Consider the following 55,350-nt stretch of genomic DNA (forward strand, 5'->3'; position numbering starts at 1 on the left):
AGCTCAAGGTGTTGTTTGGTTTCAGCCATGATCCTGGATCGGTTTCCTCAATTCGAAAGGATGCTAGCCTGTGGTAGCAATGTTCGTTCTTCCGGTTGCGTCCGATGGTCTGCGGCGGGTCTGCCCGGTTTGATTTATGACGGGAAGTTCTCTTGCTCGCGCATTTGCATCGATCCGTAGGCGCTTCAAAGTGGAACTAAAGGCATGGTGTTGGTTGCCCTGAATATTCAGCGGCAGAGAAAGCCGTTGAAAGACCTCTTCCTCAATCAACCAAGGTTCTGGATTCTCGACACAAGTTACAAAGGCGTTCTGCTCCATCCATCGATCCAACCATTGTTCGCCTAAGTGCGTAAGCGTCATGCGCTTGCCGTTGCCGACCCTACGGAGAGGGAACCCACTTTGCTCTGCAAGTAGCACGCCCAGGGTCTGGCGAAGTGTCGAACCGTAAGCGTCAGATGTGTAATGCTGCCGTATCCGCTTGCGGAGGTTAGACCTGCTTGGCGCGCGAAAGGGCGAAATTCCAACGTATAGCAAGACGAGGTCATCCAATGTCGTGCAGTCTTGGGTCGGCACGATGTCTGGGGCGTTACGAAAGAACCAAGCGTACAAGCCATTAGCCGCTGGTACTTGCGGGGGGCTGCTCAAAGCATCAGTTCGACTTAGTAAGCAATCAGGGGAAACCAGTTTCTTCAAAATGTGCTGCATTGATCGTTCCGAGACGGTATTGCTGTTGTGTCAATCATTCAGGCAGTTTCTGGCCATAGTAGGGCTTACCGATAATTTGGTTCTCTCTTTGTAGCGCTGAGCGCCAAGCCTCACGCAGTTTGACCGTCAAGCGCTGCTTGTTTCCCGCCACCTCGGAGTTCGTGAGCCGCAGGACTGTAATATCAAATCGCTTCGCATCAGCATCCTTCATCTTGTCCTTGTTCTTTTGGATGCCTGTAAGGTGAATAGAGCCATCGATTTCGACGGCCAGGCGTATGTCGGGAAAGAAGAAGTCGACTATCCATTTTCCACTGATGACATGCTCCCTAACGAACTTCCTGCGCAGGGCACCTCCGTTCAACTCATTTAGAAACCTCTGAAATTCCGCCTCTGCCGGCGTAGGGTTCGCTCTGCGATAGTCTGCGTATTTTTCGATGTGGCTGCGTTGAAAAACATGCTCTTGGTAGCTGCGTTCGCCAATCACGGATGCACGGCGACCAGTTTGCGTTGCCGGAAGCTTTTTGACCTTCTTTGTGCCCTTGGAGTACGTCTGCTTTCCCTCGCGACGAGCGAACCATGCATCCCAATCGGCTTTGCTTCGCGGCATAGACAGCTACCCTGTTTCTTTGAAAGTACTATAGTTAGGGCATCGTGAGGTGCCAACTGCTCCGGGTTATGCAGGAAGCTGCACATTGAGCTACAAAGACCGTGGCTGCTGCTATCCCTCTCAAAGTCTAAAAAATCCTTTCTATCTGGCTGACATTGCCAACATACGAACTTAGTGTGTGATCCGATGCGGCGACAAAGCCGGCTGTGCCACGCCCCAACGCCGCGCCAACCTCGGCCAGCATCGCCATCTGTTCGGTCCCGGTCAGGTCATCCCAGGCCGACACATGTCGCGGGGCGGGGATCAGTCCGGCCTCACGTTGCATGCAGATCGGGCAGGTGGGGCGCGGGTCTGTCACACTCGTCCAAATCGTCAAGGGCTACGCGCACCATTGGTAAGGATTGCCGCGATCATGTCCAGGTGCTGTTGCAACTCCGGCGTGTCTGCCGCGTATGGATGGTGCCCCGGCTGTCCGCGATGCCGGTGCATGATTTGAACCCGCAGATCCCCGGTGGGCATTCGGCGCGTGGCGGGCAACCCGCGCTTGACAGCGGCAAACGCGTGGTAAAGTATTCTACCTATCGTTAGGTAGAAAAGAGTTTACTCCCAATGTCAGCCCTACGTCCATCGGTACAGAGCCCGGCGACCCCTTCGAAAAAAGCCGCGAACCAGGCCGCGCGGCCCGATCAGATCATGGATATCGCGGCGCGGCAGTTTCGCGCGCGTGGCTATGCGGCCGTTTCCCTGCGCGACATCGCGCATGAGGCCGGGATGCGGACGCCCAGCCTTTACTATCATTTTCCCTCAAAGGACGATCTGGTCATCGCCGTCATGAATCGCGGGATTGTCGTGGTGCGGGACGCCGTGACAGCCGCGCTGGCGGCCCTGCCAGCCGATGCCGGGCCATCCGCACGACTGGATGCCGCCATCCGCGCCCATCTGCGCGCGCTGCACGCGCTGAGCGATTACACTTCGGCGAATGTGCGTATCTTCGGCCAATTGCCCGAGGCCCTGCGCCGCGCCAACCTGCCTGAACGGCGCGCCTATCAGGCGATATGGACCGATCTTCTGGCCACAACCTGCGGCGGTGATCCCGATGTGCTGGCGATGCGCGTGCCTTTGGTGATCGGGGCGCTGAATGCCACGCTGGAATGGTTCGACCCGGCGCGGGGCGATCTTGATGCTTTGGCCGATCAACTGGGCGCTGTCCTTTTGGCCGGGCTGACCGCACAGGGGGGCAGATGATGTTTCAGACAGCGATCCGGCCCGACAGTGACGATTTTGCTGCCAACAGCGCCGCCTATCAGGCGCTGACCCAGGAATTGCGCACCCGTCTGGCGCGGGTCACGCAAGGTGGCAGCCCCGCGCATGTGGCGCGTCACCTGTCGCGTGGAAAGCTGCTGGTGCGCGACCGGATCGACAGGCTTTGCGATCCGGGGACGGCCTTTCTGGAACTGTCCAGCCTGGCGGCCTGGGGGCAATATGACAATGAGGTGCCCGGCGCGGGAATCGTCACCGGCATCGGTATCGTGCAGGGCCGACCCGTCGCCATCATCGCAAATGATGCGACCGTCAAGGGCGGCAGCTTTTTCCACGAGACGGTCAAGAAACACGCGCGCGCCCAGGAAATCGCGGCCAATCTGCGGCTGCCTTGCCTCTATCTGGTCGATTGTGGCGGCGCCTATCTGCCGGAACAGGATCGTGTTTTTCCCGACCGCGACCACTTTGGCAATGCCTTCTGGCGGCAGTGCCGGATGTCTGCCTCGGGTCTGGCGCAGATCGCGCTGGTCTTCGGCGGCTGCACGGCCGGGGGCGCCTATATCCCCGCCCTGGCCGATCAGGTGATCATGGTCGAGGGCAACGCCCGCATCCATCTGGGTGGGCCGTCCATCGTCAAGGTCGCCATCAACGAGGATGTGGATGGCGAAACCCTAGGGGGCGCGGCCATGCACACGACCGTGTCGGGCGTCTCCGATCACCGCGTCCAGACCGAACCCGAGGGGCTGGACCTGCTGCGCCGCCTGGTGGCCGATCTGCCCCATCCGCGCGCGCATTGGCAGCCGCCGCGCCCACCCGTGCCACCTGCGCTGGACGCGGCCGAAATCCCGGGCATCGTCAGCGCCGATCCCAAACGCCCCTATGACGCGCGCGAGATCATGGCCAGGCTGGCGGATGCCAGCGATCTGTCCGAATTCAAACCCGAATGGGGCGCCAGCGCCGTCTGTGTCTTTGCGCGCATCCATGGCTGTCCGGTGGGTATCATCGGCAACAATGGCGCGCTTGTGTCGGACGCCGCGCTGAAGGCGGCGCAATTCATCCAGATCTGCGACCAGCGGCGCATCCCGCTGCTGTTTTTGCACAATATCACCGGCTTCATGGTCGGCACCGAGGCCGAGCGCGGCGGCATCGCCAAGGATAGCGCCAAGATGGTCTATGCCATGGCCAATGCCCGCGTGCCCAAGCTGTCGCTGATCGTCGGCGGATCCTATGGCGCGGGCAACTACGGCATGTGCGGGCGCGGCTTCCGGCCTGATTTCCTGTTCGCCTGGCCCTCGGCAAAGCTGGCCACCATGTCGGCCGATATTGCCGCCAACGTGATGCTGGAACTGCGCCGCGGCAACCTGCGCCAGCCGCCCACCCAGGACGAACTGGACGTGATCGAGGCGCAGGTGCGGGCCCAGTACGGCGAACAGAGCGATCCCTATTACGCGACCTCGCGGTTGTGGGATGACGGGATCATCGAACCCGAACAGTCGCGCGATGTGCTTGGCCTGTGCCTGTCGCTCCTGGCCTCAAAGCCGGATGACGCGCATTTCGCCCCGGTCTACAGGATGTGAGCCATGCATGATTTCGACACCCTGACGCTTGAGACTGACGCCCGCGGCGTGGCCCGCCTGACACTGCACCGGCCTGACAAGCATAACGCGTTGAACGCGGCGCTGATCGCCGAACTGGCCCGCGCGGCGGCCCTGCTGGCGGCGGATGACGCGGTGCGCGTCGTCGTGCTGACCGGGGCGGGGGCCAGTTTCTGCGCGGGCGGCGATATCGGCTGGTTCCGCGATACGCTGGCGCTGGACCGGGCGGGGCGCGTGGCGCAAAGCGCCGATCTGGGCCATATGCTGGCGGCCCTGGCGCAGTTGCCCAAGCCCCTGATCGGGCGCATCCAGGGTCCGGCCTATGGCGGCGGCGTTGGCATGATCGCGGTTTGCGATGTCGCCATTGGCGCGGCCGAAGCCCGGTTCGGCCTGACCGAGGTGCGGCTTGGCCTGATCCCGGCCAATATCGCGCCGCATGTGATCGCCCGGATCGGCGCGGCCCGCGCGCGCGCCACCATGCTGTCGGGCGCGCTGTTCGATGGGGCCCATGCCGAACGGATCGGTCTGCTGGATCGCGCGGTGCCGCTGACGCAGCTTGACGCGGCAATCGAGGATGTCGTCACCGCCCATCTGGAGGCCGCCCCCGGTGCCGTTGGCGCGACCAAGGCGCTGATCCGCGATGTGGTGGCCACGCCCGCGCAGGGTCATGTCGCGCTGACATCCGAACGGCTTGCCGATGCCTGGGACAGCGCCGAGGGCAAGACCGGGATCGACGCGTTCCTGTCGCGCCAGACCCCACCCTGGCGGAGCGGATCATGAGCTTTGACACCATCCTTGTCGCCAACCGGGGCGAGATCGCGCGCCGCATCATCCGGGCCTGCCGCAGCCTGGGCCTGCGCGCCGTCGCCGTCTATTCCGAGGCGGACCGCGATGCGCCCTTCGTTCATGAGGCGGATCAGGCCCTGCCCATCGGCCCGACAGAGGCGGCGCAAAGCTATCTTGAACCTGCCCGTCTGCTGGGCGCCGCCAGGCGCGCGGGCGCGCAGGCCGTGCATCCTGGCTACGGCTTTCTGTCCGAGAATGCCGATTTCGCCCGTGCGGTTGATGCAGCCGGGCTGGTCTGGATCGGCCCTTCGGCGGATGTGATCGCGCTGATGGGATCGAAAGCCGCCGCCAAGGCCGAAGCACAGGCGGCGGGCGTGCCGATCCTGCCCGGCTATCGCGGCGCGGATCAGTCCGATGCGACCCTTGCCTCTGCGGCGGCCGCCCTGGGCGCGCCGCTGCTGATCAAGGCCAGCGCGGGCGGCGGCGGGCGTGGCATTCGCCGTGTCGATGACCTGGCCGATTTCCCCGCGGCACTGGTCGCCGCGCGGCGCGAGGCGCAGGCGGCCTTCGGCAATGCCGATGTGCTGCTGGAGCGGCTGCTGCATGGCGCGCGCCATGTCGAAGTGCAGGTTCTGGCCGATCATCACGGGGCTGTCCTGCATCTGGGGGATCGGGATTGCTCGGTCCAGTTGAACCACCAGAAACTGATCGAGGAGGCCCCCGCGCCGGATATCCCCGACCGGATCCGCGCCGCCATGGCCGAGGCTGCGGTCAGGCTGGCCGCAAGGATCGGCTACCGCAACGCGGGCACCGTGGAATATCTTTACGATCCGGCCAGCCATGATTGGCATTTTCTTGAGATGAACACCCGCCTTCAGGTGGAACATCCGGTGACCGAGGCGGTGACCGGCCTTGACCTTGTCGCCTGGCAGATCCGGATCGCGCAGGGTCAGGCGCTGACGCTGGCGCAAGCGGATATCGTCATGCAGGGCGCCGCGATAGAGGCCCGGATCGCGCTGGACGGGGCAGGGGGCGCGCGTGTCAGCCGTTGGCATCTGCCCGATCTGCCGGGGCTGCGGCTGGACAGCGCGGTTCAGGCGGGCAGCCCGGTTTCGCATCACTATGACCCGATGATGGCCAAGCTGATCGGCCATGGGCCTGACCGCGCCACGGCGCTGGCGCGCCTGCGCGCCGGGCTTGCGGCGCTTGAGGTGGGCGGTATCGGGACCAATCTCGCACAAGTGGCGGGGCTGCTGGCAACTGGGGATTTCGCGGCGGCGCGCTTGGGTACGGATTTCCTGAACCGGCATCCGCTGACAGACACGCCCCTTGCCCTCGCTGATGCGCGCGCCATCGCGGCGCTGGCGCTTGCCCTGGCCGCAGCTGGCACCGGCGGCGGCGGGCCTGCGCCCTGGGGGCAGCTTGGTCACTGGCGTGTGACCGCCCCCGCCGGTCGGCGCGGGGCAAGCTGGCACATGGTGGATGGCGACAGCCTTTGCGTGCGGGATGCGCCGGATGGCCATGTGGTGACGGATGACGCGGGCACGGTCCTGCTGCACGCCGCCCATGCCCGGCTGACCGGCGACCTGCTGGATCTTGAGGCTGACGGTCTGCGCCGCCGTCTGACATGCGAGATCGCGCCGGATCGGATCACCCTGGCGGAAGGGCCGGCCATGGCGCGCCTCTCGCATGGCGCGCAAACCACCGTCTTGCAGCGCGGGACAACCGGCTCCGACATCACCGCCCCCATGCCCGGCCTTCTGGCCGAGGTGCTGCATCCCGCTGGCACAAGGTTGAAACAAGGCGAGCCCGTGCTTGTCTTCGAGGCCATGAAACTGATGCAGACCCTGACCGCGCCCTGCGACGGCATCCTGACCGACCTGCCCCATGCGGCAGGCACCACCCTTCCGGGTGGCGCGCTGCTGGCACGCTTGACCCCTGACAAGGACACCCAGACATGACCGACATGCCCTTTCTGACCGATGAACATCGCATCTTCCGCGATCAGCTGCGCCGTTTTGTCGACGACGAGGTGCGCCCCCATGGCGATGCCTGGGAAGCGGCCGGCCAGATCCCGCGCGAGGTTCTGCGCCGCATGGGCGAGCTGGGTTTCCTGGGCATCCGCTATCCCGAGGCCTATGGCGGTGCCGAGATGGATACGCTGGCGACGGTCATCTTTGCCGAGGAGCTGGGCCGCTCGGGCTATGGCGGCTTTGCGATCACGGCGCTGGTGCATACCGACATGGCCTCGCCGCATCTGGCCAATGCGGGCACGTCCGATCAGCTGGCGCGCTACATGCCCGACATCATCGCCGGGAAAAAGATCACCGCCGTGGCTGTCACCGAACCCGATGCAGGCTCGGACGTGGGCGGGATCAAGACCCGCGCCCGGCTGGACGGGAACCACTGGGTGCTGAACGGGCGCAAGCTTTACATCACCAACGGGGTGCTGGGGGATCTTTACTTCGTGGCGGCGCGCACCGACATGGATCAGAAATCCTCGCGCGGGACGACCATCTTCATCGTCGAGAAGGGCACGCCCGGTTTCACCGTGGCGCGGCCGCTGGACAAATCGGGCTGGCGCAGTTCGGACACGGCCGAGCTGATCCTCGAGGATGTACGCATTCCGGCCGACCAGGTGCTGGGCCAGATTGATGGCGGGTTCTACGCGATCATGCAGAATTTCCAGAACGAACGCATCGTGCTGGGCGCGCAGGCCATGGGCGAGGCGCTGCGCGCGCTGGAGATCACGCTGGATTACGTCAAGGACCGCAAGGCCTTTGGCGCGACGCTCTGGGACAAGCAGGCGATCCGGCAACGCCTGTCCCAGCGCTGGGCCGAGGTGGCGGCGGCGCGGGCGCTGATCTATCAGACGGCCGTGTCGATGGATGCCGGCGGCGATTGCGTCCGCGAGGTATCCGCGATCAAGGCGCTATGCGGCGATCTGGTCAACAAGGTCATGTATGACTGCCAGCAGTTCCACGGCGGCTTTGGCTACATGTCCGGCACCGAGATCGAACGCATGGTGCGCGACGCCCGCGTGCAGGCCATCGGCGGCGGCGCCACCGAGGTGATGCTGGAGGAAATCGCCAAACGGCTGTGAGCCGGCAGGCGTGGCGCGCGGCGCGGGCCAGGCGATGAGTATTTGAAGAACGATGAAAGGGGAGCGCGCGCTGTGCGGCGCGCGTCAGCCCTTCGTTGTCAGATCGCTGTTGAGATCGGGCAGCAGGCGCTTGTGCTTTCGCATCTCGGTCAGGATATCGCCGAAGGTCCGCAGACCGCGGGCTTCCAGCATCGGGATCATCCGCAAGAAGACATCACGCGTGGCGATGGCGTCACCCAGGGCGGTGTGGCGCACCTCTTCGGGTAGGTCGATCTCTAGCCGCTGGGCGATTTCATCCAGCGTATGCCCCTCGGTGCCGCCGAACAGGACGGCCGACAGCAGCACGGTGTCCAGAACCGGATTGGTGAATTCCGCCCCGATGGCGGGCGCATGGCGGTGAAAGAACGCCATGTCGAAAGGCGCGTTATGCGCGACCAGCACCGCATCGCGGGCAAAGCTGTGAAACCGCCGCCCGGCGCGGGCCATGTCGGGCGCGTCGCGGACCATCGCATCGGTCACGCCATGGACGGCGGTGGACCGCGCGGGGATCGGGCGGCCCGGATTGACCAGCAAGTCCAGAACCTCGCCGCCCGCCTGCTGGCAATTCACCACGCGCAGCGCCCCGATCTGCACCACCTCGTCGCGGTCGGGCAGCAGCCCCGTGGTTTCCGTGTCGAAGATCACATAGGTCAGATCGCGCAGCGGCACATCCATGATGTCGCCCGAGGCCTCGCGGGTGTTCATCTCGAAATCATAGACCACCGGGCGTGCGGGCGTTGTCTCGCGCGGAACCGGAAAGCTGAGCATATAGCCCGCCCCGGTTCCCAGATCGTGCAGGGTCACGTCGAAAAGACGCGCGCCATCTGCGGTGACAAGCTGCTGATCCAGCGTGCTTCCCCCGCTGTCGGCCAGGTTCTCCAAAGCCGTGCGCAGATAGGTTTCATCGAAATAGTCGAAGATGCGCTGGCCCAGGCCCAGGTGATGCTGTTCGTCCAGCATGGCGGCGGCATGGCCATCGTAAAGCGTGATCCGGTGATCGCTGCCCACCATCAGCACGGCGGCCGGTATGGCCGAGAGGATGCGGGTCAGCTGTTCGCGCTCGGACATCAGCCGCGCGGTATGGCGGGCGATATCGGCATTTGCCTCGGTGCGTGCCTCGCCCAGCCGCGAAGTCAGGGCCGATGCGGCCGTTGTCAGATCGCCCAGATGGCGCGCCACGGCGGTGTCGATCCCGCCGCGCATATCCGTCGAGGCGCGGGCATGCATGGCGGCAGCCAGCCGCTCGATCGGGCGGGCAACGGTCTCGTCGAAGATCAGCCACATCAGGGCGCAGATACCCAGAATGGCAAAGCCCGACATCAAGCCGACCGAAACAAAGGCTGGCCGCGCTTCGGGCATGTCCAGCCGCGCGTCGGCCAGCATCAGCGCCCCGGCGACGACCAGGATGCACGCCAGGGCCAGCAGGCCGAAGAAGGCAAGCGTGCGTTGGCGTGGTCCCAGTCGGTCGAACATGGCCTACCCTTCCTTGCAGACGACTGCCGTTGCGGGATCGTCCATCCCCGTCTGATCCCAGCGCGCGACGCGGATCGTGCCGTCATCATTGAACATGGCTTGCGGATCCAGCAGGGCGCTGCGCCCCTGCACGCAGTCGATCACCACGGGCAGGACACGGACGGATTCCCACCGGGCGAAGAAGATGACCTGGCTCAGCCGCAGGTCAGGCTGCGCCGCGTTGCGCTGGATGCCGGCAAGATCGACGGCCACGAAACGGTCCACATAGGGCACCACATAGGTCCAGGGGCTGTAGACCGCGCGGTGTTCGGCGGTCGAGATCACGGCGAAGCCCTCGGGCATGACGGTCAGGGTGCGCGGATACCAGCGATATTCATTGGTCAGGCTCATCAGGATCATGCCTGCGCCTGCGCCCGCGGGCACCACCCAGCGCGGCATGCGTTTGCCCGTCAGGCGGTTCAGAATCATCACGACCCCGGCTGCGGCAAAGCCTGCGGCGATGATCGTGATTATGTCGATATACATTAAATTGCTCCTCTCCCCGTTTTATGTTGCAGGCTGCGGGGTCAGCCGATCACACCTCGCCCCTGGGTGACGGCCGATTGCATCGTCCGGACCACGACAAAGGCATCGCGCAGGTGACTGCGCTCGAATTCCGAAAGCACGTTGGGCGACATGAAGTTGTCAGGCTTGCCGCCAGCGCGGATCAGCGTCGCCTGATGTTCAAGACGGGTCTGTGCGATCAGATCGTAGGCATCCAGCAGATCGCGCCCGCCGCTCTGGCTGACCAGGCCCGCACCATGCGCCGCCTCCAGCCGGGCGCGGGTGTTGACCATCTCAAGCTGGCCGCGCAGCGCGTAGATGCGGCCCAGGTCCACGATCGGCACCACCCCGTTCAGCTTCATGTCGATGCGGTTCTTGTGTTCGCCGCTGCGCAGGGTGGCAAAACCCCGCAGCAATCCCAGCGGCGGGATATGCTTGAGCGAGTTCGACACCATATGCGCCACGAAGATCGAATTGCGCGCGGCCGCCTCAAGTGTTTCGCGTTGCAGGTCCTCGAACAGTGCGGTTGTGCCGCCGATGGGGCGCAGATCGAACATGACCGAAGCCAGCATCTGTGCCTCGGGGTTGGGGGTCTCGATCCAGCGGCGGAAATAGCCGCGCCAGACATGGACAGGCTGGCACCAGCGTGGATTGGTCGCCATCATGTCGCCGGGGCAATAGAAATATCCCGCCGCATCAAGCCCGTCGCTGACGAATTTCGCCAGTTCCGCGAAATAGGGCATATCGGCTTCGGTCACTGCATCGTCCAGCATCAGACAGTTGTCCTGATCCGATACGCCCGTCTGTTCCTGACGCCCCTGCGATCCGCAGGCCAGCCACAGATAGGGCACCGGGGGCGCGCCCAGCTGCGCCTCGGCCAGGGCCAGCAGGCGGCGCGTGGCCGCATCGGCGATATCGGTGATCAGCCGCGTGACCGTCTCGTGGCGGTTCCCGGCCCCCACAAGCTGCACCAGAAGCCGGGGGATATGGGCGGTGACGGCCGCCATGGCGCCGGCATCCTCCGCGCGGGCCACATCGCGCACCAGCGAGGCCGAATTCGTGGCCTGGAACCGCGTCAGATTGGTCTGGGTGACAATGCCCACCAGCTTGCCATTGTCCACCACGGGCACATGGCCGAAACGGCGTTCCATCATCATGTGCAGCACGTCCGACCCGATCGCCGAGGGCGGCAGCGTTTCGGGGTTGGCTGTCATGATCTGGCGTACCGGGCGCGAAGGGTCCAGCCCTTCGGCGACCACGCGGTTGTTGATATCGTGCAGCGTGACGATCCCGGCCAGGCGGTCGCCATCGGTGATCCCCAGGGCCGATATCCGGTGCGACCGCATCAGGCGGGCCGCATCCAGGATCGAGGTGTCAACGGTGCAGGTGATCGGATCGACGGCCATCAGCCGGTCGACACGGGTTTCGGTCAGCGCCACGGGGCGGGCGGCATCGGCGGCCTCGCGCGCGCGGCTGCGCGCAAAGAAGCGGCGCGCGCTGTCGTTGGCAGCGATCAGCGCGCGGAAATCATCGGTTGGCAACAGCAGCAATTCGCCGTCGCTGAGGGCGCGGGCATTGGTGCCGGTCAGGCCACCGCGCATCAATCCGCGCTCGCCAAAGGAATTGCGCGCCTGCAGATGCGAAACGACTTCGCCGGTGTCCGAGGTGATCTCGACCTCGCCGTCAAGGATCACGTAAAGCCCTTCGCAAGGCTCGCCATGGCGATAGATCACGTCCTCGGCCTTCAGCGGCAGCGTTTTGAACTGTGCCGCGATCCGGGTCAGATCCGCGGCCGGAAAACTGTCATAGGGGTGAATGGTGCCGAGAAAGCGGCGCAGGTCGTCAGCGGAAAGTGGCATCGAACCGATCCTCGGGAGTATCCCTGTTGCTGGTCGTCACCCCTGTCTAGCGCAGGCCGGTGCGTGGCAACATCTCAAAAATGAAGCGGGCGGCTCTTTCGAACCGCCCGCCAGAGTGTCTTAGTGGCCGGTGGCCGCGCCTGCGCCTTTCGGCACACGGATGGATTCCACCAGGTCCTGGATCTCGCGCGGGGGCTCTTTGGTCATGCCCGACACGATATAGGCCGCGGCGAAGTTCAGGATTGCACCCACGGTCCCGAAGGAAGCAGGGGCGATGCCGAACAGCCAGTTGGCCGGCACGTTTTCAAGAGTGGCCGTACCGGGGATGAAGAACCAGCCCAGGAACAGGAAGATGTAGATGGCGGTCGAGAACAGACCGACCAGCATCCCCGCGATGGCGCCTTCCTTGTTGATGCGCTTCGAGAAGATGCCCATCATCAGAACCGGGAAGATCGTTGCCGCGGCCAGACCGAAGGCCAGCGCCACCACCTGGGCCGCGAAGCCCGGAGGGTTGAGGCCAAGCCAGGTCGCCACCACGATGGCAAAGCCCATCGACACACGTGCCGCCAGAAGTTCGCCCTTTTCCGAGATGTTCGGATTGATGGCGCCCTTGATCAGGTCGTGCGACACGGCCGAGGAAATGGCCAGCAGCAGACCTGCCGCGGTGGACAGAGCGGCCGCAAGACCACCAGCCGCCACCAGCGCGATCACCCAGCCCGGAAGGCCTGCGATCTCGGGGTTGGCCAGAACCAGCATGTCACGGTCGAACTTGGTCACTTCGTTGCCGACCCAGCCGCGCTCGGTTGCGATGGCCTGCATGGCGGGGCTTGCATCGTTGTAGTACTGGATGCGGCCGTCGCCGTTCTTGTCCTCGAAGCCCAGCAGCCCGGTGTTCACCCAGGTGTTGATCCAGGCCAGTTCGGGGTTGGTGTTGATTTCTTCAACCGACAGGGCTTCGCCATCCAGCGCGGCGCCGGCTGTGGCGTTCGGCCAGAAGGTCGTGGTGATGTTCAGGCGCGCCATCGACCCCACGGCAGGTGCCACGGTGTAGAGCAGTGCGATGAAGACCAGTGCCCAGCCGGCGGACCAGCGCGCATCGGCCACCTTGGGCACGGTGAAGAAGCGGATGATCACGTGGGGCAGACCCGCGGTACCGATCATCAGCGACATCGTGAAGAACACCATGTTCAGCGTCGAGGTGCTGTGTGCGGTATACTGGCTGAAGCCCAGTTCCATCACCACCTGGTCAAGCTTGGTCAGGAAGGCGATATCCCCGCCCGACGGTGCATAGGTGCCGAACAGACCCAGCTGCGGCAGGAAGTTGCCGGTCACCTGCAGCGAGATGAAGATCGCCGGGATGGTGTAGGCGATGATCAGAACGCAATACTGTGCGACCTGCGTGTAGGTGATGCCTTTCATGCCGCCGAACACGGCATAGGCGAACACGATCGTCGCACCGATGTAGAGGCCGGTATCGGTCGACACTTCCAGGAAGCGCGCGAAGGTCACGCCCACACCGCGCATCTGGCCGATCACGTAGGTCACCGAGATCACGATCAGACAGATCACGGCCACAAGGCGCGCGCCCTGCGAATAGAAGCGATCGCCGACGAATTCCGGCACGGTGAACTTGCCGAACTTGCGCAGATAGGGGGCAAGCAGCAGCGCCAGAAGCACGTAACCACCGGTCCAGCCCATCAGGAAGGTCGAGTTGTCGTAGCCCACGAAGGCGATCAGACCCGCCATCGAGATGAAGGAAGCCGCCGACATCCAGTCAGCAGCGGTTGCCATGCCGTTCATCACGGGCGGAACGCCCTGACCTGCGGCATAGAATTCAGCGGTCGAGCCGGCACGGGCCCAGATCGCGATGCCGATGTAGAGCGCGAAGGACGCACCCACCACCAGCAGGTTGAGAGTATACTGATCCATTGGTTTCCCTGTCCCTGTCTCTTATTCTTCGACGCCGTGTTCTGCATCGACCTTGTTCATGCGCCAGGCATAGAAAAAGATCAGAACCAGGAACACGAGGATCGAGCCCTGCTGGGCGAACCAGAAGCCCAGATCGGTGCCACCGACCGCGATACCCGACAGCATCGGGCGCAGCAGAATGCCGAAGCCGAACGAACACACGAACCAGATCACCAGGCTGATCCCGATGATCCGTTTGTTCGCGGCCCAATAGGCGTTGTTGTCTTTCGAGTTGTCTGCCATGAAAGGCGTCCTCCCTTTTTGCACGTTGTCCCGAAAAGGCGCGGATGTCTCCGCGCCTCCCCCTCCCGATTACGCGACCGCCTGTTCGACGATCGCGCTCAGCCCTTCGGCAATCGCACCGATCTCGCCCATGGCGTCGATCCGCTGCAGATTGCCCTTTTCCTCGTAATACGCGATCAGCGGTGCGGTCTGGGCGTGATAGGCCGTCAGACGCTGGCCCACCGTGGCCGCGTTGTCATCGGCGCGCCGGATCATCTCGGTGCCGCCGCATTTGTCGCAGACACCCGCCTCGGCGGGGGTCTTGTAGTGATCGTGGTAGCCCTCGCCGCAGCTGGCGCAGGTGAAGCGGCCCGACACGCGGGCCACCATCTCGGCGTCATCCACCTCAAGCGAGATGGCGGCGTTGATCCGCTGCCCGGTCTGCGCCAGCAGCGCGTCAAGCGCCATGGCCTGGCCGGTCGTGCGAGGAAAGCCGTCAAGGATCACGCCCTTGGCGGTGTCCGGCTGGTCCAGCCGATCGCGCAGGATCGCCAGCACGATGTCGTCGCTGACCAGATCGCCTGCCTGCATCACAGCTTGCGCGGCGCGGCCTGCCTCGGTGCCCGCCGCCACGGCCGCGCGCAAAAGGTCCCCGGTTGACAGTTGCACAAGCCCGAAACGGTCCTGCAGCATCCGCGCCTGCGTGCCCTTGCCAGCCCCCGGAGGACCCAGCAGGATCAGGACGGCGGGCCGTGTCATGGTATCCGTGCCCATGCCGCTCACCCCCGGTTCATCCGGTTTTCGATCAGGTTGTCGACCACCGAAGGATCGGCCAGCGTCGAGGTATCCCCCAGCGCGCCATAATCGTTTTCAGCGATTTTGCGCAGGATGCGGCGCATGATCTTGCCCGAACGGGTCTTGGGCAGGCCGGGCGCCCACTGGATCAGGTCGGGGCTGGCGATCGGTCCGATCTCGGTGCGGACCCATTTGACCAGCTCCTTGCGCAGCTCCTCGGAAGGCTCCACGCCGTTCATCAGCGTGACATAGGCATAGATGCCCTGTCCCTTGATCGCATGCGGATAGCCCACCACGGCGGCCTCGGCCACGTTGACATGGGCGACCAGCGCGCTTTCCACCTCGGCGGTGCCCATCCGGTGGCCGGAGACGTTGATCACGTCATCGACGCGGCCCGTGATCCAGTAATAGCCATCCGCATCGCGGCGGCAGCCATCGCCCGAGAAATAGTAGTTCTTGTAGTCGCTGAAATAGGTCTTTTCGAACCGCTCATGATCGCCATAGACGGTACGCATCTGGCCGGGCCAGCTGTCCTTGAGGCACAGAACGCCTTCGGCCGCGGTCGTCGTGATCTCGGCGCCGGTCTGCGGGTCCAGGATCACCGGCTGCACACCGAAGAAGGGCAGGGTGGCCGATCCCGGCTTGGTCGGGATCGCGCCCGGCAGCGGCGTCAGCAGATGACCGCCGGTTTCGGTCTGCCACCATGTATCGACGATCGGGCGCTCGCCCTTGCCGACAACGTCATTGTACCAGTTCCAGGCTTCGGGGTTGATCGGTTCGCCCACGGTGCCCAGCACCTTGATCGTGGACAGGTCATATTTCGTCACCGGATCGGTGCCATGCGCCATCAGCGCGCGGATCGCGGTGGGCGCGGTGTAGAACTGGTTGACCTTGTGCTTTTCGCACACGGCCCAGAACCGGCCCGCATCGGGCCATGTCGGCACACCTTCGAACATCAGCGTGGTCGCGCCATTGGCCAGCGGGCCATAGACGATATAGCTGTGCCCGGTCACCCAGCCCACATCGGCGGTGCACCAGAAGATGTCGCCGTCATGGTAATCGAACGTGTACTGATGCGTCATCGAGGCATAGACCAGATAGCCGCCCGATGTATGCACGACGCCCTTGGGCTGCCCGGTCGATCCCGAGGTGTAGAGGATGAACAGCGGATCTTCGGCGGCAATCTCTGCGGGGGCGCAGTAATCATCCGCTTCCAGCGCCAGTTCGTTGTAATCGTAGTCGCGACCTTCTGCCCAGGTGATCTGGTCACCCGTGCGGCGCACGACCAGGCATTTCACGCTGTCCTTGCAATGCAGCAGGGCCGCATCGGTGTTGGACTTGAGCGGGGTCTTGCGCCCGCCGCGCGGCGCGTGATCGGCGGTGATCACGACCTTGGCGTCACATCCGTTGATCCGCGCGCCCAAGGCATCGGGCGAGAAGCCGGCAAAGACGATGGAATGCACGGCACCGATCCGCGCGCAGGCCAGCATGGCATAGGCGGCCTCGGGGATCATCGGCAGATAGATCACCACCCGGTCGCCCTTGCGTACGCCCATCCCTTCCAGGATGTTGGCCATCCGGCAGGTGCGGCGGTGCAGCTCGCTGTAGGTGATGTGCTGCGCCTCATCCTTGGGATCATCGGGTTCCCAGATGATCGCGGTCTGATCGCCGCGCGTCGCAAGATGGCGGTCGATGCAGTTGGCGCTGACGTTCAGCGTGCCATCCTCGAACCATTTGATATCGACCGCGCCGGGAGCAAAGCTGGTGTTCTTGACCTTGGTATAGGGCTTGATCCAGTCGATGCGCTTGCCATGCTCCGCCCAGAACCCCTCTGGGTTGGAGACCGATTCCGCGTACATCGCCTTGTACTGCTCTGCGGTGACATGGGCATTGGCCACAAACGCGGCTGACGGGGCGTACAGGGTATCGGTACTGGTCGGGTTGGTCATGAATCCTCCGTTCGTCTTCCGGGCCGCGGGGGCCCCGACGCAGCCGCGCTGGGCGGTAGCTGCATCCTCTCCTCGGGCGTGAATTTACCACAGAGATGCCATCTTTATATAAGATACTGTTTTTTATCGCTTATTTAGTAAATTAGTTATCAACTTTCCGAAAAACTTGTAAATTTATGCGGGTTCACAGAAAATTTACCTTTTGTTTTGGGGGTTGGCGGCGGAAGAATCTGTCGCGGCGAAACAAAAAGTATACCAATGTATGCTGAAATGCCCGGATTTGACCCGATTTCCCGCTTCGGACTGCCGCGCGCCATGATTCGAAAATGACGCAGCGTTACGAATCTGTCAGACAGGCTGTCCTTTATTGACGGCCGCGGATTCGGCGCCGCGCTTGCGGCCTTTTCAGCGGGGCGCTTGCCTGCGCGGGCGCGGGCGGTAGACTGAAGGCCGGTGACAGCAAGGCAAGGGGCGTCATGGACAGGGATCAGGCCGACGATACGATCCGGATGGCCCGCGGCTTCGTGCTGGCGCGGCCCCCGGCGGGCTTCGTCGCGGACCCGTTTCCGGTCTACGCCACGTTGCTGGCCCATGCGCCCGTGCAGCCTCAGCCCGATGGGTCGGTGCTGATCTGTCGCCATGCGGACCTGGACCGCATTTACCGCGACACCACGCTGTTCCGCTCTGACAAAAAGGCGGCTTTCGCGCCCAAGTTCGGCCCCGGCACACCGCTATATGAACATCACACCACCTCGCTTGTCTTCAATGATCCGCCGCTGCACACCCGCGTGCGCCGGATCATGAGCGCGGCATTGACACCGCGCGCCATCGCCAGGATGGAGCCGGGACTGATCGCCACGGTCGATCATCTGCTTGACGGTCTGGCCGGGCGCGCAAAGCTGGATGAAACCCCCGACCTGATCGAGGATTTCGCATCCTCCATCCCGATACAGATCATCGGCAACCTGCTGGATATTCCGCAGTCCGAACGCGCGCCGCTGCGGGACTGGTCGCTGGCGATCCTGGGCGCGCTGGAGCCTGTTCTGTCCGACGATCAACTGTCACGCGGCCATGCGGCGGTCACTGAATTCTGCGCCTACCTTAAGGATCTGGTCGCGCGCCGTCGCGCAAATCCCGGTGATCCCGAGACCGATGTGCTGACCCGGCTGATCACGGGCGAGGGGGGCGATGGTGGCACCCTGTCCGAGATGGAGCTGGTGCAGAACTGCATCTTCATCCTGAACGCGGGGCATGAGACCACGACGAACCTGATCGGCAGCGCGCTGGCGATGCTGCATGATCATCCGGATCAGAAAGCGCTTTTGCTGGCCGACCCGGAACTTGCGCCCTCCGCGATCGAGGAGGTTCTGCGCTACCAGTCGCCCAACCAGCTTGGCAACCGCGAGACGACAGCGCCCGTCACCATCGGCGGGATCGACATTCCCGCTGGGACCAACCTGCATCTTTGCATCGGCGCGGCCAACCGCGACCCCGCGCAGTTTCCCGATCCTGACCGTTTCGACATCACCCGCAAGCCCAATCGTCACCTGGCCTTCGCAGGCGGGCCGCATGTCTGCGTCGGCTTGACCCTGGCCCGGATGGAAGGGCGTATCGCTGTGTCGCGCTTTCTGGCGCGGTTTCCCGATTATGCGCTGGTCGAGGGGCGCCGGCACGGCGGGCGGCTGCGCTTTCGCGGCTACGCGGCGCTGCCCGCGCGGCTTGGGCCGTGACCCTCAGAAGGCGGTGGCCGACCGCGCAGCCTGATCGTATTGCCCTGACATCGTGCGCAGCAGCGTGGCCAGCTTGCTGATCTGCTCAGGCTCCAGCCCCAGTTCCAGCACCGGTTTCAAAAGCAGGTTCTCGCGGATCTCGCGGTAGCGCGCGCAGGCGTCCTGACCCGCCTCGGTCGCCTCGACGGTCTTTTCCTTGCCGCGCCGACCGTCCTTGACCAACCCCGCCCTGGTCAGCTTCTTGATCGCATAGGTGACCGTATGCGTATCCTCGACATTCAGGACAAGGCAGATATCGGCCAGTTTCTTGGCCCGCCCGCGATGGCGCACCGTGTGCAGCACCAGAACGTCCAGCGGTGACAGATCGGGAAAGCCTGCGGCCGCCATGGCGCGCACCATCCAGCGGTTGAAGGCATTTCCGGCAATGATCATGCCGAACTCAAGCTCGGATATCTCGGCAAAGGATCCCTCTGCCAGATGTGCGGATGAAACGATGGGACCAAGTGAGGATGTCATGGGCGTCAGGATGGGCGATAATGATAAAATGTCAACATTTTGTTGACGTTTTTTGAAAGTCAGGCAGTATGGGTCTGGAATCGGAGGCTCTCCGGGTGGGCCAGATGTCTCGGCGCGGGCCATGCGGACAAGAACCGGGACAAGAACCGGGACAAGGCGCAAGACCTGGCCCCAGGCGCAGGTATCGCCGGGCCCTGACCGGGAGACAGGCCATGACGCAAATCACAGTGACCCTGACCGGCCTCGGGGCGGCGACAGCCCTGGCCCCCGCTGCGGCGCCCTGCGCGATGGCCGGTGCATGGCTGTCCGGGACGATGCGAAAAGGACCGGGCGGTTGCACATGATCGGGGATCTTCTGGCGGCCATTGCGCGCCATGGCAGGCTTGCGCTGGTGGCGGGTCTTGTTGCGGGGCTGACCCTGCCTGACCTGGCGGCGCTGATCCGGCCCTGGCTGCCGCATCTGGTGGGGCTGCTGCTGTTCCTGACAGCCTTTCGCATCGGGTTGCGTCAGGCCGCCGGTTCACTGGCCGAGGCGCGATCCGGTCTGCTGCTGATCGCTGTCTTCCAATTGGCGATGCCGCTGGCCGCGCTGGTCATTTTCTGGACGCTGGGCCTGATGGCGACCCCTTTTGCCATCGCGGTCATGCTGATGCTGACAGCGCCTGGCGTGTCGGGGGCGGCGGCCTTCACCGCCTTGCTGGGGCGTGATCCCGCGCCCGCCCTGCGGCTGCTGATTGCCGGTATCGCGGTATTCCCCGTGACCGTCATGCCGATCCTCTGGGCCGCGCCCGGTCTTGGCGATATCGCCGATGTGCTTGCGGCCTCGGCGCGCCTTCTGGTGGTGATCACCCTGGCCTCGGGCCTTGGCTTTGCCCTGCGCCACCTGATCCCCGCCCCAGACCTGCGCCAGGTCGATGGCTTGAATGCCATTGCGCTTTTCGTCATCGTGATCGGGTTGATGGCGGCGGTCGGGCCTGCATTGCGCGCCGATCCTGTGCTGGTGCTGAAATGGCTGGCCGGTGTCTGCGTGGTGAATTTCGGCTTGCAGATCGCCTGCTACATGATCTTGCGCGGGCGGTCCGGTGCTGATCCGACCGGCCCCTCGATCATCGCGGGCAACCGCAACGTGGCGCTGTTCCTGCTGGCCTTGCCCGCCGCCACGACCGACCCTTTGCTGATTTTCATCGGCGTGTACCAGGTGCCGATGTTCCTGACCCCCATTGCGATGCGCTGGCTTTACGCGCATCGCCCGCATCAGAAAGCAGCCCACTGAACCAATGACCCAGACGCATGCCACGACCACCCGTTTCCCGCGTATTGCTCCTGTGGGCATCGCGGGCCTTCTGGTCAGCTTCGCCGACAAGCTGAGCGAGCCCGCCAACCGTGCGGCCCTGGCCTTTCGCGCCGCGATCGAGGCCGACGCCCTGGACGGGATCGAGGAGGTCTCGACCTCGCTCACCTCGACCTTTGTCCGTTTCGATCCGCTGCATCTGGATCACGCGCAGCTGATCGCCCATGTTGAGGCGCTTCTGAAGGCGCGGGACTGGACCCGCGCCGATCTGCCGGTGGGGCGGCGGCATTTCCGCATTCCCTGCGTCTTCGGCACCGATCTGGCCCCGCAATTCGACGAGGCGGCGCAGGCGGCGGGCCTGACCGCACGGCAGGCCATCGACAGCCTGACCGCCGCGCGCCCCCGCGTACTGACCGTCGGTTTCGCGCCCGGTCAGCCCTATACGGGCCAGCTTGGCCCGGAATGGGACATCCCCCGCCAGACGGCGCTGACCCCGCGCGTGCCCGAGGGCGCGCTGGTCGTGGCGATCCGGCAACTGATCATCTTTTCCGCCGCGACCCAGACCGGCTGGCGTCATATCGGACAGACCGCCTTTCGCTGTTTTCGCCCGGAATCGGACGAACCCTTCGCGTTGCGGCCCGGCGATGAAATCTCGTTGCGCGCCATCACGCCCGCCGAACTCGAACGTATCCGCGCCGAGGACCGGACGGGCCAGGGTGGCGCCGAACTGGAGGTGATCCGATGAGCCGCGCCCTGATCATCCACCGCGCCGGCCCGCAAGTGACGGTGCAGGACCCTGGCCGGCCGGGCCTGCTGGGGCAGGGCCTCTCGCAGGGCGGGGCAGCCGATCCGGTTGCGCTGGCGGAAGGGGCGGCGCTCTTGCGTCAACCCGCCAGCCAGGCCGCCCTGGAAATGGCCGGTATGGGCGGCAGCTTCGAGGCGACGCAGGACACGCGCATCGCCCTGACCGGCGCGCCGATGACGGCCAGCATCGACGGGCAGACGCTTGCCTGGAACGCCAGCCACCTGCTGCGCGCGGGACAGCGGCTTGAGATCGGCGCGGCCCTGCGCGGCATTTATGGCTACCTGCATCTGGGCGGCGGTATCGCGACCGAAATGGTCCTTGGCGCGCGGGCCGCGCACCTGGCCGCGGGGATCGGCCGCGCCCTGCGCCCCGGCGACCGGCTGCCGTTGGGCGATGACACCCGCGCCGAGGTGGGGCTGACGCTGGACCCCGCGCCGCGTCTGGCGGGCGGCACGGTGCGGATGACGCGCTCCATGCAGACGGTGCTTTTCGATCCAGAGGTGCTGGACCGGTTCCAGGCCACGGCGTTCAGGCGCGATGCGCGCGGCAACCGCATGGGCGCGCGGCTGGAATTCGACGGTGATCCCTTCGCGGCCTCGGGGCAGCTGAGCATCCTGTCCGAGGTGATCGTGCCCGGCGATATCCAGATGACCGGCGACGGCACACCCTTCGTGCTCTTGCCCGAATGCCAGACCACCGGCGGGTATCCCCGTATCGGAACGGTGATTCCGGCCGATCTGCCGCGCGTGGTGCAGGCCGGACCCGATGTGACCCTGCGCTTCGAGGTCGTGACGCTGGAAGACGCGGTTGCGATCCACCGCCGTCACATGGCGGAGCTTGCGAAACTGTCCGCCGGCATCCGCCCGCTGTTGCGCGACCCCGCCCATATCCACGATCTTCTGTCCTACCAGCTTGTCAGCGGCGTGATATCCGCCCATCACGATGACCAGGACACCCCCTGAAAGGAGACTGCCCCATGACCCTGACCGTCGATCTGAACGCCGACATGGGCGAAAGCTTTGGCCCCTGGCGGATGGGCGATGATACCAGCCTGCTCGATATCGTGACATCGGCCAATATCGCCTGCGGCTTTCACGCGGGCGATGCGGATGTGATGATGAAAACGATGCGGCTGGCCGTGCAGAAGGGCGTCGGTATCGGCGCGCATCCCGGCTATGCCGATCTGCAGGGCTTTGGCCGCCACCGCATGCAGGTGCCGCATGCAACCTTGCAGAACCAGGTCCGCTATCAGATCGGGGCCGCCCAGGCGATGGCGCGCGCCGCGGGCGGGCAGGTGCGCCATCTGAAATTGCACGGTGCCCTGGCCAATACCGCGGCCGAGGATTTCGAACTGGCCACCGCGCTTTACGATGCCGCTCTCTCGGTCGCCCCCGAGATCGCGATCATGGTGCTGGCCGCGACCGAGCAGCAGGCGGCGGCACAGGCGCTGGGGTGCAGGTTCGTTTGCGAGATATTTGCCGATCGCGCCTATAATGACGACGCCACGCTGGTGGACCGATCGATCCCCGGCGCCGTGATCCATGACGCAGGCATCGCCGGCAAACGGATCACCGACATGGTGCTGCGCCGGGCTATCGTCACCGCCAGCGGCAAGGAAATTCCGACCCGGATCGACACGATCTGCCTGCATGGCGATACGCCCGAAGCCGTGGACATCGCCCGCGCCGTGCGGAGCGAACTTGAGGCCGCAGGCATCACCGTCACCCAATTCCCGGTCTGAGACCCGACAGGGCAGCGATGCGCCCGCGGCTTCTTCTTGCTTCAAATATCCCGAACGCGCGGGATCATCCCGCGAAAGGGTCGTCCGGGTATCCGACACCCGCCAGATAAAGCCCCTGCGGCGGGCAGACCGGCCCGCAGGCGGCGCGGTCGCGGGCCTCAAGCGCGGATTTCACGTCATCCGGCGCCCATGCGCCCGATCCCACCCGCTCCAGCGTGCCGACGATGCTGCGGACCTGGTTGTGCAGGAAAGACCGCGCCCGCAGGTGGAACCGCAGCTCCGGCCCGGACAGCCCCTCGACCCGGTCGATGGTGATCGCATCCAGCGTCTTCACGGGGCTTGCCGACTGGCACATGGTGCTGCGGAACGTGGTGAAATCGTGATGGCCGACCAGATGCGCGGCACCTGCGCGCATCGCCGCCAGATCCAGTTCGCGCGGCACCTGCCAGACCAGACCCGCGTCATGGGTGGCCGGCGCGCGGCGCGTCAGCAGGCGGAACAGGTATCGCCGTTCCTGCGCGGAAAAACGCGCGTGCCAGTCATCGGGCACGCGCGCGGCTTCCAGGATCGCGACGGGCCGCGGCTTGAGGTGGTAGTTCAACGCCTCGGACAGGCGGAACGGATCCCAGTCGCGCCCCATGTCGCAATGGGCGACCTGCGCCAGCGCATGCACGCCCGCATCGGTGCGCCCTGCCGCAGCGATCCTGTGGGGGCCGGGTTCCAGCCGGTCCAGCGCATCCTCGATCGCGCCCTGCACCGACGGCTGATCGGCCTGCGCCTGCCATCCGGCAAAGGGCGCGCCATGGTATTCGATCCTGAGGGCATAACGGGGCATGGCGCGGGACATAGAGGAATTCGCCCCGCGGCTCAATCCATCCCGGCGCGGCGCTTGCGGCGCGGGCGGATGCCTCCGGCGGGGATATTTGCGGCAAGAAGAAACGCAGGCGGGCTTGCCTCTGGCGGTGGGGCGCTGTCATCCCTATCTTGAGGGCTTGCAGAAGACGAGGCAGGCCATTGGCAATCACGGATCTGGCGGATGGGATCACAAGGCGCGTCGAAGCGTTGGGCGACACCTTGTCCGAGACTTTTTTCGAGCCGGTGATCCGGTTGGGTGTTACTGGCCTCGCGCGGTCCGGCAAGACGGTGTTCATCACCTCGCTGGTGGCCAACCTGATCGACCGCGCGCGGATGGGCGCGCTGGCGGCCCAGGGCGAAGGGCGCATCCAGACGGCCTATCTGCAGCCACAGCCTGACGATACGCTGCCGCGCTTCGATTACGAGACGCATCTTGCGGCCCTGACCGCGGCGCAGCCCCATTGGCCTGACAGCACAAGGGCGGTGTCCGAGTTGCGCCTGTCGTTGCGGGTGCGTCCCGCGGGGCTGCTGTCGGGCCTGTCCGGCCCGCGCACCCTGCATCTGGATATCGTGGATTATCCCGGTGAATGGCTGCTGGATCTGGGTCTTTTGGACAAAAGCTATGACCAGTGGTCGCGCGAGGTCATGGCCAGGATCGCGCCAAGACCGGAAGCGGCGGAATTTCTGGCGCAACTGGACGGTATCGACCCGGCGGCCCCCCATGACGAGCCGCTGGCACAGGATCTGGCGCGCCGGTTCACCGGCTACCTGACGCAGGCACGGGCGGCTGGCTATTACGATTGCACCCCGGGCCGCTTCATCCTGCCTGGCGATCTGGCAGGCTCGCCGGTTCTGACCTTCGCGCCCCTGCCGGGCGAGGGGGAGGGCGCGCGCAAGTCCCTGCGCCGCGAGATGGCGCGGCGCTTTGATGCCTACAAGGCGCAGGTCGTGAAACCTTTCTTTCGTGACCATTTTGCCCGGATCGACCGGCAAGTTGTGCTGGTCGATGCGCTGGGCGCCATTCACAAGGGACCTGCGGCGGTCGAGGACATGCGGCGCGCCATGGCCGAAACCCTGGGGGCTTTCCGCCCCGGTGGCAATGCATTCCTGACCCGTCTGCTGCTGGGCAAGCGGGTGGAGCGGATCCTGTTCGCCGCCACCAAGGCCGACCATCTGCATCATGGTCAGCACGCCCGCCTGACCGCGATCATGCAGGCCCTGACCCGCGAAGCGCGCGCACGCGCCGATTTCGCGGGCGCGCAGACGGCAGCCATGTCCATCGCCGCCCTGCGCGCCACGGTGGAGGAAACCATCACCCATGATGGCAAGCCGCTGGATTGCGTGCGCGGCACCTTGCTGGAGACCGGCAGGCAGGCGGCCTTCTATCCCGGTGATCTGCCCGAGGACCCGAACCGCCTGCTGGGACCGGCGCGGGACGGCGCGCGCGGCTGGCTGGATGCCGATTACAAGGTGATGAATTTCGCACCCGCCCCCCTGCGTCTGAAACCAGGGGAAGGCCCGCCGCATATCCGTCTGGACCGTGCCGCGCAGTTCCTGATCGGAGACCGGCTGTGATCCGGCGCGCGCAGCCCACGGATGCCGGCGCCGTGGCGGCGATCCTGTCGCAGTTCATCGACACGACCGACTGGATGCCACGGCTTTATTCGCGTGCCGAGGATCTGTCCTTCGCCGGGCTGATGGTGGATCGTGGCTGGGTTCTGGTGGCGGAACCTGCCGGGCAGGGTGAGGGGGTTGCAGGTTTCATGGCGTTGCATGAGGGTTTCATCCACGCGCTCTATGTGGCGGGGGAATACCGCGGGCAGGGTGTCGGTCAGGGCTTGCTGGACCGGGCCAAGGACGGCGCGGCGCGACTGGAACTGACCACATTCCAGGCCAATATCGGCGCGCAGCGCTTCTATGCGCGCGCAGGCTTCCGCGAGGCGGGGCGCGGCGATGGCCGCGGGCAGGGATCCGTCAATGACGAAGGATTGCCCGACATCCGCCTGATCTGGGAAAGGAGCGTTGCATGAGCGAGCCATCGCAGGGACCCGAGGGGCGCGGCGACAAGGCGCGCGGCCCCGTCCTGATCGAACTGGACGAGCGGCCCAAGTCCGGCCCCGATCTTGCACCGCCCGTGCCGGAGCTTGAGGACGCGGCAGCGCTGCCGCAGGGGCGAGCGATGCAGCGCATGGCCCAACTGGCCGCGCGTCCGCCATCGCGGCTGACACGATGGTTCTGGGGTCTTTTGCTGACGCTTCTGGGGGCGGTCGTTTCGGTCGCGGCCTGGGATTTCGTGCTGGGCCTGATCGCGCGCGCGCCGCTGCTGGGCTATGCGGTGACGGCGGTCACGGGGGCCCTGCTGCTGGTGCTTCTGGCCATCGCGCTGCGCGAGGCTTCGGCCTTTGCGCGGTTGGGGCGGATCGACAAGCTGAACCATGCGGCGCGCGCGGCGCTGACCACCGAGGATCTGGGGGCTGCCCGGGATGTGGTGAACAGGCTGCAGGCGCTATACAAGGGGCGGTCTGAACTGGATTGGGGCCGCGCGCGCATGGCCGAACGACAGGCCGATCAATTCGACGCCGCGACCTTGCTGGGATTGGCCGAATCCGAGCTTCTGGCGCCGCTGGACGCCGCCGCCCGGTCCGAGATCGAGGCCGCGGCGCGGCAGGTTGCGACCGTGACCGCGCTGGTGCCCATCGCGCTGGCCGACGTGGTGGCCGCGCTGACCGCCAACCTGCGGATGATCCGCCGCATCGCCGAGATTTATGGCGGCCGGTCCGGCACGCTGGGCAGCTGGCGCCTGACCCGCGCGGTGATGACCCATCTGGTCGCGACCGGGGCCGTGGCGATCGGGGATGATCTGATCGGTTCGCTGGCCGGCGGCGGGGTCCTGTCGAAACTCTCGCGCCGCTTCGGTGAAGGTGTCGTCAACGGGGCGCTGACGGCCCGCGTGGGCATCGCCGCGATCGAGGTGTGCCGCCCGTTACCTTTCATCCGGGCGGGCCGACCCTCGGTCACGGGGGTGGTGCGACAGGCGCTGGCGGGGCTGTTCGGGCAGCGCGCGGATCAATCCACAGGTGATTGAGGATTCGCGAAAAACCCCTGTGGATATGTGGATAACCCGCCAGTCTGGACGAAAAACAGCAAGCGGCGACCGGATCAGACCAGGCGCGGAATACCGCCGGGGGCGATGTCGCGGTCAGCCACGCCCATCCGCAGGCCCCGCCCGATGCGATGGGCCAGCGCCGACCAGGCCGTGGCGGTATCGGGGGGCAACTGCCGGTGCAGCACGCCGTCGAACAGGGCCAGCCAGACCTCGAACTGGCCCGCACGCACATCGCCCGCCGCCACATGCACACGCTGCGGATTGCCGTCATAGCTGCGCTCGAACAGGATGGCATTGGCCCAGAACCGCGTGATCTTTTCCTCATGCGCGGGCCAGTCGGCGACATGGGCGGCAAAGACGGGCCCCAGGCCGGGGTGGCGGCGGATCAGATCGTAAAACTCTGCCACCACGCTTTCGATCTGCGGGCGGGTGACGTGGAAGCGCGGGGGAAGGGGGCTGTTCATGCCCTGGGTGATGCCCTTTGCGCCGAAGATCCGCAAGCCGGCAGATCGCCTCATCCCGCCTCTGGACGCTCGGCGACCATCAGCCTATAACGCGCGTCATGCACATGGTATTTGCGATCTCTCGGCGAATTACCGGCCCGGCGCCCTGATCCTGCCCATGGATCGACGGGCCGCCGGGAAAAGGCGCATGGACCGCCGCGCCGCCCCCATCTTCATTGTGAATTCGCTGACCGAAGGACGCCCCAGATGAGCGCCGAAACCCAAGACTATAAAGACACGCTGAACCTGCCCCGGACAGAGTTTCCGATGCGCGCGGGCCTGCCGCAGCGCGAGCCCGACTGGCTGGCCCGCTGGGAGCGGATCGGCGTCTACGATCGCTTGCGCGACAAGGCAAAAACCACGGCGCGCCAACCCTTTACCCTGCATGACGGCCCGCCTTACGCGAACGGGCACCTGCACATCGGGCATGCGCTGAACAAGATCCTCAAGGATATGGTCGTGCGTAGCCAGCAGATGATGGGCCGCGACGCGCGCTATATCCCCGGCTGGGATTGCCACGGTCTGCCCATCGAATGGAAGATCGAGGAACAGTACCGCGCCAAGGGGCTGGACAAGGATGATGTGCCCGTCGTCGATTTCCGCCAGGAATGCCGCAAGTTCGCCGAAGGCTGGGTCGAGATCCAGCGCGAGGAGTTCAAGCGCCTGGGCATCACCGGCACTTGGGACAAGCCCTACCTGACGATGGACTTCCACGCCGAGGCTGTGATCGCGGCCGAGTTCCAGAAATTCCTGATGACCGGCACGCTCTACCAGGGGTCCAAGCCCGTGATGTGGTCGCCCGTGGAAAAGACCGCACTGGCCGAGGCCGAGATCGAATATCACGAGCACAAAAGCCACACGATCTGGGTGCCGTTCCGCATCCGCAAGACAGCGGGCGAGGGCGCACAGGAGGCATCCGACCTGCGCAACGCACGCGTGGTGATCTGGACGACGACGCCCTGGACGATCCCGTCGAACAAGGCCATCGCCTATAATCCCAAGCTGACCTATGGCCTTTACCATGTCGATGGAACGCAGGACGAAAGCTGGACAAGTATCGGTGATCTCTACCTTTTTGCCGATGCCCTGGCCGAGGAATGCCTGGCCAAGGCGCGCGTCACCGCCTTTACCCGCATCCGCACCGTCGCGGCGGCGGAGTTCGACGGCATGATCTGCGATCACCCGTTCAACGGCATGGACGGTGCCAACGGCTTTTGGGATTACGACGTGCCGATGATCGACGGCGACCACGTCACGGACGAGGCGGGCACGGGTTTCGTGCATACCGCGCCTAGCCACGGCGCGGATGACTTCGACTGTTTCGTGAAACGCAACTGGCTGGACCGGATGACCCATAACGTGGGCGAAGAATCCGAATTCCTGCCCCATGTGCCGTTCTTTGCGGGCCTCAAGGTGCTGGATCACAAGGGCAAGGAAGGCAAGGCCAACACGGCCGTGATCGAAAAGCTGGTCGAGGCCAAGGCGATCATCGCGCGCGGGCAGCTCAAGCATTCCTATCCGCATTCCTGGCGCTCCAAGGCGCCGGTGATCTTCCGCAACACGCCGCAATGGTTCGCTGCCATCGACAAACCCGTGGGCGACGGGCAGGACACCTATGGCACCACGATCCGGCAGCGCGCGCTGACCTCGATCGACCAATTGGTGACATGGACGCCGCAGACCGGGCGCAACCGGCTGTATTCGATGATCGAGGCGCGTCCCGACTGGGTGCTGTCGCGCCAACGCGCCTGGGGTGTGCCGCTGACCTGCTTCACGAAAGTGGGCGCACTGCCGACCGATCCCGATTTCCTGCTGCGTAACATCGATGTGAACGAACGCATCCTGGCCGCGTTCGAGGCCGAAGGCGCGGATGCCTGGTACAAGGACGGCGCCAAAGAGCGGTTCCTGTCCGGCATCGTGAACCCGGCTGAGTGGAACAAGGTCGATGATATCCTGGATGTCTGGTTCGATTCAGGCTCTACCCATGCATTCGTGCTGCGCGACCGCGCGGACGGGTCCGAGGACGGGCTGGCCGATCTTTACCTTGAAGGCACCGATCAGCATCGCGGCTGGTTCCATTCCTCGATGCTGCAGGCCTGCGGCACGCGGGGGCGCGCGCCCTATCGCGGTGTTCTGACCCATGGCTTTACCCTGGACGAGAAGGGCAACAAGATGTCCAAATCGCTGGGCAACACCGTGGCGCCCGAACAGGTGGTCAAGCAATATGGCGCGGATATCCTGCGCCTTTGGGTGGCACAGTCGGATTACACCGCCGACCTGCGGATCGGGCCCGAGATCCTGAAAGGCACCGCCGACGGGTATCGCCGCCTGCGTAACACCATGCGCTTTCTGCTGGGATCGCTGGCCGATTTCAGGGAAAGCGACCGCGTGGAACCGGCGGACATGCCGGAACTGGAACGCTGGGTGCTGCACAGGTTGGCCGAACTGGATAGCCGGGTGCGTACGGGCTATGCGGCCTATGATTTCCAGGGCGTGTTCCAGGCCGTGTTCAACTTTGCCACGGTGGACCTGTCAGCCTTCTATTTCGATATTCGCAAGGATGCGCTTTACTGCGATGGCGACACGCCCCGCCGCCGCGCCGCGCGCACGGTGCTGGATATCCTGTTCCACCGGCTGACCACATGGCTGGCCCCGGTGCTGGTCTTCACCATGGAAGAGGTCTGGCTGGAACGCTTCCCCGGCGAGGACAGCTCGGTTCATCTGCAGGATATCCCCGCAACCCCGGCAGACTGGCTGGACGCGGAACTTGCGGCGAAATGGGCACGTGTGCGTAGCGCGCGCCGCGTGGTGACAGCGGCACTTGAGGTGCAGCGCACCGCCAAGGTGATCGGCGCCAGCCTTGAGGCGGCACCGATGGTCCATGTGGCCGATGCCGATCTGCTGGAACTGCTGGGATCCGTCGTCTTCGAGGATGTCTGCATCACCTCGGCCGTCGGCCTGAGCAGCGCACCCGCCCCGGATGACGCCTTCAGCCTGCCGGACGTGCCCGGCGTGGCGGTGGTCTTTCATGCGGCCGATGGCGACAAATGCGAACGGTGCTGGAAAATTCTGCCAGACGTCGGCCGAAACGCGCATCCCGGCGTCTGCGGCCGCTGCGACGCCGCGCTGACTTGAGGGACGGCGCGCCTGTGGCGCGGTCGTGAGGATATTTGAAGCAAGAAGAAACGGGGGGGCGGAGCGCAGGCTTCGCCCCTTTCGCCTTGTACGGGGCCGGGATCAGCGGGCCTGACGCTCGGGAATGATCTGCTGGGCGATGCCCGCGAACAGCAGGTAGACCGAGGTCACGACCAGCCCCCAATGCGCCCAGCTTTCGGGATGGAAATCCACCCAGGCCGCCCAGCCCGCGAAAAAGGTCCAGGCCAGCGCGGTGGGCAAAGACAGGTTGCGCCAGCGTTCGGTCCGCACCGGATGGATGAACTTGAGCGGAAAGAACATCGCGACCGCCAGCAGCGAGACAAGGATCAGGATGATCCAGAAATCGGGCGACAGCGCGAAGAGCACAAGCACCAGCATGTTCCAGCATCCGGGAAATCCGGAAAAGGAATTATCCTTTGTCTTCATGCGCGTATCGGCGAAATACATCGCACTTGCAAAGGTGATCACGATGATTGCGAACCATCCGGTCCAGCCCGGCAGCAGATCGGACTTGAACAGGGCGAAGGCGGGAATGAAGACATAGGTCAGGTAGTCGATGATCAGGTCCAGCAGCACCCCGTCGAATTCGCCGGCGTATTTCTTGACCTCGTATTTGCGCGCCAGCGGACCGTCGATTCCGTCCACGGCGAAAGCCACGACCAGCCACAGGAACATCAGGCTCCATTTGCCATCGACAGCCGCCAGCATCGCAAGCATGGCAAAGACCGCCCCGGTCGCCGTGAGAAGATGAACGGACAACGCCTTGATCTGCGGTGTCATGCGGCCCCCTTGGTATGCGCCGTGGCGCGGGGATGGCTGGCCTCATAGACCTGCATCAAGCGCGCGGTATCCACGGCCGTATAGGCCTGCGTGGTCGAAAGCGAGGCATGGCCCAGCAATTCCTGGATCGCGCGCAGATCACCGCCCGCGTTCAGCAGATGGGTGGCGAAGCTGTGCCGCATCGCATGAGGTGTGGCGCTGGCGGGCAAGCCCAGTTGCAGCCGCGCCTGTTCCATCACCTTCTGGATCGCGCGCGGGTTCAGCGCGCCGCCTCGCACACCGCGAAAGAGGGGCTGATCCGCCTCAAGCGGGTGGGGGCAAAGCCCGGCATAGCGATCCACGGCGTCACGTGCGGCGGGGATCACGGGCACCACGCGTTCCTTGCCGCCCTTGCCGGTGATCCGCAGAACCGGGGGCAGGGGCAGATCGGTGCCGGTCAGCGACAACGCCTCGGATATGCGCAACCCGCAGCCATAGAGCACCATGACCACGGCCATGTCACGCGCCGCGACCCAATCCTGGCGGGCCTGCAATTCGACCCGATCGATCATGGCACGGGCCGCATCCTCGGCCAGGGGGCGGGGCAGTTTGCGCTGGAACTTGGGCGCGCGGGTGGACAGGACCGCGGTGGGTTCGAAGCCTTCGCGCGCCGAAAGCCAGCGATAGAACGACTTGACCGCCGACAGCTTGCGCGCCAGCGACCGCGCGCCCACATCGCTGCCGCGGGTCCGCGCCATCCAGGCACGCATGTCCGATACGGTGATCCGCGCCAGCGCGGTCAGGCCCTGCGGCGCACCCGAATGGGCGGCCATGAAGGCAATGAAATCCAGCACATCGTGGCGATAGGCCTCTATCGTGTTGTCGGCCGCACCCTTCAGCGTCTTTTGCCCCGCGAGCCAGGCGCGCAGGGCCTCGGCCGCGGCGGGCGACACCAGGCTCATGACAGCCAGCGGCGCATCGATCTTTCGAACACACCCGCGAAGAAGGCCAGAAGGTCGGTGCCCTGGCTGGGATTGAACTGATGCGGATCCTCGGAGCCCATCACCAGCATACCGGGCAGGCGGCCTGCGCCGAAATCCAGTTTCAGGCAGGCCTCGGACCGGATCCAGCCGGCCTTATCACCATAGATCGCGGGGCTGCCTTCCTGCATCTGGCGCAGCGTGACCTGACGCTGCGGCGCATCGCGCCCGGCGCTGAGGTAATCCGCGACAAAGCCGGGCTGCGCCACGCGCAGCACGTCGCCCAGGCGTTGCACCACCGGGTCCTGATCGTTCTGCACCGATTCCAGCACCAGGCGGATGCTGTCCACGCGCAGGATTTCGGCCACGGGGCCGCCCAGATCGCGCAGAAACACCTCGAACTCCATCGGATCGAGCATCCGCAGGATCGCCCGATGCACTTGGTTGGTGCCGGCCAGATTGTCATAGGCGGCGGCGATCACGCTGCGATGCGTGTCTTCCAGCCGGTCCAGCCGGGCCTCAAGCCGTTCCATCGCGATGCCGCGCAGATCGACGATATTGGCGCCCATCATCCGCTCGTTCGCGGCGATCAGGGCGCGCATCAGGTCGCGATCCTCGAGGATGACATCGGGTTGCGCGATGATCTTGTCGCGCAGCGCGCTGTCCATTCCGGGTTTCGTGCTCATTCCTGCCTCGGGTCGTTTTCTTGATTTGTGGGGCTTATAGCACGGGGTCAGAGAATTTTCTGCCCCGTTTTTTCCCAATCCTTCAAAAACGTCTCAAGCCCCTTGTCCGTCAGGGGGTGGCTTGCCAGTTTCTTGATCACCTCGGGCGGGGCGGTCATCACATCCGCACCGATGCGCGCGCAGTCCAGAACATGGTTCACGCTGCGGATCGAGGCGGCCAGGATCTGCGTCTCGAAGCCGTAATTGTCATAGATGGTGCGGATATCCTCGATCAGGTCCATCCCATCGAGGTTGATGTCATCCAGGCGCCCGATGAAGGGGCTGATGAAGGTGGCCCCCGCCTTGGCCGCCAGCAGCGCCTGGTTGGCGCTGAAGCACAGCGTCACATTGACCATGAAGCCTTCACCGGACAGCACCTTGCAGGCTTTCAGCCCGTCCCAGGTCAGCGGCAGTTTCACGGCGATATTCGGCGCGATCGCGGCCAGTTTGCGGCCTTCGGCGATCATGGCATCGGCCTGCAGCGCGACCACTTCGGCGCTGACCGGCCCATCGACCAGTTCGGCGATTTCGCGCGTGACTTCAATGATGTCGCGCCCGGACTTGAGGATCAGCGAGGGGTTGGTGGTCACGCCATCCACCATGCCCAGATCGTTCAACTCGGCAATCGCGGCGATTTCAGCGGTATCAACAAAGAACTTCATGACGCTCCCTCGGGGCTTGGCCTTTCGTTGCCTTGGCTTTACCCCATACTGTGCAGCCCTGAAACCCCTTTCACGGAAAGCCCCGAACCCTTGAGCGATTTCTACCACCATGGCGATCTGATCGCGGTGCTGACGACGCAGCCGCTGGACCGGACGCTGGACTACCGCGCGCCGGAAGGGGGCTGCCATGCGGGTGCCTTTGTCGAGGTGCCGCTGGGGCCACGCCGCGTGCTGGGCGTGGTCTGGGGGCCGGGACGGGGTGATTTCGATCTGGCGAAACTGCGCCATGCCAGCCGCGTGCTGGATGTGGCGCCGATGCGCGAGGAGATGCAGGATTTCCTGACGCGGGCCGCCGAATACACCATGACGCCGCTGTCCGCGATGCTGCGGCTGGCGACACGCGCGCCCGGTCTGGGCGATCCGCCTGCGATGCGCCGCATCTACCGGCTGGGGCAGGGGGTGCCTGACCGGATGACGCCCGCGCGGGAAAAGGTGCTGGACGTGCTGCGCGATTACGGCGGGCTGGCCTTTACCTTGCGCGAACTGGCCGAGATGGCGGGCGTTTCCACCGGCGTGGTCAAGGGGCTGGCGGCGCAGGGTGCCGTGCTTGAGGAAGACAGCCCCCGCGATCTGCCCTTTCCGCCGCTGGATCCGGGGCAGTCGGGCAAGACCTTGAACGAGGATCAGGCAGCGGGGGCCGACGCCCTGCGCGCCGGTGTCGCAAGCGGGCGCTACGGGACCACCTTGCTGCGCGGTGTGACCGGATCGGGCAAGACCGAAGTGTATCTGGAAGCCGTGGCCGAGGCTTTGCGACAGGGACGACAGGCCCTTGTCCTGCTGCCCGAGATTGCGCTGACGGCGGAATTCCTGACCCGGGTCGAGGCGCGGTTCGGGGCGCGCCCCGCCGAATGGCATTCCGGCGTGACCGTGACCGAACGCCGGCGCATCTGGCGCATGGTGGCGGAAGGCGGCGCGCAACTGGTGGTGGGGGCGCGCTCTGCGCTGTTCCTGCCGTATCGCGAGCTTGGCCTGATCGTGGTGGATGAGGAGCACGACACCTCCTACAAGCAGGAGGATGGCGTGCTGTACAACGCCCGCGACATGGCGGTGCTGCGCGCGGCGATCTGCGGCGCGCGGGTCGTGCTGGCTTCGGCCACGCCCAGCCTGGAAAGCTGGGCCAATGCGGAAGCGGGCAAATACGACAAGCTGGTGCTGACCGACCGTTTTGGTGCGGCGGTCCTGCCGGAAATGCGGGCCATCGACATGCGGGCCGAGACGCTTCCGACGAACCGCTGGATCTCGCCGAGCTTGCAGGCGGCGGTGACGCAACGGATCAGGGACGGTGAGCAGGCGCTGCTTTTCATCAACCGGCGCGGCTATGCGCCGACAACGGTCTGTCGCGCCTGCGGCCATCAGATCGGCTGCGATCATTGCGATGCGCGGATGGTGGAGCATCGTTTCCTCAAACGGCTGGTCTGCCACCAATGCGGTGAGACGAAACCCATGCCCGAGATATGCCCCGCCTGCGAAGTGTCGGGCAAGCTGGCACCCGTAGGCCCCGGGGTCGAGCGTCTGACGGAAGAGGCGCAGGCGCTGTTTCCGGATGCGCGGATCGCCACGCTGTCATCGGACATGTATGCCAGCGCCCGCGCCTTGAAGGCCGAGATCGAGAATATCGCGGGTGGCGGGGCCGATATCATCATCGGCACGCAGCTGGTGGCCAAGGGGCACAACTTTCCGCTGCTGACGCTGGTGGGCGTGATCGATGCCGATCTGGGCCTGCAAGGATCAGATCTGCGCGCGGCCGAACGCACGTTCCAGCTGATGCGGCAGGTGGCGGGGCGCGCGGGGCGGGCCGAGAAGCGGGGGCAGGCGTTGCTCCAGACCCATCAGCCCGAACATCCGGTGATCCGCGCCATTCTGGCCGGCGACGAGGAAGGGTTCTGGCGCGCCGAGGCCGAGGAGCGGCGGCAGGCCGGTGTGCCGCCCTATGGGCGCATGGCGGGGATCATCATTTCGGCCAATGACGCGCAGCCGGCTTTTGATCTGGGCACGGCGCTGGCGCGGATGGATGCGCCGCTGCGGGCTATCGGGGCGCAGGTCTACGGGCCTGCCCCGGCCCCGATCGCAAGGATCAGGGGAAGGCACCGGGTCAGGCTGCTGGTGCGGGCCGACAAGGGCGCGCCCTTGCAGGCGGCACTGGGGCGGTGGCTGGCGCAGGTGCGGCTGACCGGCAGCCTGCGGCTGGCCGTCGATATTGATCCGCAGAGTTTCTATTGAGGAGGGCTTTGAGGGTGTCCCATGATGGGGCATTTCGCGGAGCAAGCAATATCAATGGGTTGCGCGGGCGTGTTCGGGATATTTTAACGGTTCAGTAAGAAAGCCGCGCGGTCGCCGGCACGCGGGGTGGCGATGCGGAGTGCGACAGAAGCTTCAAGACCTCGCGCGGAATCAAGGTGCGCAGCACCGCCGCGCGATCGCCGACACGCCCCCCGGGGCGGCGATTTTGCTGCCGTGGTGGCATGAACTGAGGTTCGATGACTGGGCGGGGATAAACTGCCCCAAACACGCGGAGCCTAGCCACCCCGCGTGTCGGCGAACCCGCGACGCTTGGGGCGGGCGTTTGTTCCGTCCTTACCCCATCCGTTCCGAGGCATAGCTGCCGGGGCTGGCGGGGAAGACCACCGTCTTGTTGCCGTTCTGGAAGACGCGGTGATGGATATGGGCGTGGATCGCGCGGCTGAGCACCTGTGCTTCCACGTCGCGGCCAAGGCTGACGTAATCCTCGGCGCTTTGGGCGTGGGTGACGCGGACGGTGTCCTGTTCGATGATCGGGCCTTCATCCAGATCGGCGGTCACGTAATGCGCCGTGGCGCCGATCAGCTTCACGCCACGCTCGTATGCCTGCTTGTAGGGGTTGGCCCCCTTGAAGCTGGGCAGGAAGGAGTGGTGGATGTTGATGATCCGGCCCGACATCCGCCGGCAGATCGCATCCGACAGCACCTGCATGTAGCGCGCGAGCACGATCAGTTCGGCGCCTGATTCCTCGACCAGCGCCATCAGCCGCGCCTCGGCCTCGGGTTTGTTGTCTTTCGTCACCTTGATCTGGTGGAAGGGCAGATCGTGGTTCACCACCACCTTCTGATAGGTCATGTGGTTGGACACCACGCCCACGATGTCGATGGGCAGCGCCCCGATCCGCCAGCGATAGAGCAGATCATTCAGGCAATGCCCGAAGTTCGACACCATCAGCAGGACCTTCATCCGCTCGGATGCATCATGGATCGCCCAGCCCATCGCGAAAGTGTCGGCGATGGGGGCGAACCCCTCGCGCAGCGTGTCGGGCGCCGCACCGGTTTCCGCCTGAAAGGTCATGCGCGCGAAGAACATGCCCGTCAGCGGGTCGTCGAACTGGTGGCTGTCAGTGATGTTGCAGCCATTCGCGGCCAGAAAACCGGAAATCGCCGCGACGATCCCGCGGGTCGAAGGGCATTGGACGGTCAGCACGTGGTGGGTCATCGGTCTCTCCGGGCAAGTCTGTTGCCCGGTTGGTATCAGCCGTCCGCATCATGCGACTGCCCGGAAACGACAGGCGCATGCGTCCGCGCGACGCGGCCTCAGACAGTGACGGGGCGACCGTGCTGATCGACAACCATATCCGTCAGGATCGCGCCCACCCACATGGCGAAAAGCGCAAGCCAGGCCGTGCCCACGAAGATGGACCCGCCCGTGACCCCCGCGCCGATGGCACAGCCCCCCGCCAGCATCCCGCCGAACCCCATGAGGGCGGCCCCCAGGATCGCGCGCCGCATGTTGCTTTCGTTCTCGAAGCCCTGGAACTTGAACTCGCCCATGATGACTGAGGCCAGGAACGATCCCAGGAACACCCCCGGCACCAGCCCGATGTCGAATTCCAGCACCGAGGCGCGATCCAGCGTGAACATCAGCGTGCGCGCCGAAGGCCCGGTGAAGCTGGCGCTTTCGATCTGCACGGGCTCGAAGGCGATCTGCGACAGGCCGAAGGTCAGCACCCAGCCAAGGGCCACGGCAAAGCCCACGCCCGAGGCGAAGACCAGACGCGACACCCCGATCCGGTTGCGCCGCGACAATTCCAGCGCCGGCACCGCCATGGCCGCGCCGAAGACCAGACCGGACCAGCCGGGCAGATGCAGTGCCGCCAGCAGATCCATGTTGCGCCCGCCCGAGGTGATCCAAAGCCCCGCCAGCCAGTCGCGCAGCGGGCCAAGCCAGCCGGTGATGCTCATCTGTGCGACCACCGCAAAGATCAGCCCCGACACGATGGAGCGCAGGTTGCCCGTGGCCCCCAGCACCAGAAGCCGGCCCGAACAGCCGCGCGCCAGCACCATGCCGACGCCGAAGAGAAGCCCGCCGATGATCGCGCCCGACCAGCTGCCCGGCACGGCCATCATGCGCGCATCAGCGCTACGCATCAGGCCCATCATCTGCGCGCCCTGCACCCAGACGATCGCCGTGGAAATCGTCAGCAGCCAGACCGCCACCTTGTCGCCCAGCTGGCCGCGCGCGAATTCCACCGCCGCCGCCCGCAGGCAAAAGCGCGAGCGTTGCGCCGCCACGCCGAAAACCACGCCGGTGATCAGGCCAAGGACCGCCGCCGTCGGGTCTTCGCCGATCCATTCCACAAGGCTGAGTAGGTCCATTGTTCCGTTCCCGTCATGTCGATTGCCCGTGGGATTGCCAGACGGGGCAGCCCCGGTCCTTGATCCAGATCATCCGCCGGGGGCTTGTCTTGGCAGAATGGTCGAAAGTGACTGTTTGCATGTCGCAATCGGCTGCGAATTCCGATCAGGTCGGTCTTATCCGCAGAGTCGGAACAGAGGCGCGCGGCAGAAGGAATGCGGGCATGGATCAGAGCGTGAACCCGGTTGACGGGATGCAGGGCGACGCACAGGCCGGGATGCTGGCCGCGGCCATGCTGGCCATGGCCGCCATGCCGATCCGGCTTGAGGCGGCTGACCAGCCGCTGGAGGGCGGTGTCGATCCGGTTTTCGGCACGGTTCGCTGGCGCACGCTTTTCTGTGCGGATCGCACGCAGACCGGCGGCATGGTCATGGGGATCGCCGAATTCGCCCCCGGCGGCACATTGCTGCCGCATCGCCACAGCCCGGCCGAGGTCTATTTCGGGCTTGAAGGTGCAGCGCTTGTCACCGTGGACGGCGTGCCCAACGCGATGGGGCCGGGCACCGCGCTTTACATCCCCGGTGATGCGGAACATGGCACCGTGGCGGGGCCTGACGGTTTCCGCATGCTTTATGTCTTTCCGCGCGACCGGTTTTCCGAGGTCGAGTATCGTTTCTCGCAACTCTGAAAGCTGCCGCGAGACGTGATGCTGCGCGCACAGAAGGTTGTGCGCGGATGCGGTGTCTTGGCCCTCGCCAAGCCCGGGAAAACGGCGTAAGCCGTTAACATGCAAATCATTCCGCTTGCCCATGCCAAGGATTTGCCGGTCTGGCGCAGACCGGTGTCGCTGCTGTTCCTGATGGCGGCGGCCATGCCCATTGCCTTTGCCACCTGGTCGGCGCTGCTGAACAACTTCGTGATCGAGGTGGCGCAGTTCGACGGGTCCGATATCGGCTGGCTGCATACCGTGCGCGAGATCCCCGGCTTTCTGGCCATCGGCGTGATTGCGGTACTGATGTTCATGCGCGAGCAGGTGCTGGGCATGGTCGCGCTGATCCTGCTGGGGGTGGCCACGGCCATCACCGCGTGGTTCCCGACACTGGGTGGCATTCTGACGATCACGATGCTGTCCTCGATCGGCTTTCATTATTACGAAACCGTCAACCAGTCGCTGCAATTGCAATGGCTGCCCAAGGACCGCGCCCCGCAGATGCTGGGCTGGCTGCTGGCGGCGGGGTCGGGGGCGACACTGGTCGCCTACCTCTGCATCATCGTCACATGGGAGGCGCTGGGCCTGACCTATAACACCGTCTATCTGCTGTCGGGCGGGTTCACGGCGGCGGTGGCACTGTTTGCGCTGCTGGCCTATCCGCAATTCGAGGCCCCCGATCCGCAGATCAAGAAGATGGTGCTGCGCCGTCGCTACTGGCTTTACTATGCGCTGCAATTCATGTCCGGCGCGCGGCGGCAGATCTTCGTGGTCTTCGCGGGCTTCATGATGGTCGAGAAGTTCGGCTTTCGCGTGCATGAGGTGACGGCGCTGTTCACCATCAACCTTGTGGTCAACATGATCGCCGCCCCCTTGCTGGGCCGTGCCGTGGCCCGCTGGGGCGAGCGCAAGGCGCTCTGTGTCGAATATCTTGGGCTGATCTGCGTGTTTCTGGGCTATGGCGGGATCTACTGGTTCGGCTGGGGCGTGATGGTGGCGGCAGCACTTTACGTGATGGATCATGTGTTCTTTGCCATGGCGCTGGCGCTCAAGACCTATTTCCAGAAGATCGCCGATCCGCGCGACATCGCGCCGACGGCGGCTGTGGCCTTTACCATCAATCACATCGCCGCGGTCTTCCTGCCGGCCTCGCTGGGCTATCTGTGGCTGGTGTCACCCAGTTCCGTCTTTGTGCTGGCAGCGGGCATGGCAGGCGTGTCCTTCTGCCTTGCGCTGCTGATCCCGCGCCATCCCGAGCCGGGCAATGAAACCATATTCGCCCGCTTCGCGCCGGCCCCGGCCGCGTGAGCGAGGCAAGCATGGACCATTCCGCCAGCGACACAACCGCAGCACCCGCGCCCGACAGACGGGGCAAGTTCGTCACCGGATCGACGATGCGCCATGTGGTCGTGATGACCCTGACCGGATCGCTTGGGCTGAGCTTTCTGTTCCTTGTGGATTTTCTGGCCCTGTGGTGGATCAGCCGCCTGGACAACGAGGTGCTGATCACCGCCATCGGTTTTGCCGGCACGATCCAGTTTTTCGTGATGTCCGTGGCCGTGGGCTTGATGATCGGGGCCGTGGCACTGGTCAGTCGCGCGCTGGGCATGGGCGACCCGGAAGAGGCGCGGCGCATCGCGACATCTGCGATGATCTTTGGCGCCAGTTTCCAGACCTGCCTTGCGCTTCTGGTCTTCGTGTTTCGCCGCCCGATCCTGATCTGGACCGGGGCCGACGGCGAGGCCCTGGAGGTGGCGGCGGAGTTCCTGTCCATTTCGCTGCCGTCCTTGCCGCTGGTCGCGATCGGCATGTGCGCCAGCGCCGTGCTGCGCGCCGCAGGCGAGGCATGGCGGTCCATGATGGTGACCGTATCCGCAGGTATCGTGGCGCTGATTGTCGATCCGATCCTGATCGTCTGGATGGGCTGGGGCGTCAGTGGCGCGGCTGCGGCCATTGTGCTGTCGCGCCTTGCCATGGCGGTGATGGGGTTCTACTGGGTCAGCCGTTCGCGCAACCTGCTGGCCAAGCCCAGCCTGGTCGATCTGCGCAGCTTCCTTGCGCCGTTCGCGGCAATCGCCATTCCGGCGGTGGCCACGCAGGTATCGACCCCGTTCGGCAACTGGGTGCTGGTGCGCGCCATGGCCGAACATGGTGACAGCGCCGTGGCGGGTCTGGGCGTGGTGATGCGCCTGACCATCGTCTGTTTCGGCGGCATCTTCGCCCTGTCAGGCGCGATTGGCGGCATCATCGGGCAGAATTACGGGGCCAAGCAATATGACCGCGTGGCGCAGGCCTATGCGGATGCGCTGAAGTTCTGCCTGGCCTATACCGCCGTGGCCTGGGTGCTGCTGATCCTGAGCGCGGATCTTATCGCCAGCTCTTTCGGCCTTGGGCCTGACGGGGCACAGGTCGTCCGGGTCTTTGCCTTCTACGGGGCCGGGGCGCTGGTCTTCACGGGCGCGCTGTTCGTGTCCAACGCGGCCTTCAACAACCTGGGCCGCCCTTTGTGGGCGACGGCGGCGAACTGGGCGCGCGATGCGATCCTGATGGCGCCCTTCGCCTTCGGGCTTGGCGCGATTTATGCAGGTGGCGGCGTGATCATGGGGCAGGCGCTGGCGAATGTCCTTGCCGGGCTGATGGCGGGGCTGATCGGCTGGCGTTTCGTGCGCCGCATGGGGGCGCGATCCTCTGGCGCGCTTGACGCGGGGCGCGCATCGACATAGGCGCAGCGGCAGCACCCGAAATCCGGAGACAGACGCCATGCCCACCTTTACCGCGATCACCACTCTGACAGGCAAGACACCCGCCGAGGCATTGGGCGAGGCGGTCGAGACCCTGACCCCAGAACCCGAAGGTGTGGGCGTCTTCGAGATCGAGGACGGATCGGGCCTGTGGGAGGTTGCCTGCTACTTCACCGAACGTCCCGATCATGCGGGCCTTGCCTTGCTGGCCACGATCCATGGCGCGCGTCCTTTCGCCATTTCCGAGCTGCCCGAAACCGACTGGGTCGCCAAGGTGCGCCGCGAATTGTCCCCCGTGGTGGCCGGACGGTTCTTTGTCTATGGCAGCCATGACGCGGACAAGGTTCCCGCAGGCGTCGAGGCGCTGCTGATCGAGGCAGCGATGGCCTTTGGCACCGGGCACCACGGCACCACGCAGGGCTGTCTGCGCGCGCTGGACCGTCTGGATGCGGGCGGATTTACCGGCAAGAACGTCGCCGACATCGGCTGCGGCACCGCCGTTCTGGCGATGGCCGCTGCGCGGATCTGGCCGAACCCGGTTCTGGCAGGCGATATCGACGAGGTCGCGGTCGAGGTGGCGCAGGCAAATGTGGCGGCCAACGCGCTGGAGGGTCGCGTGCATTGCGTCGAGGCGACAGGCTTTGATCATCCCGATATCCTGGCCGCCAGCCCCTTCGATCTGGTTTTCGCCAATATCCTGAAAGGCCCCCTGATCGACCTGGCCCCCGACATGCAGACGCATCTGATTCCCGGTGGTTACGCGATTCTGTCGGGGATTCTGAACGAACAGGCGGATGAGGTGATTTCCGTTTATGCAGGAACCGGCATCAATCTTGTCCATCGCGAGGAGATTGGTGAATGGACAACGCTGACGCTTCGCAAGTAAAGCGAAATTAAGGCGTAAATGCAGCCCGCGCGGACGGGCTGCCCCATTTTTGCCTTATTTCAAAAGTATATTTCTTGCGTGATGTTGGTGGGGGCCGATATCAGGAGTTCCGTCATGTCGGACGCTTTTTTTGAATTCGACAACCGCATCCGGCGTATCAACCGCAAGCGCATCAATCTTGCCGGTGGTTACGTATCGGTCGTGGGCGACGATGGTTTGATCGTCGTGAAGCCGCGCAGAAAGCGCGCGCGTGTACCCGTGAAATCGTTTCTTTTCCTTGCAATCGGTCTTGTCGCCTTCAAGGCGATGATCGTGGTGGGCCTTGGTCAGCCTGTCTATCAGGACCGGCTTGACAAGCTGAGCGCGGGCTCGACCATCGAACGTGCCGGCGCCTGGGTCATGCAGATGGATCCCTTGACCATCACGCTGGCCACGACGATCCGCGCCCAACTGCCGAATTTCTGACAGGGCACGCGCGACCGACCGCTGACGCCTTGCCATGCAGGGGCGCTTGCGGACCAGGATCCGCAAGGGATCACAAAACAACAAAGCCGCGCGGCCCTTAGGGACGCACGGCTTTTTTCATCGGCACGGGTGACCGGGCGACGCGATCAGCGGTTCTTGACCACCACGTCGATGTCGCCACGGCACAGGCCGATATCTTCCAGTTCGCGATCCGACAGACGCGACAGGGCGTTGCGGGTGATGCGGGCGTCATTCCAGGCGGCGAACATGCCGACCATGGTCGAGAAGAAACCGGTCAGGCCAGCGGCCTGGGCGGTCGTGCGGGGGGCGTCGTAAACAGCCATTTTCAGATCCTCGGTTGCGCGTTTGCGCGTGAATTGATGCAAGTGAAGTCAAGACCCTCTCGGATCTCTTTCTGCAGCTGCACATAGAGTGCCTTTATTTGCCGCACAAGGCGGGCGCATTGCATAGGTCTTATGCGACTTTTGCATGGGTCACGATTGATGAAAAATCTAATAAAACATGGCGAAAATAGGGCACAGTTTCTGTCGCATTCAGCCTATCAAGCGACGAAATCCGGCATGTTTCTGCGATGCAGCATCGCGCTGTTGCATACGCGCGGCACAAGCCTGCCCCGCTCTTTGGGATTGGCCTTTGTTCGCCTTTCGTGCTAGTGCATCAAAAAAGCAACAGAGCAGGGGTGAATGATGCGGGTTTTAGGGATCGATCCCGGCTTGAGGAACCTCGGCTGGGGTATCATCGATGTCGATGGCAGCCGCCTGTCTCATGTCGCCAACGGGATTTGCCATTCGGCCGGGGACGATCTGTCACTGCGCCTGCTGGCGCTGCACCGGCAATTGACCGAAGTGCTGGAGCGATATCGCCCTGAAACCGCAGCGGTTGAACATACGTTCGTGAACAAGGATGGTGTCGCCACCCTCAAGCTGGGGCAGGCGCGCGGGATCGCGCTGCTGGTGCCGGCGCAGGCGGGGCTGGACGTTGCCGAATATGCCCCCAACGCGGTCAAGAAGACGGTCGTGGGCGTGGGGCATGCCGCCAAGGAACAGGTGCAGCACATGGTGCGAATGCAATTGCCCGGCGTGGTGCTGACCGGTCCCGATGCCGCCGACGCCCTGGCCATCGCCATCTGTCATGCCCATCACGGCGCGGCGGGCAGCGCCCTGGCGCAGGCGATCCGAAAGGCCACCGCATGATCGGCAAGCTGACGGGACGCCTCGATTACCGGTCCGAGGATCACGTCCTGATCGACGTGGGCGGGGTCGGCTATCTTGTCTATTGTTCGGACCGCACCCTTGCGGCGCTGCCGGGGCCGGGACAAGTGGTGGCGCTTTATACCGATCTGGTGGTGCGCGAAGACCTGATGCAGCTTTTCGGGTTTCCGACACTGCTGGAAAAGGAATGGCACCGCCTGCTGATGGGCGTGCAGGGGGTGGGGGCCAAGGCCTCGCTTGCGATTCTGGGTGCGCTGGGCGCCGAAGGTGTCAGCCGGGCGATCATGCTGGGCGACATCAATGCGATCAAGGCCGCAAAGGGTATCGGCCCCAAGACCGCGCAGCGCGTGGTGATCGAATTGAAGGACAAGGCCCCCGGCGTGATGGCGATGGGTGGCACGCTGTCGGCGGCCATGGGAACGGCACCCGCCGCGCCGGAGGGCGAAGTGCTGGACACGGCCCCTGCTGCTGCGCGCAAGCCTGCGCCCCCCGCGCGCCCCTTGGGCAGTGCCGCCGCGCAATCGGATGCCTTGTCGGCCCTGACGAACCTGGGGTATTCCCCCTCCGACGCGGCGGGCGCCGTGGCCCGCGCCGCCGCCGACGCGCCCGAGGCCGATGCCGCCGCCCTGATCCGCGCCGCCCTCAAGGCGCTGGCCCCGAAAGGGTAACAGATGACGCAGCCCGATCCGATCCTGGACCCCGAACGCCAGCCCGAGGATAATGACCGTGCCCTGCGCCCGCAGGGTCTGGACGAATTCATCGGCCAGGCCGAAGCGCGGGCGAACCTGCGTGTCTTTATCCAGTCCGCCCGCCAGCGCGGCGAAGCGATGGATCACACGCTGTTCCATGGCCCGCCCGGCCTGGGCAAGACCACGCTGGCGCAGATCATGGCGCGCGAACTGGGTGTGGGGTTCCGCATGACATCGGGCCCGGTTCTGGCCAAGGCGGGCGATCTGGCGGCGATCCTGACCAACCTGGAAGCGCGTGATGTTCTGTTCATCGACGAAATCCACCGTCTGAACCCGGCGGTCGAAGAGGTGCTTTACCCCGCGCTGGAAGACTTCCAGCTGGATCTGGTGATCGGCGAAGGCCCCGCCGCACGCACCGTGCGGATCGAGTTGCAGCCCTTCACGCTGGTGGGCGCCACGACACGCATGGGCCTGCTGACCACGCCGCTGCGCGACCGTTTCGGTATTCCGACACGGCTGGTCTTTTATACCGACGCCGAACTTTACGAGATCGTGGTCCGCAATGCGCGGCTGCTGGGCGCACCTGCCGAGGAAGGTGGCGCGATGGAAATCGCGCGCCGGTCCCGCGGCACACCGCGGATCGCGGGCCGCCTGCTGCGCCGGGTCGTGGATTTCGCCCTGATCGAGGGCAATGGCCGCGTGACGCGCGAGATAGCCGATTACGCCCTGACCCGGCTGGGTGTGGATCACCTGGGCCTGGACGGGGCGGACCGGCGGTATCTGCGCCTGATCGCCGAGAATTACGGCGGCGGCCCGGTCGGCATCGAGACCCTGTCGGCCGCCCTGTCGGAAAGCCGCGATGCGCTGGAAGAAGTGATCGAGCCGTTCCTTTTGCAACAGGGTCTGATCCAGCGGACCCCGCGCGGCCGGATGCTGGCGCAGAAGGCCTGGACCCATCTGGGGCTGGACGCGCCCAAACGCGAGGCTGATCTGTTTGGCTGAGGGCGGATTTTGAGTATTTCTGGAACGATGAAGGGAAGGGGCGCGGCATGGCGGATGCGTTGACAGCCAGGGATGTCGAGGCGCTGTTCACCCGCGCCGACGGATCCTATGCCTTTGCCCGCTGGGGCCGGCCGATCGCGCCGGTAGTTTTTGGCGTTGAAGAAGATACGCTGACGGTGATCAAGGGCGCGCTGGAGGCGGTGGTGGCACTGGCGGGCCACAGGATGGCCGAGACCGATCCGGAGCTGGGCGCCAATCTGATGGTGTTCTTCTTCCGCGAGTGGGACGAGTTGCCCGAGGTGCCGAACCTGGACCGGCTGGTGCCGGATCTGGTGCCGCTGGTGGCAAAGCTGAAAGCCGTGGAAGCAAACCAGTATCGCATTTTCCGCTTCGATCCAGATGGCGGCATCAAGGCCAGTTTCGTGTTCCTGCGGATGGATGCGGCGCTGTCGGCCGTGTCCGCCGATGTGCTGGCGCTGTCGCAGGTCGTGCAGACCATCCTGCTGTGGTCGGATAGGGCGTTTCGGGACCGATCGCCCCTGGCTGTGCTGGAGGGGCGCACGATCCTGCGCCCCGAGATCGCGGGGCTGATCCGCGCCGCCTATGATCCGGTCATGCCGGTGGCGGCGCGCGATCCATCCCATGCGCTGCGCCTGCAGGCGCGGTTGCGCGCCGCACAGTAGCGATCAGGCCGGGCTGCGCCCGCCCATGGCGCGCGTGATCTCGGCCGCAGCCTCGGCAACCTGGCGGCCATATTCAAGGCTGCTGCGGGCATCGAAGCGGGCCGAGGGCCCGGAGATCGACACGCCGCCCACGGCCTGCCCCTGGGCGTCGAAAATGGCGGCCCCGATGCAGGACATGCCGATGTGGCGTTCTTCCTGATCGAAAGACCAGCCGCGCGCGCGGGTCTGATCCAGATCGGAAAAGAGCGCGGCGGGCGTCGAGAGCGTGCGCTCGGTGAAGGCGGGCAGGCCGGAAGACTGGATCAGCGCGCGCAAGCGATCCTCGGGCAGGGTGGCGAGTATCGCCTTGCCGGTGCCCGAGGCATGCATGGGCGTGCGCGTGCCGGGGTTGAAGAAGGCGCGGATCGGGTTCGGTGTTTCGATCTGGCCGATAAAGACCACCTCGGCGCGATCGCGGATGGCTAGGTTCGCAGTCTCGCCCGTGGCCTGCATCAGGGCACGCATCACGGGACGGCTGATATCGGCAAGGTTCATCCTTTTGAGGAAGGAGGCGCCGGTGCGATAAGCCTCGATCCCGACCATCCAGTCCTGCGTGGCCTCATCGAGCTCGGCAAAGCGGTGCTTTTGCAGTGTGGTCAGGATACGATGGGTCGTGGCGGTGGGAATGCCAAGCGCCAGCGACAGGTCCGTCAGCGAGGCCCGTTCCAGCCGCGCCAGCGCGTTCAGCACCCCAAGCGCGCGGTCCAGCGCCTGCATGGTCTGGCCGCCCGTATCGGTAAAAGGGGATTTCGGCCGTCCCCGTGCCTTGCGTTCTGCCTGTGCCACCTGTGCGATTCCTTGCTGTTATTGCTGCCGTGCAGCATAAAATCAGTTATAAAAAATATTTTCAATACTGCAATGGAAAAATTTTTTGAAAACATGAAAAACAAATAAAAACAATAGGTAGTGTTTTTCATTTCACTAATGGAAAAGGGTTTTGAGAAAATTGTAGAATGCGGCACTTGTGATATGGTCTGTTGATCCTTGGAGGAGAGCGACCATGTCTGACCAGAATCCTGTCTTCATTCCCGGCCCGACCAATATCCCGGACCGGCTGCGCCATGCGATGCTGGTGCAGACCCGCGACCACCGCGCGCCTGACTTTGTGGAAACCCTGGCCCCCGTGCTTGAGGATACCAAGCGCGTTTTCGGCACCGCCACCGGCCGCGTCATCACCTTTCCGGCCAGCGGCACCGGCGGTTGGGAAGCGGCGATCAGCAATACCCTGTCGCCGGGCGATACCGTGCTGGTGGCGCGCTACGGCATGTTCTCGCACCGCTGGATCGACATGTGCGAGCGGCACGGGCTGGATGTGCAGATCATCGAATGCGAATGGGGGACCGGCGCGCCCGCCGCACGGTTCGAGGCGGCGCTGAGCGCCGACAAGGCCCGCAAGATCAAGGCGGTTCTGGTCACCCATAACGAAACCGCAACCGGCGTGAAATCCGACATCGCCGCCGTGCGCGCCGCGATGGATGCGGCCAGCCACCCCGCGCTGCTGATGGTGGATTGCGTCAGCTCATTGGCCTCCATGCCCTTCGAGATGGACGCCTGGGGCGTCGATATCGCTGTTGCGGGTTCCCAGAAAGGGTTCATGCTGGCCACCGGCATGGTGATCCTTGGGGTCAGCCAGAAGGCGCTGGATCACATGGAAAGCGCGAAACTGCCGCGCACCTTCTTCGATTTCCGCGACATGATGAACAGCAATGCCAAGGGCGGTTTTCCCTATACGCCGCCGTTGCAGCTGATCTACGGGATGCGCGAAAGCCTGAAGATGCTGTTCGAGGAGGGTCTGGACAATGTCTATGCCCGCCATACCCGGCTGGCCGAAGGCGTGCGCGCCGCGACCCGCGCCTGGGGGCTGGATCTGGTGGCGCAGTCGCCCGATCTTTATTCCGACACCGTCAGCGCGATCTACGTGCCCAAGGGCTTTGACAGCAATGCCCTGACCGACCGGGCGTTCACGGCCTATGGGCTGTCCTTCGGCATCGGTCTGGGGCAGATGAACGGCCGCGCGTTCCGCATCGGCCATCTGGGCATGCTGACAGATGTCATGGTCCTGTCCGGTCTGGCCGGGATCGAGATGGCGATGGCCGACCTGAACTATCCGATCCGCCTGGGATCGGGTGTTGCCGCCGCGCAGGAGCATTTCCGCGCCTCGCGCCCTGCAATCCTGAAATCCGCTGCCTGAGGTTGCCATGAAAGACGTCATCTATCCCAGTTTCGACGATGTGATCGCGGCGCATGACCGCATCCGTCCCTATATCCACCGCACCCCGGTCCTGACCTCGAGCTATCTGAATGACCTGACCGGGGCCGATCTGCATTTCAAATGCGAGAACTTCCAGAAGGCGGGCGCCTTCAAGGTGCGCGGCGCCTGCAACGCGGTCTTCGGTCTGCCCGAGGACAAGCTGGAGCGCGGTGTCGCCACCCATTCCAGCGGCAACCATGCGCTGTCGCTGTCCTATGCGGCGGGGCGGCGGGGCATTCCCTGCACCGTGGTCATGCCGCGCACCGCACCCGAGGCCAAGAAGGCCGCCGTGCGCGGTTATGGTGGCCGGATCGTGGAATGCGAGCCCTCGACCTCCAGCCGCGAGGCGGTTTTCGAACAGGTCGTGGCCGAAACAGGCGCGGAATTCGTGCATCCCTACAATGACTTGCGCGTAATAACCGGACAGGCCACCTGTTCGCGCGAACTGATGGAGCAGGTCGAGGGGATCGAGGGGATCGTGGCCCCCATCGGTGGTGGCGGCATGATCTCGGGCACTTGCCTGACCGTGTCCAGCACTGCACCCGATGTGAAGATCTATGCGGCCGAGCCGCTGAACGCGGATGATGCCGCGCGCAGTTTCCGCGCCGGGCATATCATCGCCGACGACGCGCCGGTGACCGTGGCCGATGGTCTGAAAGTGCCGTTGAAGGAAAACACCTGGCACTATGTGTCGAACCATGTGACCGATATCCTGACCGCGACCGAGGACGAAATCATCGCGGCCATGAAGCTGACATGGGAGCGGATGAAGATCGTGATCGAACCCAGCTGCGCCGTGCCGCTGGCCGTGATCCTGAAAAACCCCGACGTCTTTGCCGGCAAGCGCATCGGCGTCATCATCACCGGCGGCAACGTCGACATGGATAAACTGCCCTGGTTCAAGGGCTGAGGAGAAGCACGATGAACAAGCATGTGAACCTGTCCGACCTTGAAGTCGGCTATGACATTCCCGCCGCCATCGGCATGGATGAATCCGAGATCCAGACGCCCTGTCTGATCCTGGATCTGGACGCGCTGGAGCGCAACATCGCCAAGATGGGCAAATTCGCCAAGGACATGGGCGTACGCCACCGGGTGCATGGCAAGATGCACAAATCGGTTGACGTCGCGCTGTTGCAGGAAAGCCTGGGCGGATCCTGCGGCGTCTGCTGCCAGAAAGTCTCCGAGGCCGAGGTGTTCGCCCGTGGCGGCATCAAGGATGTGCTGGTCAGCAACCAGGTGCGCGACCCGGCCAAGATCGACCGTCTGGCGCGGATCCCCAAGCTGGGCGCGCGCGCGATCTGCTGTGTGGATGACGTGACCAACGTGGCCGATCTGTCGGCGGCCGCCGTGCGGCATGGCACGCAGATCGAATGCCTGGTCGAGATTGATTGCGGGGCAGGGCGCTGCGGTGTCACCACCACGCCCGCCGTGATCGAGATCGCGAAGGCGATTGACGCGGCACCGGGGCTGAAATTCGCAGGGCTTCAGGCCTATCAGGGCGCGATGCAGCACATGGACAACTATGACGACCGCAAGGCCAAGATCGACATCGCCGTGGCGCAGGTGCGCGACGCGGTCGAGGGGCTGAAGGCTGTAGGTCTGGAGTGCGACATCGTCGGCGGTGGCGGCACGGGCAGCTATTACTTCGAAGGGAACTCGGGCGTTTACAACGAGTTGCAGTGCGGATCCTATGCGTTCATGGATGCGGATTATGGCCGCATCCTGGACAAGGACGGCAAGCGCATCGACCAGGGTGAATGGGAAAACGCGCTGTTCATCCTGACCAGCGTCATGTCCCATGCCAAGGCCGACAAGGCGATTGTCGATGCCGGCCTCAAGGCGCAGTCGGTCGACAGCGGTCTGCCGGTGATCTTTGGCCGCACCGATGTGCAATATGTGAAATGTTCGGATGAACATGGCGTCGTGGCCGACCCGGATGGTGTGCTGAAGGTCAATGACAAGCTGCGCCTGGTGCCCGGTCACTGCGATCCGACCTGCAATGTGCATGACTGGTATGTCGGCGTGCGGAACGGCAAGGTCGAAACCCTGTGGCCCGTATCGGCGCGCGGCAAGGCGTTCTGATATGCCCGAACTGCTGATCATCCCCGAGGATGTCTGCGCCCAGGTGGTGACGCCCGAGGCCGCCTTTACGGCGGTCGAGGGTGTCTTCGCCGCCATGGCGCGGGGTGACGCACGCAACTTTCCCGTGGTGCGCGAGGCGCTTGGCCATGCCGATGCGCTCTACGGGTTCAAGTCGGGATTTGACAAGGTGGGCATGGCGCTGGGCGTCAAGTCAGGTGGATTCTGGCCGGGCAACATGGCCAGGGGATTGACCAATCATCAGTCCACCATCTTCCTGTTTGACCCCGATACAGGCCAGTTGCAGGCGCTTGTTGGCGGCAACTATCTGACGGCGATCCGCACCGCGGCGGCATCCTCTGTGTCGATCGCGCATCTGGCCCGACCCGATGCAAAGGTGCTGGGCATGGTGGGGGCGGGGCATCAATCGACCTTCCAGCTGCGCGCGGCGGTGAAGCAGCGCGCCTTCGAGAAGGTGTTGGCCTGGAACCCGCATCCCGAGATGTTGCCGAAACTGGCCGCGGTCGCGGCCGAACTGGGCCTGCCCTTCGAAGCGGTTGACCGCGAGGCGCTGGGCGCCGCGGCGGATGTGATCATCACCATCACCTCGGCTTTTGAGCCCCTGATGATGCGCGACTGGATCAAGCCGGGCACGCATGTCGCCTGCATGGGGACGGATACGAAAGGCAAGCAGGAGGTGGATGCCAACCTGCTGGCGGCCGCATCCGTCTTTACCGACGAGGTGGCGCAATCCATCAGCATCGGCGAGGCGCAGCATGCCATCGCCACGGGCCTGATCCGCGAGGGTGACATCACACCCATCGGTGCGGTGATCAACGGCACCCAAAAGGGGCGCACGAACGCCGACCAGATCACGGTCTTCGACGGCACGGGTGTGGGCTTGCAGGATCTGGCCGTGGCCCATGTGGCGATGCGGGCCGCGCAGGAGCGCGGTCTGGGATCGCGCGCAACGCTCTGAGCCTTGCGGTCGGGGTGGTTTGTGGTCAAGTTTGACCCGAAGCACCCCGATCCGAAGGATAACCCATGCCCCATACCTTGCCGATCCGCGTCTATTACGAAGACACCGACATGGCGGGGATCGTCTATTACGCCAATTACCTGCGCTATATCGAACGGGCGCGCAGCGATTGGGTGCGCGGCCTGGGGATCGACCAGAACGCGATGAAGGCGCAGGGGCTTGTCTTCGCGGTGCGCCGGGTCGAGGCGGATTACCTGTTGCCCGCGCGTCTGGACGATGAACTGGTCGTCGAAACCGAGGTGGTGCAGGTGACCGGCGCGCGTCTGGTCATGGATCAGGTGGTCAAACGCGGCAAGGACCGGCTGTTTCATGCCATCGTGACGGTCGTCGTGATCACCGATACCGGCCATCCTGCCCGTATGCCGGCAAATATCCGCCATATGTTGCATTGACGTGATCAGATGACGCAGATGTGTTGGCCTTCCCCTTTCAACTAAGGTAGTTTGCCTGCCAAATGGACCGCAAAAGCGGCCGACACCAAGAGCAGGCTTATGGAAACCGAAATTATCGCTGGTGCCGCCACGGCGGATTATACCATGTGGGCCTTGTTTGCCCGCGCCACACTTGTCGTCAAACTGGTCATGATCATGCTGGTCCTGTGTTCGTTCTGGACATGGGCCATCGTCATCCAGAAAACGATCCTGTTCCGCAAGGCGCGCACCGAATCCACCGAATTCGACGCGGCCTTCTGGTCGGGCGAGCCGCTGGACGAGTTGTTCGACCAGATCGGCCCCGAGCCGGCGGGCGCTTCGCAGCGGGTCTTTGCGGCCGGCATGATGGAGTGGCGGCGCAGTCACCGCAACGATGGCGGGCTGATCGCGGGGGCGACCGCGCGGATCGACCGCAGCATGGATGTCGCCATCGCCAAGGAGGCGGACACGCTGCAATCCGGCCTGACGGTTCTGGCCACGATCGGATCGGCCGCACCCTTCATCGGGCTGTTCGGCACGGTATGGGGGATCATGCATTCCTTCATCGAGATCGCCAAGGCGCAGAACACCAGTCTGGCCGTGGTCGCCCCCGGTATTGCCGAGGCGCTTCTGGCCACGGGCATCGGCCTTGTCGCGGCCATTCCGGCGGTGATCTATTACAACAAGCTGAGTGCTGATGCGGATCGCATCATCGGGGGCTATGGCGCCTTTGCCGATGAATTCGCCACCATCCTCAGCCGCCAGTTGGATAGCTGACCGATGGGTGCGGGTGTCGTCAAGAACGGTGGTGGCGGATCGCGCCGGGGGCGGCGGCGCGGCGCGGGTCGCGCCGGTGTCGTGTCCGAGATCAACATCACGCCCTTCGTGGACGTGATGCTGGTGCTTTTGATCATCTTCATGGTCGCGGCCCCTTTGATGACGGTGGGCGTGCCGGTGGAATTGCCAAAGACGGCCGCCACATCGCTGCCCGCCGAGCAGGAAGAGCCGTTGAGCATCACCATGACGGCCGATGGTCAGGTCATGATCATGATGACCGAAGTGCCGCTGGACGAGCTGGTGCCGCGCTTGCAGGCCATCGCCGCCGAGCGTGAGGGCGACCGCGTCTTTCTGCGCGCGGATGGTGCGGTACCCTATGCCGAGGTGGTCACGGTCATGGGCGCGCTCAACCGTGGCGGTTTTTCCAACATCGGCCTGGTGACCGATCTTGGCGGGCCCGCCCTGGACGGACGCCAGCCCGCCGGGCAGGGCAACTGAGGGCGCCGTGCGGATCGGCTATTACATCTCTGGCGCCGGGCATATCGCCCTGATCCTGTTCGTGCTGTTCGGCGGGATGTTCAACTCCAGCCCGGAACCCTTCGAGGTGACGGAGGTGTCCGTCATTTCCGGAGCCGAGTTCGAGGCGATGATGGCCGCGGCGCAGCAGCCCGAGGCCACGACTGACGTGGCCATGCCAACCCCGCCCGCACCGCAGGAGGCGCCGCCGCCCGCCGAAAGCCAGCCCGATCCGACGCCACCCCCGCCGGTCGAGCCGCAGGTGACCGAGGCGCCGCCGCCCGATCCCGCGCCGCAACCGGCCGAGGCGCTGCCACCGCAGCCCGCCGAAGTGACCGACGCGGCCCCGGTTCTGGCCCCGCCGCCGCAGGAACAGGTGGTGCTGGCGCCGGACAATTCATCGCGCCCCGTGCCGCGCCCGGCCGAACGCGTGGCCCCCGAACCGGTGGCCGCGCCCGAGCCTGACACCCGCGTGGCCGATACCGTGACCGAGGAGGTCGTGCCCGACGCGGCCGCCGAGACGCCGCGCGAAGAAACCGAGGCCGGTGCCCCGGAAGAAGCCACGACCCAGATCGTGACAGAGGCGATGGAAAAGCCGTCCGCCGCGCCGACAAGCTCGATCCGGCCCAGGACCCGCCCCGCGCGGCCCGACCCCGTCGCCGAGGCCCCGCGCGATCCCGCGCCGCAGCCGCAACAGCAGCAGGCCGCACAGCCGCAGCCTTCGACCTCGGACGCGGTCAATGACGCCTTGCGTCAGGCGCTGGAAGGTGCGGGTGCGCCAAGTCCTGCCGCGGCGGGGCAAAGCGGCCCGCCCATGACCTCGGGCGAGCGTGACGCGCTGCGCGTCGCGGTGCAGCAATGCTGGAACGTGGGGTCGCTGTCCTCCGAGGCATTGCGTACAACGGTTGTCGTCGCGGTCTCGATGTCCGAAGATGGGCGTCCGATGAATGAGACGCTCAGGATGCTCAGCTATGATGGCGGGTCGGCCGACGCGGCGCGACAGGCCTTTGAATCGGCGCGCCGCGCGATCATCCGCTGCGGGGCCAATGGCTTCAACTTGCCACGGGACAAATACGCCCAGTGGCGTGATATCGAAATGACGTTCAATCCCGAGAACATGAGGATCAGATGATGACACGTGTGTTGACCCTGCTGGCGGCCCTGGTCGTGCTTGCCTTGCCGGCGGCGGCTCAGACCGGCCCTCTGCGCATCGAGATCACCGAGGGTGTGATCGAGCCCTTGCCCTTCGCCAATCCCGATTTCGTGGCCGAGAATGCCGCCGCGACCGAATTGGCACGGGCCATCGCGCGGGTCGTGGCCGAGGATCTGACAGGCACGGGCCTGTTCCGTGAGATCCCGTCGACTGCCTTCATCAGCCAGATCACCAGCTTCAACAGCCCCGTGCAATTCGCCGACTGGCGCGCGATCAACGCGCAG

Annotated in this window: 57 protein-coding genes (2 of these 57 only partly in view); 35 read left to right on the forward strand and 22 right to left on the reverse strand. The window is 64.8% G+C overall.

The features are described from left to right. The 4 genes from ACFQ3C_RS04620 to ACFQ3C_RS04635 form a co-directional block, all read right to left on the reverse strand. Positions 1–29 carry the 5' portion of a competence protein CoiA family protein gene (locus ACFQ3C_RS04620; RefSeq protein ID WP_380789292.1) on the reverse strand. It extends 826 nt beyond the left edge of the window, so the window shows 29 of its 855 coding nt (coding positions 1–29); its start codon is at positions 27–29; its stop codon lies beyond the left edge, outside the window. 34 nt (positions 30–63) lie between these two features. Beyond that, entirely contained in the window at positions 64–705 is a 642-nt protein-coding gene (locus tag ACFQ3C_RS04625; protein ID WP_380789293.1) for a GIY-YIG nuclease family protein, read from the reverse strand. 34 nt (positions 706–739) lie between these two features. Further along, on the reverse strand, positions 740–1,312 hold the full coding sequence (locus ACFQ3C_RS04630; protein ID WP_380789294.1) for an endonuclease domain-containing protein: 573 nt from the start codon (positions 1,310–1,312) through the stop codon (positions 740–742). Positions 1,313–1,439: 127 nt separating this feature from the next. Further along, positions 1,440–1,637, reverse strand: a complete 198-nt coding sequence (locus tag ACFQ3C_RS04635) for a hypothetical protein (protein ID WP_380789295.1) — start codon at positions 1,635–1,637, stop codon at positions 1,440–1,442. 284 nt (positions 1,638–1,921) lie between these two features. On the opposite strand from ACFQ3C_RS04635, the gene ACFQ3C_RS04640 reads away from it, so the two are divergent. The 5 genes from ACFQ3C_RS04640 to ACFQ3C_RS04660 are packed head-to-tail and all read left to right on the forward strand — an operon-like array spanning position 1,922 to position 8,056. Beyond that, positions 1,922–2,557 (forward strand): TetR/AcrR family transcriptional regulator, encoded by a 636-nt coding sequence (locus ACFQ3C_RS04640; protein WP_380789296.1) that lies wholly within the window; start codon positions 1,922–1,924, stop codon positions 2,555–2,557. After that, positions 2,554–4,149, forward strand: coding sequence for an acyl-CoA carboxylase subunit beta (locus ACFQ3C_RS04645; RefSeq protein WP_380789297.1), 1,596 nt, complete (start codon positions 2,554–2,556; stop codon positions 4,147–4,149). The genes ACFQ3C_RS04640 and ACFQ3C_RS04645 overlap by 4 nt, the downstream gene beginning before the upstream one ends. Positions 4,150–4,152: 3 nt before the next feature. After that, positions 4,153–4,947 carry a crotonase/enoyl-CoA hydratase family protein gene (locus ACFQ3C_RS04650; RefSeq protein WP_380789298.1) on the forward strand — a complete coding sequence of 265 codons (795 nt, stop codon included), beginning with the start codon at positions 4,153–4,155 and terminating at the stop codon, positions 4,945–4,947. After that, entirely contained in the window at positions 4,944–6,914 is a 1,971-nt protein-coding gene (locus ACFQ3C_RS04655) for an acetyl/propionyl/methylcrotonyl-CoA carboxylase subunit alpha (RefSeq protein ID WP_380789299.1), read from the forward strand. Before ACFQ3C_RS04650 ends, ACFQ3C_RS04655 begins: the two co-directional genes overlap by 4 nt. Continuing rightward, positions 6,911–8,056, forward strand: a complete 1,146-nt coding sequence (locus ACFQ3C_RS04660; RefSeq protein ID WP_380789300.1) for an acyl-CoA dehydrogenase family protein — start codon at positions 6,911–6,913, stop codon at positions 8,054–8,056. The genes ACFQ3C_RS04655 and ACFQ3C_RS04660 overlap by 4 nt, the downstream gene beginning before the upstream one ends. An 84-nt stretch (positions 8,057–8,140) precedes the next feature. Here ACFQ3C_RS04660 and ACFQ3C_RS04665 read toward each other — a convergent pair whose 3' ends face one another. The 7 genes from ACFQ3C_RS04665 to acs all read right to left on the reverse strand — a co-directional run bounded on the left by ACFQ3C_RS04665 (position 8,141) and on the right by acs (position 16,904). Next, positions 8,141–9,568, reverse strand: coding sequence for a 3'-5' exonuclease (locus ACFQ3C_RS04665; RefSeq protein ID WP_380789301.1), 1,428 nt, complete (start codon positions 9,566–9,568; stop codon positions 8,141–8,143). Positions 9,569–9,571: 3 nt separating this feature from the next. Beyond that, a complete protein-coding gene (locus ACFQ3C_RS04670; RefSeq protein WP_380789302.1) occupies positions 9,572–10,093 on the reverse strand; it encodes a hypothetical protein in 522 nt (173 codons plus the stop codon). 41 nt (positions 10,094–10,134) lie between these two features. Beyond that, a complete protein-coding gene (locus ACFQ3C_RS04675; protein ID WP_380789303.1) occupies positions 10,135–11,970 on the reverse strand; it encodes a DUF294 nucleotidyltransferase-like domain-containing protein in 1,836 nt (611 codons plus the stop codon). Between the two features lie 120 nt (positions 11,971–12,090). Next, complete coding sequence (locus ACFQ3C_RS04680) at positions 12,091–13,899, reverse strand: sodium:solute symporter family protein (RefSeq protein WP_380789304.1); 1,809 nt, start codon at positions 13,897–13,899, stop codon at positions 12,091–12,093. A 21-nt stretch (positions 13,900–13,920) separates the two neighbouring features. Next, positions 13,921–14,181: a DUF4212 domain-containing protein gene (locus tag ACFQ3C_RS04685; RefSeq protein WP_380789305.1), complete on the reverse strand. Its 261-nt coding sequence runs from the start codon at positions 14,179–14,181 to the stop codon at positions 13,921–13,923. A gap of 69 nt (positions 14,182–14,250) precedes the next feature. Continuing rightward, entirely contained in the window at positions 14,251–14,934 is a 684-nt protein-coding gene (locus ACFQ3C_RS04690; protein ID WP_380789306.1) for an adenylate kinase, read from the reverse strand. Positions 14,935–14,939: 5 nt separating this feature from the next. After that, the gene (gene acs, locus ACFQ3C_RS04695; protein WP_380789307.1) at positions 14,940–16,904 is read right to left on the reverse strand and encodes an acetate--CoA ligase; all 1,965 of its coding nucleotides are present in this window, start codon (positions 16,902–16,904) and stop codon (positions 14,940–14,942) included. A 476-nt stretch (positions 16,905–17,380) separates the two neighbouring features. On the opposite strand from acs, the gene ACFQ3C_RS04700 reads away from it, so the two are divergent. Continuing rightward, positions 17,381–18,634, forward strand: coding sequence for a cytochrome P450 (locus ACFQ3C_RS04700; RefSeq protein ID WP_380789308.1), 1,254 nt, complete (start codon positions 17,381–17,383; stop codon positions 18,632–18,634). Between the two features lie 3 nt (positions 18,635–18,637). On the opposite strand, the gene ACFQ3C_RS04705 is transcribed toward ACFQ3C_RS04700, so the two are convergent. Continuing rightward, a complete protein-coding gene (locus ACFQ3C_RS04705; protein ID WP_380789309.1) occupies positions 18,638–19,150 on the reverse strand; it encodes a winged helix DNA-binding protein in 513 nt (170 codons plus the stop codon). A 212-nt stretch (positions 19,151–19,362) separates the two neighbouring features. On the opposite strand from ACFQ3C_RS04705, the gene ACFQ3C_RS04710 reads away from it, so the two are divergent. From ACFQ3C_RS04710 to ACFQ3C_RS04730, 5 genes are read left to right on the forward strand one after another with little or no spacing between them, the layout of a single operon-like run. Further along, positions 19,363–19,494, forward strand: a complete 132-nt coding sequence (locus ACFQ3C_RS04710; protein WP_380789310.1) for a hypothetical protein — start codon at positions 19,363–19,365, stop codon at positions 19,492–19,494. After that, the gene (locus ACFQ3C_RS04715) at positions 19,491–20,423 is read left to right on the forward strand and encodes a hypothetical protein (protein WP_380789311.1); all 933 of its coding nucleotides are present in this window, start codon (positions 19,491–19,493) and stop codon (positions 20,421–20,423) included. The genes ACFQ3C_RS04710 and ACFQ3C_RS04715 overlap by 4 nt, the downstream gene beginning before the upstream one ends. A 4-nt stretch (positions 20,424–20,427) precedes the next feature. Further along, complete coding sequence (locus ACFQ3C_RS04720; protein ID WP_380789312.1) at positions 20,428–21,186, forward strand: 5-oxoprolinase subunit B family protein; 759 nt, start codon at positions 20,428–20,430, stop codon at positions 21,184–21,186. Beyond that, positions 21,183–22,208 (forward strand): 5-oxoprolinase subunit C family protein, encoded by a 1,026-nt coding sequence (locus ACFQ3C_RS04725; protein WP_380789313.1) that lies wholly within the window; start codon positions 21,183–21,185, stop codon positions 22,206–22,208. The genes ACFQ3C_RS04720 and ACFQ3C_RS04725 overlap by 4 nt, the downstream gene beginning before the upstream one ends. Positions 22,209–22,222: 14 nt before the next feature. Further along, positions 22,223–22,987 (forward strand): LamB/YcsF family protein, encoded by a 765-nt coding sequence (locus ACFQ3C_RS04730; RefSeq protein WP_380789314.1) that lies wholly within the window; start codon positions 22,223–22,225, stop codon positions 22,985–22,987. A 64-nt stretch (positions 22,988–23,051) separates the two neighbouring features. Here ACFQ3C_RS04730 and truA read toward each other — a convergent pair whose 3' ends face one another. Further along, entirely contained in the window at positions 23,052–23,822 is a 771-nt protein-coding gene (gene truA, locus ACFQ3C_RS04735) for a tRNA pseudouridine(38-40) synthase TruA (RefSeq protein ID WP_380789315.1), read from the reverse strand. A 179-nt stretch (positions 23,823–24,001) separates the two neighbouring features. Here truA and ACFQ3C_RS04740 point away from each other — a divergent pair, with 179 nt between their 5' ends. From ACFQ3C_RS04740 to ACFQ3C_RS04750, 3 genes are read left to right on the forward strand one after another with little or no spacing between them, the layout of a single operon-like run. After that, positions 24,002–25,417 (forward strand): YcjX family GTP-binding protein, encoded by a 1,416-nt coding sequence (locus ACFQ3C_RS04740; protein WP_380789316.1) that lies wholly within the window; start codon positions 24,002–24,004, stop codon positions 25,415–25,417. Continuing rightward, on the forward strand, positions 25,414–25,872 hold the full coding sequence (locus ACFQ3C_RS04745) for a GNAT family N-acetyltransferase (protein WP_380789317.1): 459 nt from the start codon (positions 25,414–25,416) through the stop codon (positions 25,870–25,872). Before ACFQ3C_RS04740 ends, ACFQ3C_RS04745 begins: the two co-directional genes overlap by 4 nt. Then, the gene (locus ACFQ3C_RS04750; protein ID WP_380789318.1) at positions 25,869–26,927 is read left to right on the forward strand and encodes a YcjF family protein; all 1,059 of its coding nucleotides are present in this window, start codon (positions 25,869–25,871) and stop codon (positions 26,925–26,927) included. Before ACFQ3C_RS04745 ends, ACFQ3C_RS04750 begins: the two co-directional genes overlap by 4 nt. A gap of 74 nt (positions 26,928–27,001) precedes the next feature. Here the strand turns inward: ACFQ3C_RS04750 and ACFQ3C_RS04755 are convergent, their stop codons facing one another. Beyond that, positions 27,002–27,412: a group III truncated hemoglobin gene (locus tag ACFQ3C_RS04755; protein ID WP_380789320.1), complete on the reverse strand. Its 411-nt coding sequence runs from the start codon at positions 27,410–27,412 to the stop codon at positions 27,002–27,004. On the opposite strand from ACFQ3C_RS04755, the gene ACFQ3C_RS04760 reads away from it, so the two are divergent. Continuing rightward, positions 27,411–27,662, forward strand: coding sequence for a hypothetical protein (locus ACFQ3C_RS04760; protein WP_380789322.1), 252 nt, complete (start codon positions 27,411–27,413; stop codon positions 27,660–27,662). The two genes, ACFQ3C_RS04755 and ACFQ3C_RS04760, sit on opposite strands and share 2 nt — an antisense overlap. After that, a complete protein-coding gene (gene ileS / locus ACFQ3C_RS04765; protein WP_380789323.1) occupies positions 27,659–30,586 on the forward strand; it encodes an isoleucine--tRNA ligase in 2,928 nt (975 codons plus the stop codon). Before ACFQ3C_RS04760 ends, ileS begins: the two co-directional genes overlap by 4 nt. Positions 30,587–30,688: 102 nt before the next feature. Here ileS and ACFQ3C_RS04770 read toward each other — a convergent pair whose 3' ends face one another. From ACFQ3C_RS04770 to fsa, 4 genes are read right to left on the reverse strand one after another with little or no spacing between them, the layout of a single operon-like run. Further along, positions 30,689–31,387, reverse strand: a complete 699-nt coding sequence (locus ACFQ3C_RS04770; RefSeq protein WP_380789324.1) for a CDP-alcohol phosphatidyltransferase family protein — start codon at positions 31,385–31,387, stop codon at positions 30,689–30,691. Then, positions 31,384–32,328 (reverse strand): tyrosine recombinase XerC, encoded by a 945-nt coding sequence (locus tag ACFQ3C_RS04775; protein ID WP_380789325.1) that lies wholly within the window; start codon positions 32,326–32,328, stop codon positions 31,384–31,386. Before ACFQ3C_RS04775 ends, ACFQ3C_RS04770 begins: the two co-directional genes overlap by 4 nt. Next, on the reverse strand, positions 32,325–33,032 hold the full coding sequence (locus ACFQ3C_RS04780; RefSeq protein ID WP_380789327.1) for a DUF484 family protein: 708 nt from the start codon (positions 33,030–33,032) through the stop codon (positions 32,325–32,327). The genes ACFQ3C_RS04775 and ACFQ3C_RS04780 overlap by 4 nt, the downstream gene beginning before the upstream one ends. Positions 33,033–33,079: 47 nt before the next feature. Further along, positions 33,080–33,733: a fructose-6-phosphate aldolase gene (gene fsa / locus ACFQ3C_RS04785; protein WP_380789328.1), complete on the reverse strand. Its 654-nt coding sequence runs from the start codon at positions 33,731–33,733 to the stop codon at positions 33,080–33,082. Positions 33,734–33,823: 90 nt separating this feature from the next. Here fsa and ACFQ3C_RS04790 point away from each other — a divergent pair, with 90 nt between their 5' ends. Continuing rightward, positions 33,824–36,013, forward strand: coding sequence for a primosomal protein N' (locus tag ACFQ3C_RS04790; protein ID WP_380789329.1), 2,190 nt, complete (start codon positions 33,824–33,826; stop codon positions 36,011–36,013). A gap of 354 nt (positions 36,014–36,367) precedes the next feature. Here the strand turns inward: ACFQ3C_RS04790 and purU are convergent, their stop codons facing one another. Both purU and ACFQ3C_RS04800 read right to left on the reverse strand, forming a co-directional pair. Further along, the gene (gene purU / locus ACFQ3C_RS04795) at positions 36,368–37,252 is read right to left on the reverse strand and encodes a formyltetrahydrofolate deformylase (RefSeq protein WP_380789330.1); all 885 of its coding nucleotides are present in this window, start codon (positions 37,250–37,252) and stop codon (positions 36,368–36,370) included. 98 nt (positions 37,253–37,350) lie between these two features. Next, the gene (locus ACFQ3C_RS04800) at positions 37,351–38,412 is read right to left on the reverse strand and encodes a YeeE/YedE family protein (RefSeq protein ID WP_380789331.1); all 1,062 of its coding nucleotides are present in this window, start codon (positions 38,410–38,412) and stop codon (positions 37,351–37,353) included. Positions 38,413–38,615: 203 nt separating this feature from the next. On the opposite strand from ACFQ3C_RS04800, the gene ACFQ3C_RS04805 reads away from it, so the two are divergent. The 5 genes from ACFQ3C_RS04805 to ACFQ3C_RS04825 all read left to right on the forward strand — a co-directional run bounded on the left by ACFQ3C_RS04805 (position 38,616) and on the right by ACFQ3C_RS04825 (position 43,193). Beyond that, positions 38,616–39,080, forward strand: a complete 465-nt coding sequence (locus ACFQ3C_RS04805) for a cupin domain-containing protein (protein WP_380789333.1) — start codon at positions 38,616–38,618, stop codon at positions 39,078–39,080. A 99-nt stretch (positions 39,081–39,179) separates the two neighbouring features. Further along, the gene (locus ACFQ3C_RS04810; RefSeq protein ID WP_380789334.1) at positions 39,180–40,409 is read left to right on the forward strand and encodes an MFS transporter; all 1,230 of its coding nucleotides are present in this window, start codon (positions 39,180–39,182) and stop codon (positions 40,407–40,409) included. Further along, complete coding sequence (locus ACFQ3C_RS04815; RefSeq protein WP_380789335.1) at positions 40,406–41,824, forward strand: MATE family efflux transporter; 1,419 nt, start codon at positions 40,406–40,408, stop codon at positions 41,822–41,824. Before ACFQ3C_RS04810 ends, ACFQ3C_RS04815 begins: the two co-directional genes overlap by 4 nt. Before the next feature lie 37 nt (positions 41,825–41,861). After that, complete coding sequence (locus ACFQ3C_RS04820; RefSeq protein WP_380789336.1) at positions 41,862–42,728, forward strand: 50S ribosomal protein L11 methyltransferase; 867 nt, start codon at positions 41,862–41,864, stop codon at positions 42,726–42,728. Positions 42,729–42,842: 114 nt separating this feature from the next. Continuing rightward, positions 42,843–43,193 carry a hypothetical protein gene (locus tag ACFQ3C_RS04825; protein ID WP_380789337.1) on the forward strand — a complete coding sequence of 117 codons (351 nt, stop codon included), beginning with the start codon at positions 42,843–42,845 and terminating at the stop codon, positions 43,191–43,193. Between the two features lie 146 nt (positions 43,194–43,339). Here ACFQ3C_RS04825 and ACFQ3C_RS04830 read toward each other — a convergent pair whose 3' ends face one another. Further along, positions 43,340–43,537 (reverse strand): DUF1127 domain-containing protein, encoded by a 198-nt coding sequence (locus tag ACFQ3C_RS04830; protein WP_380789338.1) that lies wholly within the window; start codon positions 43,535–43,537, stop codon positions 43,340–43,342. Between the two features lie 363 nt (positions 43,538–43,900). Between ACFQ3C_RS04830 and ruvC the strand changes: the two genes are divergently transcribed. The 4 genes from ruvC to ACFQ3C_RS04850 are packed head-to-tail and all read left to right on the forward strand — an operon-like array spanning position 43,901 to position 46,799. Further along, entirely contained in the window at positions 43,901–44,407 is a 507-nt protein-coding gene (gene ruvC, locus ACFQ3C_RS04835) for a crossover junction endodeoxyribonuclease RuvC (RefSeq protein WP_380789806.1), read from the forward strand. Continuing rightward, the gene (ruvA, locus tag ACFQ3C_RS04840; protein ID WP_380789339.1) at positions 44,404–45,093 is read left to right on the forward strand and encodes a Holliday junction branch migration protein RuvA; all 690 of its coding nucleotides are present in this window, start codon (positions 44,404–44,406) and stop codon (positions 45,091–45,093) included. Before ruvC ends, ruvA begins: the two co-directional genes overlap by 4 nt. A gap of 3 nt (positions 45,094–45,096) precedes the next feature. Beyond that, positions 45,097–46,116 carry a Holliday junction branch migration DNA helicase RuvB gene (gene ruvB / locus ACFQ3C_RS04845; protein ID WP_068291949.1) on the forward strand — a complete coding sequence of 340 codons (1,020 nt, stop codon included), beginning with the start codon at positions 45,097–45,099 and terminating at the stop codon, positions 46,114–46,116. A 47-nt stretch (positions 46,117–46,163) separates the two neighbouring features. Beyond that, positions 46,164–46,799 (forward strand): hypothetical protein, encoded by a 636-nt coding sequence (locus ACFQ3C_RS04850; protein ID WP_380789340.1) that lies wholly within the window; start codon positions 46,164–46,166, stop codon positions 46,797–46,799. Positions 46,800–46,802: 3 nt separating this feature from the next. Here ACFQ3C_RS04850 and ACFQ3C_RS04855 read toward each other — a convergent pair whose 3' ends face one another. After that, positions 46,803–47,624, reverse strand: a complete 822-nt coding sequence (locus ACFQ3C_RS04855; protein ID WP_380789341.1) for an IclR family transcriptional regulator — start codon at positions 47,622–47,624, stop codon at positions 46,803–46,805. Positions 47,625–47,838: 214 nt separating this feature from the next. On the opposite strand from ACFQ3C_RS04855, the gene bhcA reads away from it, so the two are divergent. The 9 genes from bhcA to tolB all read left to right on the forward strand — a co-directional run. Beyond that, positions 47,839–49,029, forward strand: coding sequence for an L-aspartate--glyoxylate aminotransferase BhcA (gene bhcA, locus ACFQ3C_RS04860; protein WP_380789342.1), 1,191 nt, complete (start codon positions 47,839–47,841; stop codon positions 49,027–49,029). A 7-nt stretch (positions 49,030–49,036) separates the two neighbouring features. Then, positions 49,037–49,999: a beta-hydroxyaspartate dehydratase BhcB gene (bhcB, locus tag ACFQ3C_RS04865; RefSeq protein WP_380789343.1), complete on the forward strand. Its 963-nt coding sequence runs from the start codon at positions 49,037–49,039 to the stop codon at positions 49,997–49,999. Positions 50,000–50,010: 11 nt separating this feature from the next. Next, complete coding sequence (bhcC, locus tag ACFQ3C_RS04870) at positions 50,011–51,174, forward strand: 3-hydroxy-D-aspartate aldolase BhcC (protein ID WP_380789344.1); 1,164 nt, start codon at positions 50,011–50,013, stop codon at positions 51,172–51,174. A 10-nt stretch (positions 51,175–51,184) separates the two neighbouring features. Next, positions 51,185–52,150 (forward strand): iminosuccinate reductase BhcD, encoded by a 966-nt coding sequence (gene bhcD / locus ACFQ3C_RS04875; RefSeq protein ID WP_380789808.1) that lies wholly within the window; start codon positions 51,185–51,187, stop codon positions 52,148–52,150. 65 nt (positions 52,151–52,215) lie between these two features. Beyond that, positions 52,216–52,602, forward strand: a complete 387-nt coding sequence (gene ybgC / locus ACFQ3C_RS04880) for a tol-pal system-associated acyl-CoA thioesterase (RefSeq protein ID WP_380789345.1) — start codon at positions 52,216–52,218, stop codon at positions 52,600–52,602. Positions 52,603–52,701: 99 nt separating this feature from the next. Continuing rightward, positions 52,702–53,397, forward strand: a complete 696-nt coding sequence (gene tolQ / locus ACFQ3C_RS04885) for a protein TolQ (RefSeq protein ID WP_380789346.1) — start codon at positions 52,702–52,704, stop codon at positions 53,395–53,397. A gap of 3 nt (positions 53,398–53,400) precedes the next feature. Further along, positions 53,401–53,895 (forward strand): protein TolR, encoded by a 495-nt coding sequence (tolR, locus tag ACFQ3C_RS04890; RefSeq protein ID WP_380789347.1) that lies wholly within the window; start codon positions 53,401–53,403, stop codon positions 53,893–53,895. Positions 53,896–53,902: 7 nt separating this feature from the next. Then, the gene (locus tag ACFQ3C_RS04895) at positions 53,903–55,045 is read left to right on the forward strand and encodes an energy transducer TonB (RefSeq protein ID WP_380789349.1); all 1,143 of its coding nucleotides are present in this window, start codon (positions 53,903–53,905) and stop codon (positions 55,043–55,045) included. Continuing rightward, on the forward strand, positions 55,042–55,350 hold the start of the coding sequence (gene tolB, locus ACFQ3C_RS04900; RefSeq protein ID WP_380789350.1) for a Tol-Pal system beta propeller repeat protein TolB. It continues 1,014 nt past the right edge of the window; 309 of the gene's 1,323 nt are visible here — the first part of the coding sequence; it begins with the start codon at positions 55,042–55,044; the stop codon falls past the right edge of the window. Before ACFQ3C_RS04895 ends, tolB begins: the two co-directional genes overlap by 4 nt.

Source organism: Seohaeicola saemankumensis (assembly GCF_042678485.1).
GTDB classification, from domain to species: domain Bacteria; phylum Pseudomonadota; class Alphaproteobacteria; order Rhodobacterales; family Rhodobacteraceae; genus Seohaeicola; species Seohaeicola saemankumensis.

Excerpts from the sequence above, each read along its gene's own strand:
- tolR (WP_380789347.1), top strand. The coding sequence starts at position 53,401 with ATGGGTGCGGGTGTCGTCAAGAACGGTGGTGGCGGATCGCGCCGGGGG.
- ACFQ3C_RS04720 (WP_380789312.1), top strand. The coding sequence starts at position 20,428 with ATGACCCAGACGCATGCCACGACCACCCGTTTCCCGCGTATTGCTCCT.
- ACFQ3C_RS04805 (WP_380789333.1), top strand. The coding sequence starts at position 38,616 with ATGGATCAGAGCGTGAACCCGGTTGACGGGATGCAGGGCGACGCACAG.
- ACFQ3C_RS04630 (WP_380789294.1), bottom strand. The coding sequence starts at position 1,312 with ATGCCGCGAAGCAAAGCCGATTGGGATGCATGGTTCGCTCGTCGCGAG.
- truA (WP_380789315.1), bottom strand. The coding sequence starts at position 23,822 with ATGCCCCGTTATGCCCTCAGGATCGAATACCATGGCGCGCCCTTTGCC.
- ACFQ3C_RS04660 (WP_380789300.1), top strand. The coding sequence starts at position 6,911 with ATGACCGACATGCCCTTTCTGACCGATGAACATCGCATCTTCCGCGAT.
- ACFQ3C_RS04770 (WP_380789324.1), bottom strand. The coding sequence starts at position 31,387 with ATGACACCGCAGATCAAGGCGTTGTCCGTTCATCTTCTCACGGCGACC.
- ACFQ3C_RS04710 (WP_380789310.1), top strand. The coding sequence starts at position 19,363 with ATGACGCAAATCACAGTGACCCTGACCGGCCTCGGGGCGGCGACAGCC.
- bhcB (WP_380789343.1), top strand. The coding sequence starts at position 49,037 with ATGAAAGACGTCATCTATCCCAGTTTCGACGATGTGATCGCGGCGCAT.
- ACFQ3C_RS04810 (WP_380789334.1), top strand. The coding sequence starts at position 39,180 with ATGCAAATCATTCCGCTTGCCCATGCCAAGGATTTGCCGGTCTGGCGC.
- acs (WP_380789307.1), bottom strand. The coding sequence starts at position 16,904 with ATGACCAACCCGACCAGTACCGATACCCTGTACGCCCCGTCAGCCGCG.
- ACFQ3C_RS04685 (WP_380789305.1), bottom strand. The coding sequence starts at position 14,181 with ATGGCAGACAACTCGAAAGACAACAACGCCTATTGGGCCGCGAACAAA.
- ACFQ3C_RS04675 (WP_380789303.1), bottom strand. The coding sequence starts at position 11,970 with ATGCCACTTTCCGCTGACGACCTGCGCCGCTTTCTCGGCACCATTCAC.
- ACFQ3C_RS04635 (WP_380789295.1), bottom strand. The coding sequence starts at position 1,637 with ATGCAACGTGAGGCCGGACTGATCCCCGCCCCGCGACATGTGTCGGCC.
- ACFQ3C_RS04755 (WP_380789320.1), bottom strand. The coding sequence starts at position 27,412 with ATGAACAGCCCCCTTCCCCCGCGCTTCCACGTCACCCGCCCGCAGATC.
- fsa (WP_380789328.1), bottom strand. The coding sequence starts at position 33,733 with ATGAAGTTCTTTGTTGATACCGCTGAAATCGCCGCGATTGCCGAGTTG.
- ACFQ3C_RS04670 (WP_380789302.1), bottom strand. The coding sequence starts at position 10,093 with ATGTATATCGACATAATCACGATCATCGCCGCAGGCTTTGCCGCAGCC.
- ACFQ3C_RS04715 (WP_380789311.1), top strand. The coding sequence starts at position 19,491 with ATGATCGGGGATCTTCTGGCGGCCATTGCGCGCCATGGCAGGCTTGCG.
- ACFQ3C_RS04750 (WP_380789318.1), top strand. The coding sequence starts at position 25,869 with ATGAGCGAGCCATCGCAGGGACCCGAGGGGCGCGGCGACAAGGCGCGC.
- ACFQ3C_RS04780 (WP_380789327.1), bottom strand. The coding sequence starts at position 33,032 with ATGAGCACGAAACCCGGAATGGACAGCGCGCTGCGCGACAAGATCATC.
- ACFQ3C_RS04730 (WP_380789314.1), top strand. The coding sequence starts at position 22,223 with ATGACCCTGACCGTCGATCTGAACGCCGACATGGGCGAAAGCTTTGGC.
- ruvC (WP_380789806.1), top strand. The coding sequence starts at position 43,901 with ATGCGGGTTTTAGGGATCGATCCCGGCTTGAGGAACCTCGGCTGGGGT.
- ACFQ3C_RS04665 (WP_380789301.1), bottom strand. The coding sequence starts at position 9,568 with ATGTTCGACCGACTGGGACCACGCCAACGCACGCTTGCCTTCTTCGGC.
- ACFQ3C_RS04850 (WP_380789340.1), top strand. The coding sequence starts at position 46,164 with ATGGCGGATGCGTTGACAGCCAGGGATGTCGAGGCGCTGTTCACCCGC.
- ACFQ3C_RS04800 (WP_380789331.1), bottom strand. The coding sequence starts at position 38,412 with ATGGACCTACTCAGCCTTGTGGAATGGATCGGCGAAGACCCGACGGCG.
- ACFQ3C_RS04645 (WP_380789297.1), top strand. The coding sequence starts at position 2,554 with ATGATGTTTCAGACAGCGATCCGGCCCGACAGTGACGATTTTGCTGCC.
- ACFQ3C_RS04640 (WP_380789296.1), top strand. The coding sequence starts at position 1,922 with ATGTCAGCCCTACGTCCATCGGTACAGAGCCCGGCGACCCCTTCGAAA.
- bhcA (WP_380789342.1), top strand. The coding sequence starts at position 47,839 with ATGTCTGACCAGAATCCTGTCTTCATTCCCGGCCCGACCAATATCCCG.
- ACFQ3C_RS04700 (WP_380789308.1), top strand. The coding sequence starts at position 17,381 with ATGGACAGGGATCAGGCCGACGATACGATCCGGATGGCCCGCGGCTTC.
- ACFQ3C_RS04625 (WP_380789293.1), bottom strand. The coding sequence starts at position 705 with ATGCAGCACATTTTGAAGAAACTGGTTTCCCCTGATTGCTTACTAAGT.
- bhcC (WP_380789344.1), top strand. The coding sequence starts at position 50,011 with ATGAACAAGCATGTGAACCTGTCCGACCTTGAAGTCGGCTATGACATT.
- ACFQ3C_RS04760 (WP_380789322.1), top strand. The coding sequence starts at position 27,411 with ATGCCCTGGGTGATGCCCTTTGCGCCGAAGATCCGCAAGCCGGCAGAT.
- ACFQ3C_RS04825 (WP_380789337.1), top strand. The coding sequence starts at position 42,843 with ATGTCGGACGCTTTTTTTGAATTCGACAACCGCATCCGGCGTATCAAC.
- ACFQ3C_RS04830 (WP_380789338.1), bottom strand. The coding sequence starts at position 43,537 with ATGGCTGTTTACGACGCCCCCCGCACGACCGCCCAGGCCGCTGGCCTG.
- ruvA (WP_380789339.1), top strand. The coding sequence starts at position 44,404 with ATGATCGGCAAGCTGACGGGACGCCTCGATTACCGGTCCGAGGATCAC.
- ACFQ3C_RS04820 (WP_380789336.1), top strand. The coding sequence starts at position 41,862 with ATGCCCACCTTTACCGCGATCACCACTCTGACAGGCAAGACACCCGCC.
- ACFQ3C_RS04690 (WP_380789306.1), bottom strand. The coding sequence starts at position 14,934 with ATGGGCACGGATACCATGACACGGCCCGCCGTCCTGATCCTGCTGGGT.
- purU (WP_380789330.1), bottom strand. The coding sequence starts at position 37,252 with ATGACCCACCACGTGCTGACCGTCCAATGCCCTTCGACCCGCGGGATC.
- ruvB (WP_068291949.1), top strand. The coding sequence starts at position 45,097 with ATGACGCAGCCCGATCCGATCCTGGACCCCGAACGCCAGCCCGAGGAT.
- ACFQ3C_RS04705 (WP_380789309.1), bottom strand. The coding sequence starts at position 19,150 with ATGACATCCTCACTTGGTCCCATCGTTTCATCCGCACATCTGGCAGAG.
- ACFQ3C_RS04655 (WP_380789299.1), top strand. The coding sequence starts at position 4,944 with ATGAGCTTTGACACCATCCTTGTCGCCAACCGGGGCGAGATCGCGCGC.
- ileS (WP_380789323.1), top strand. The coding sequence starts at position 27,659 with ATGAGCGCCGAAACCCAAGACTATAAAGACACGCTGAACCTGCCCCGG.
- ybgC (WP_380789345.1), top strand. The coding sequence starts at position 52,216 with ATGCCCCATACCTTGCCGATCCGCGTCTATTACGAAGACACCGACATG.
- ACFQ3C_RS04725 (WP_380789313.1), top strand. The coding sequence starts at position 21,183 with ATGAGCCGCGCCCTGATCATCCACCGCGCCGGCCCGCAAGTGACGGTG.
- ACFQ3C_RS04775 (WP_380789325.1), bottom strand. The coding sequence starts at position 32,328 with ATGAGCCTGGTGTCGCCCGCCGCGGCCGAGGCCCTGCGCGCCTGGCTC.
- ACFQ3C_RS04680 (WP_380789304.1), bottom strand. The coding sequence starts at position 13,899 with ATGGATCAGTATACTCTCAACCTGCTGGTGGTGGGTGCGTCCTTCGCG.
- ACFQ3C_RS04650 (WP_380789298.1), top strand. The coding sequence starts at position 4,153 with ATGCATGATTTCGACACCCTGACGCTTGAGACTGACGCCCGCGGCGTG.
- tolQ (WP_380789346.1), top strand. The coding sequence starts at position 52,702 with ATGGAAACCGAAATTATCGCTGGTGCCGCCACGGCGGATTATACCATG.